General features: G+C 69.0%; 64 protein-coding genes and 1 tRNA gene (2 of these 65 only partly in view). 18 read left to right on the forward strand and 47 right to left on the reverse strand.

The annotated features are described in order from the left end of the window. The 5 genes from ACLBWJ_RS12910 to ACLBWJ_RS12930 form a co-directional block, all read left to right on the forward strand. A protein-coding gene (locus ACLBWJ_RS12910; protein WP_447660452.1) for a hypothetical protein crosses the window boundary here: on the forward strand, positions 1-184 show its 3' portion. The gene continues 785 nt to the left of window position 1, outside the view; the window shows 184 of its 969 coding nt (coding positions 786-969); the start codon falls outside the window, past its left edge; its stop codon occupies positions 182-184. Beyond that, on the forward strand, positions 181-1,794 hold the full coding sequence (locus tag ACLBWJ_RS12915) for a hypothetical protein (protein WP_447660453.1): 1,614 nt from the start codon (positions 181-183) through the stop codon (positions 1,792-1,794). Before ACLBWJ_RS12910 ends, ACLBWJ_RS12915 begins: the two co-directional genes overlap by 4 nt. Next, positions 1,791-2,543 carry an ABC transporter ATP-binding protein gene (locus ACLBWJ_RS12920; protein ID WP_447660454.1) on the forward strand — a complete coding sequence of 251 codons (753 nt, stop codon included), beginning with the start codon at positions 1,791-1,793 and terminating at the stop codon, positions 2,541-2,543. Before ACLBWJ_RS12915 ends, ACLBWJ_RS12920 begins: the two co-directional genes overlap by 4 nt. Next, positions 2,543-3,859, forward strand: coding sequence for an ABC transporter permease (locus ACLBWJ_RS12925; RefSeq protein WP_112617183.1), 1,317 nt, complete (start codon positions 2,543-2,545; stop codon positions 3,857-3,859). The genes ACLBWJ_RS12920 and ACLBWJ_RS12925 overlap by 1 nt, the downstream gene beginning before the upstream one ends. 108 nt (positions 3,860-3,967) lie before the next feature. Continuing rightward, on the forward strand, positions 3,968-5,590 hold the full coding sequence (locus ACLBWJ_RS12930) for a protein kinase domain-containing protein (RefSeq protein WP_447660455.1): 1,623 nt from the start codon (positions 3,968-3,970) through the stop codon (positions 5,588-5,590). A 4-nt stretch (positions 5,591-5,594) separates the two neighbouring features. Here ACLBWJ_RS12930 and ACLBWJ_RS12935 read toward each other — a convergent pair whose 3' ends face one another. From ACLBWJ_RS12935 to ACLBWJ_RS12950, 4 genes are all read right to left on the reverse strand, one after another. Further along, positions 5,595-6,179, reverse strand: a complete 585-nt coding sequence (locus ACLBWJ_RS12935) for an isochorismatase family protein (protein WP_447660456.1) — start codon at positions 6,177-6,179, stop codon at positions 5,595-5,597. Continuing rightward, entirely contained in the window at positions 6,176-8,380 is a 2,205-nt protein-coding gene (locus ACLBWJ_RS12940) for an MMPL family transporter (protein WP_282501267.1), read from the reverse strand. Before ACLBWJ_RS12940 ends, ACLBWJ_RS12935 begins: the two co-directional genes overlap by 4 nt. A 61-nt stretch (positions 8,381-8,441) precedes the next feature. Continuing rightward, positions 8,442-8,837: a hypothetical protein gene (locus tag ACLBWJ_RS12945; RefSeq protein WP_404568702.1), complete on the reverse strand. Its 396-nt coding sequence runs from the start codon at positions 8,835-8,837 to the stop codon at positions 8,442-8,444. 69 nt (positions 8,838-8,906) lie between these two features. Beyond that, on the reverse strand, positions 8,907-9,485 hold the full coding sequence (locus ACLBWJ_RS12950; RefSeq protein WP_269268033.1) for a TetR/AcrR family transcriptional regulator: 579 nt from the start codon (positions 9,483-9,485) through the stop codon (positions 8,907-8,909). 188 nt (positions 9,486-9,673) lie between these two features. On the opposite strand from ACLBWJ_RS12950, the gene ACLBWJ_RS12955 reads away from it, so the two are divergent. After that, positions 9,674-10,438, forward strand: a complete 765-nt coding sequence (locus tag ACLBWJ_RS12955) for a sugar phosphate isomerase/epimerase family protein (protein ID WP_404568857.1) — start codon at positions 9,674-9,676, stop codon at positions 10,436-10,438. After that, entirely contained in the window at positions 10,435-11,562 is a 1,128-nt protein-coding gene (locus ACLBWJ_RS12960) for a Gfo/Idh/MocA family protein (RefSeq protein WP_323986103.1), read from the forward strand. Before ACLBWJ_RS12955 ends, ACLBWJ_RS12960 begins: the two co-directional genes overlap by 4 nt. A 483-nt stretch (positions 11,563-12,045) precedes the next feature. Here the strand turns inward: ACLBWJ_RS12960 and ACLBWJ_RS12965 are convergent, their stop codons facing one another. The 3 genes from ACLBWJ_RS12965 to ACLBWJ_RS12975 are packed head-to-tail and all read right to left on the reverse strand — an operon-like array spanning position 12,046 to position 12,727. Further along, complete coding sequence (locus ACLBWJ_RS12965) at positions 12,046-12,246, reverse strand: DUF3263 domain-containing protein (RefSeq protein WP_447660457.1); 201 nt, start codon at positions 12,244-12,246, stop codon at positions 12,046-12,048. 33 nt (positions 12,247-12,279) lie between these two features. Further along, the gene (locus tag ACLBWJ_RS12970) at positions 12,280-12,465 is read right to left on the reverse strand and encodes a hypothetical protein (RefSeq protein ID WP_447660458.1); all 186 of its coding nucleotides are present in this window, start codon (positions 12,463-12,465) and stop codon (positions 12,280-12,282) included. Then, a complete protein-coding gene (locus ACLBWJ_RS12975) occupies positions 12,452-12,727 on the reverse strand; it encodes a hypothetical protein (protein WP_447660459.1) in 276 nt (91 codons plus the stop codon). The genes ACLBWJ_RS12970 and ACLBWJ_RS12975 overlap by 14 nt, the downstream gene beginning before the upstream one ends. A gap of 100 nt (positions 12,728-12,827) precedes the next feature. Between ACLBWJ_RS12975 and ACLBWJ_RS12980 the strand changes: the two genes are divergently transcribed. The 4 genes from ACLBWJ_RS12980 (at position 12,828) to ACLBWJ_RS12995 (ending at position 14,815) form a co-directional block, all read left to right on the forward strand. Then, entirely contained in the window at positions 12,828-13,097 is a 270-nt protein-coding gene (locus ACLBWJ_RS12980) for a hypothetical protein (RefSeq protein ID WP_447660460.1), read from the forward strand. Positions 13,098-13,136: 39 nt separating this feature from the next. Beyond that, positions 13,137-13,337, forward strand: a complete 201-nt coding sequence (locus ACLBWJ_RS12985; RefSeq protein ID WP_447660461.1) for a hypothetical protein — start codon at positions 13,137-13,139, stop codon at positions 13,335-13,337. Positions 13,338-13,677: 340 nt separating this feature from the next. Then, entirely contained in the window at positions 13,678-14,634 is a 957-nt protein-coding gene (locus tag ACLBWJ_RS12990) for a hypothetical protein (protein ID WP_447660462.1), read from the forward strand. Next, on the forward strand, positions 14,621-14,815 hold the full coding sequence (locus ACLBWJ_RS12995; RefSeq protein WP_447660463.1) for a hypothetical protein: 195 nt from the start codon (positions 14,621-14,623) through the stop codon (positions 14,813-14,815). The genes ACLBWJ_RS12990 and ACLBWJ_RS12995 overlap by 14 nt, the downstream gene beginning before the upstream one ends. A 78-nt stretch (positions 14,816-14,893) precedes the next feature. Here the strand turns inward: ACLBWJ_RS12995 and ACLBWJ_RS13000 are convergent, their stop codons facing one another. The 9 genes from ACLBWJ_RS13000 to ACLBWJ_RS13040 are packed head-to-tail and all read right to left on the reverse strand — an operon-like array spanning position 14,894 to position 26,354. Next, positions 14,894-15,220, reverse strand: a complete 327-nt coding sequence (locus tag ACLBWJ_RS13000; RefSeq protein ID WP_447660464.1) for a hypothetical protein — start codon at positions 15,218-15,220, stop codon at positions 14,894-14,896. A gap of 13 nt (positions 15,221-15,233) precedes the next feature. Further along, positions 15,234-15,590, reverse strand: coding sequence for a hypothetical protein (locus ACLBWJ_RS13005; protein WP_447660465.1), 357 nt, complete (start codon positions 15,588-15,590; stop codon positions 15,234-15,236). After that, positions 15,587-16,036 carry a hypothetical protein gene (locus ACLBWJ_RS13010; RefSeq protein ID WP_447660466.1) on the reverse strand — a complete coding sequence of 150 codons (450 nt, stop codon included), beginning with the start codon at positions 16,034-16,036 and terminating at the stop codon, positions 15,587-15,589. Before ACLBWJ_RS13010 ends, ACLBWJ_RS13005 begins: the two co-directional genes overlap by 4 nt. Continuing rightward, positions 16,036-16,845, reverse strand: coding sequence for a hypothetical protein (locus ACLBWJ_RS13015; protein ID WP_447660467.1), 810 nt, complete (start codon positions 16,843-16,845; stop codon positions 16,036-16,038). The genes ACLBWJ_RS13010 and ACLBWJ_RS13015 overlap by 1 nt, the downstream gene beginning before the upstream one ends. After that, positions 16,842-17,075 (reverse strand): hypothetical protein, encoded by a 234-nt coding sequence (locus ACLBWJ_RS13020; protein ID WP_447660468.1) that lies wholly within the window; start codon positions 17,073-17,075, stop codon positions 16,842-16,844. The genes ACLBWJ_RS13015 and ACLBWJ_RS13020 overlap by 4 nt, the downstream gene beginning before the upstream one ends. Positions 17,076-17,083: 8 nt before the next feature. Next, positions 17,084-18,985, reverse strand: a complete 1,902-nt coding sequence (locus tag ACLBWJ_RS13025; RefSeq protein ID WP_447660469.1) for a DUF859 family phage minor structural protein — start codon at positions 18,983-18,985, stop codon at positions 17,084-17,086. Next, positions 18,985-22,485 (reverse strand): hypothetical protein, encoded by a 3,501-nt coding sequence (locus ACLBWJ_RS13030; protein ID WP_447660470.1) that lies wholly within the window; start codon positions 22,483-22,485, stop codon positions 18,985-18,987. Before ACLBWJ_RS13030 ends, ACLBWJ_RS13025 begins: the two co-directional genes overlap by 1 nt. Positions 22,486-22,495: 10 nt before the next feature. Then, a complete protein-coding gene (locus ACLBWJ_RS13035) occupies positions 22,496-23,281 on the reverse strand; it encodes a hypothetical protein (RefSeq protein ID WP_447660471.1) in 786 nt (261 codons plus the stop codon). Between the two features lie 34 nt (positions 23,282-23,315). Beyond that, positions 23,316-26,354, reverse strand: a complete 3,039-nt coding sequence (locus ACLBWJ_RS13040) for a phage tail tape measure protein (RefSeq protein WP_447660472.1) — start codon at positions 26,352-26,354, stop codon at positions 23,316-23,318. A gap of 44 nt (positions 26,355-26,398) precedes the next feature. On the opposite strand from ACLBWJ_RS13040, the gene ACLBWJ_RS13045 reads away from it, so the two are divergent. After that, positions 26,399-26,608 (forward strand): hypothetical protein, encoded by a 210-nt coding sequence (locus tag ACLBWJ_RS13045; RefSeq protein WP_447660473.1) that lies wholly within the window; start codon positions 26,399-26,401, stop codon positions 26,606-26,608. Here ACLBWJ_RS13045 and ACLBWJ_RS13050 read toward each other — a convergent pair. The 17 genes from ACLBWJ_RS13050 to ACLBWJ_RS13130 all read right to left on the reverse strand — a co-directional run bounded on the left by ACLBWJ_RS13050 (position 26,589) and on the right by ACLBWJ_RS13130 (position 39,494). Then, complete coding sequence (locus ACLBWJ_RS13050) at positions 26,589-26,720, reverse strand: hypothetical protein (protein WP_447660474.1); 132 nt, start codon at positions 26,718-26,720, stop codon at positions 26,589-26,591. The genes ACLBWJ_RS13045 and ACLBWJ_RS13050 overlap by 20 nt on opposite strands. A 263-nt stretch (positions 26,721-26,983) precedes the next feature. Further along, positions 26,984-27,577, reverse strand: a complete 594-nt coding sequence (locus ACLBWJ_RS13055) for a hypothetical protein (protein ID WP_447660475.1) — start codon at positions 27,575-27,577, stop codon at positions 26,984-26,986. A gap of 74 nt (positions 27,578-27,651) precedes the next feature. Then, the gene (locus tag ACLBWJ_RS13060) at positions 27,652-28,173 is read right to left on the reverse strand and encodes a phage tail tube protein (RefSeq protein WP_447660476.1); all 522 of its coding nucleotides are present in this window, start codon (positions 28,171-28,173) and stop codon (positions 27,652-27,654) included. Positions 28,174-28,244: 71 nt separating this feature from the next. Next, positions 28,245-28,655 carry a hypothetical protein gene (locus ACLBWJ_RS13065; RefSeq protein WP_447660477.1) on the reverse strand — a complete coding sequence of 137 codons (411 nt, stop codon included), beginning with the start codon at positions 28,653-28,655 and terminating at the stop codon, positions 28,245-28,247. Beyond that, positions 28,655-29,098, reverse strand: coding sequence for a hypothetical protein (locus ACLBWJ_RS13070; RefSeq protein ID WP_447660478.1), 444 nt, complete (start codon positions 29,096-29,098; stop codon positions 28,655-28,657). Before ACLBWJ_RS13070 ends, ACLBWJ_RS13065 begins: the two co-directional genes overlap by 1 nt. Before the next feature lie 13 nt (positions 29,099-29,111). Then, complete coding sequence (locus tag ACLBWJ_RS13075) at positions 29,112-29,501, reverse strand: DUF6093 family protein (RefSeq protein ID WP_447660479.1); 390 nt, start codon at positions 29,499-29,501, stop codon at positions 29,112-29,114. Further along, the gene (locus tag ACLBWJ_RS13080) at positions 29,501-29,896 is read right to left on the reverse strand and encodes a hypothetical protein (protein WP_447660480.1); all 396 of its coding nucleotides are present in this window, start codon (positions 29,894-29,896) and stop codon (positions 29,501-29,503) included. The genes ACLBWJ_RS13075 and ACLBWJ_RS13080 overlap by 1 nt, the downstream gene beginning before the upstream one ends. A gap of 19 nt (positions 29,897-29,915) precedes the next feature. Further along, positions 29,916-30,287, reverse strand: coding sequence for a hypothetical protein (locus ACLBWJ_RS13085; RefSeq protein WP_447660481.1), 372 nt, complete (start codon positions 30,285-30,287; stop codon positions 29,916-29,918). A 17-nt stretch (positions 30,288-30,304) separates the two neighbouring features. After that, positions 30,305-31,261, reverse strand: a complete 957-nt coding sequence (locus ACLBWJ_RS13090; protein ID WP_447660482.1) for a major capsid protein — start codon at positions 31,259-31,261, stop codon at positions 30,305-30,307. Between the two features lie 41 nt (positions 31,262-31,302). Then, entirely contained in the window at positions 31,303-31,914 is a 612-nt protein-coding gene (locus ACLBWJ_RS13095) for a hypothetical protein (RefSeq protein ID WP_447660483.1), read from the reverse strand. Positions 31,915-31,982: 68 nt separating this feature from the next. Next, complete coding sequence (locus ACLBWJ_RS13100; protein WP_447660484.1) at positions 31,983-33,275, reverse strand: VG15 protein; 1,293 nt, start codon at positions 33,273-33,275, stop codon at positions 31,983-31,985. Then, the gene (locus ACLBWJ_RS13105) at positions 33,253-34,776 is read right to left on the reverse strand and encodes a phage portal protein (RefSeq protein ID WP_447660485.1); all 1,524 of its coding nucleotides are present in this window, start codon (positions 34,774-34,776) and stop codon (positions 33,253-33,255) included. Before ACLBWJ_RS13105 ends, ACLBWJ_RS13100 begins: the two co-directional genes overlap by 23 nt. Positions 34,777-34,792: 16 nt before the next feature. Continuing rightward, the gene (locus ACLBWJ_RS13110) at positions 34,793-36,439 is read right to left on the reverse strand and encodes a hypothetical protein (RefSeq protein ID WP_447660486.1); all 1,647 of its coding nucleotides are present in this window, start codon (positions 36,437-36,439) and stop codon (positions 34,793-34,795) included. After that, on the reverse strand, positions 36,439-36,885 hold the full coding sequence (locus tag ACLBWJ_RS13115; protein WP_447660488.1) for a phage terminase small subunit: 447 nt from the start codon (positions 36,883-36,885) through the stop codon (positions 36,439-36,441). The genes ACLBWJ_RS13110 and ACLBWJ_RS13115 overlap by 1 nt, the downstream gene beginning before the upstream one ends. 519 nt (positions 36,886-37,404) lie before the next feature. Continuing rightward, a complete protein-coding gene (locus ACLBWJ_RS13120) occupies positions 37,405-37,641 on the reverse strand; it encodes a hypothetical protein (RefSeq protein ID WP_447660490.1) in 237 nt (78 codons plus the stop codon). 367 nt (positions 37,642-38,008) lie between these two features. Further along, the gene (locus ACLBWJ_RS13125; protein ID WP_447660491.1) at positions 38,009-38,854 is read right to left on the reverse strand and encodes a hypothetical protein; all 846 of its coding nucleotides are present in this window, start codon (positions 38,852-38,854) and stop codon (positions 38,009-38,011) included. Further along, entirely contained in the window at positions 38,838-39,494 is a 657-nt protein-coding gene (locus ACLBWJ_RS13130; RefSeq protein WP_447660493.1) for a hypothetical protein, read from the reverse strand. Before ACLBWJ_RS13130 ends, ACLBWJ_RS13125 begins: the two co-directional genes overlap by 17 nt. Before the next feature lie 673 nt (positions 39,495-40,167). Here ACLBWJ_RS13130 and ACLBWJ_RS13135 point away from each other — a divergent pair. After that, on the forward strand, positions 40,168-40,335 hold the full coding sequence (locus ACLBWJ_RS13135; RefSeq protein WP_447660494.1) for a hypothetical protein: 168 nt from the start codon (positions 40,168-40,170) through the stop codon (positions 40,333-40,335). A gap of 7 nt (positions 40,336-40,342) precedes the next feature. Here the strand turns inward: ACLBWJ_RS13135 and ACLBWJ_RS13140 are convergent, their stop codons facing one another. Continuing rightward, entirely contained in the window at positions 40,343-40,645 is a 303-nt protein-coding gene (locus tag ACLBWJ_RS13140) for a hypothetical protein (protein ID WP_447660495.1), read from the reverse strand. Between the two features lie 45 nt (positions 40,646-40,690). Here ACLBWJ_RS13140 and ACLBWJ_RS13145 point away from each other — a divergent pair, with 45 nt between their 5' ends. Continuing rightward, complete coding sequence (locus tag ACLBWJ_RS13145; protein ID WP_447660496.1) at positions 40,691-40,975, forward strand: hypothetical protein; 285 nt, start codon at positions 40,691-40,693, stop codon at positions 40,973-40,975. 22 nt (positions 40,976-40,997) lie between these two features. Here ACLBWJ_RS13145 and ACLBWJ_RS13150 read toward each other — a convergent pair whose 3' ends face one another. From ACLBWJ_RS13150 to ACLBWJ_RS13205, 12 genes are all read right to left on the reverse strand, one after another. Further along, positions 40,998-42,719 (reverse strand): SNF2-related protein, encoded by a 1,722-nt coding sequence (locus ACLBWJ_RS13150; protein ID WP_447660497.1) that lies wholly within the window; start codon positions 42,717-42,719, stop codon positions 40,998-41,000. Continuing rightward, entirely contained in the window at positions 42,716-43,120 is a 405-nt protein-coding gene (locus tag ACLBWJ_RS13155; RefSeq protein ID WP_447660498.1) for a hypothetical protein, read from the reverse strand. The genes ACLBWJ_RS13150 and ACLBWJ_RS13155 overlap by 4 nt, the downstream gene beginning before the upstream one ends. After that, positions 43,117-44,487 carry an Lsr2 family DNA-binding protein gene (locus ACLBWJ_RS13160; protein ID WP_447660500.1) on the reverse strand — a complete coding sequence of 457 codons (1,371 nt, stop codon included), beginning with the start codon at positions 44,485-44,487 and terminating at the stop codon, positions 43,117-43,119. The genes ACLBWJ_RS13155 and ACLBWJ_RS13160 overlap by 4 nt, the downstream gene beginning before the upstream one ends. Then, the gene (locus tag ACLBWJ_RS13165; protein WP_447660502.1) at positions 44,484-45,956 is read right to left on the reverse strand and encodes a ParB/RepB/Spo0J family partition protein; all 1,473 of its coding nucleotides are present in this window, start codon (positions 45,954-45,956) and stop codon (positions 44,484-44,486) included. Before ACLBWJ_RS13165 ends, ACLBWJ_RS13160 begins: the two co-directional genes overlap by 4 nt. 15 nt (positions 45,957-45,971) lie before the next feature. Further along, a complete protein-coding gene (locus tag ACLBWJ_RS13170) occupies positions 45,972-46,427 on the reverse strand; it encodes a hypothetical protein (RefSeq protein ID WP_447660503.1) in 456 nt (151 codons plus the stop codon). A 24-nt stretch (positions 46,428-46,451) separates the two neighbouring features. After that, on the reverse strand, positions 46,452-46,766 hold the full coding sequence (locus tag ACLBWJ_RS13175; RefSeq protein WP_447660504.1) for a hypothetical protein: 315 nt from the start codon (positions 46,764-46,766) through the stop codon (positions 46,452-46,454). After that, complete coding sequence (locus tag ACLBWJ_RS13180) at positions 46,763-47,674, reverse strand: hypothetical protein (RefSeq protein ID WP_447660505.1); 912 nt, start codon at positions 47,672-47,674, stop codon at positions 46,763-46,765. Before ACLBWJ_RS13180 ends, ACLBWJ_RS13175 begins: the two co-directional genes overlap by 4 nt. A 112-nt stretch (positions 47,675-47,786) precedes the next feature. Beyond that, positions 47,787-47,912, reverse strand: coding sequence for a hypothetical protein (locus ACLBWJ_RS13185; RefSeq protein WP_447660506.1), 126 nt, complete (start codon positions 47,910-47,912; stop codon positions 47,787-47,789). Positions 47,913-47,934: 22 nt separating this feature from the next. Next, complete coding sequence (locus ACLBWJ_RS13190; RefSeq protein WP_447660507.1) at positions 47,935-48,624, reverse strand: phage antirepressor KilAC domain-containing protein; 690 nt, start codon at positions 48,622-48,624, stop codon at positions 47,935-47,937. After that, positions 48,621-49,043 carry a hypothetical protein gene (locus ACLBWJ_RS13195; RefSeq protein WP_447660509.1) on the reverse strand — a complete coding sequence of 141 codons (423 nt, stop codon included), beginning with the start codon at positions 49,041-49,043 and terminating at the stop codon, positions 48,621-48,623. The genes ACLBWJ_RS13190 and ACLBWJ_RS13195 overlap by 4 nt, the downstream gene beginning before the upstream one ends. Beyond that, positions 49,040-49,297 (reverse strand): hypothetical protein, encoded by a 258-nt coding sequence (locus tag ACLBWJ_RS13200; RefSeq protein ID WP_447660510.1) that lies wholly within the window; start codon positions 49,295-49,297, stop codon positions 49,040-49,042. The genes ACLBWJ_RS13195 and ACLBWJ_RS13200 overlap by 4 nt, the downstream gene beginning before the upstream one ends. Next, positions 49,297-49,536, reverse strand: coding sequence for a helix-turn-helix domain-containing protein (locus ACLBWJ_RS13205; RefSeq protein ID WP_447660512.1), 240 nt, complete (start codon positions 49,534-49,536; stop codon positions 49,297-49,299). The genes ACLBWJ_RS13200 and ACLBWJ_RS13205 overlap by 1 nt, the downstream gene beginning before the upstream one ends. Positions 49,537-49,613: 77 nt before the next feature. Here ACLBWJ_RS13205 and ACLBWJ_RS13210 point away from each other — a divergent pair, with 77 nt between their 5' ends. The 3 genes from ACLBWJ_RS13210 to ACLBWJ_RS13220 are packed head-to-tail and all read left to right on the forward strand — an operon-like array spanning position 49,614 to position 51,693. Then, positions 49,614-50,084 (forward strand): helix-turn-helix domain-containing protein, encoded by a 471-nt coding sequence (locus tag ACLBWJ_RS13210; protein ID WP_447660513.1) that lies wholly within the window; start codon positions 49,614-49,616, stop codon positions 50,082-50,084. A gap of 20 nt (positions 50,085-50,104) precedes the next feature. Beyond that, entirely contained in the window at positions 50,105-50,545 is a 441-nt protein-coding gene (locus ACLBWJ_RS13215; protein WP_447660514.1) for an ImmA/IrrE family metallo-endopeptidase, read from the forward strand. Further along, complete coding sequence (locus ACLBWJ_RS13220; protein WP_447660516.1) at positions 50,545-51,693, forward strand: tyrosine-type recombinase/integrase; 1,149 nt, start codon at positions 50,545-50,547, stop codon at positions 51,691-51,693. The genes ACLBWJ_RS13215 and ACLBWJ_RS13220 overlap by 1 nt, the downstream gene beginning before the upstream one ends. A gap of 59 nt (positions 51,694-51,752) precedes the next feature. On the opposite strand, the gene ACLBWJ_RS13225 is transcribed toward ACLBWJ_RS13220, so the two are convergent. Continuing rightward, positions 51,753-51,825 (reverse strand) — tRNA-Thr (locus ACLBWJ_RS13225). A gap of 230 nt (positions 51,826-52,055) precedes the next feature. Here ACLBWJ_RS13225 and ACLBWJ_RS13230 point away from each other — a divergent pair. Next, positions 52,056-52,867, forward strand: the 5' portion of a protein-coding gene (locus ACLBWJ_RS13230) for a MetQ/NlpA family ABC transporter substrate-binding protein (protein ID WP_447660517.1). The gene runs 85 nt beyond the window's last position; 812 of the gene's 897 nt are visible here — the first part of the coding sequence; the start codon lies at positions 52,056-52,058; its stop codon lies beyond the right edge, outside the window.

Genomic DNA, 52,867 nt, shown 5'->3' on the forward strand with positions numbered 1-52,867 from the left:
GACGATGGACGACATCTACGAGCGCGAGGTCGAACTCGCTCTCGCGGATCTCGACTGCCGCAAGGAGACCGACTACCGCGCGAAGTACGACAAGGCGCAGTTCGACGCCGAGGAGCAGTTCATCGCCGATCACAAGACGGAGCTCGAGGCGATGAAGGCGGCTGCTGAGCAGGCTCGCCCGTGAGCGGTGAGCGTGTGAACGACCCCGCCTCGGAGGCTGACGACTCGTTCGATGAACTCATCGGCGACCCCGCGGAAGCGCCCGACGCCACCGACAGCCCGGATGCCGCGGGATCCACGCCGGCCGCGGGAGGTGGGCGACTCGCCGTCTGGCGGTCGGTCGTCTCACGCAACCGCGTGCTCTGGATCTCCGCAGCAGTCGCTGTGGTCGCGCTGGTCGGCGGGCTGCTCGTCGGCCGGTTCGTCATGGCGCCCGCCTCGGCGGCGGCGGACGACGCCCCCGCACCGGGTCTCGTGACCGTCCCGGTGGAGTTCGGCCCGTTGAGCAATGACGTCACCATCCGCGGTGAGGTGGGCTTCGCCGACCCCGTCGAGGTGAAGATCGACACGTCCGCGATCTCGGGTCCGGCCGTCGTCACCGGGCAGGTTCCGGCTCTGGGAGCCGAGCTGACGCAACTTTCGGTCGCGCTCGAGGTGGCGGGGCGTCCCGTCATCACGCTGCCCGGCGAGCTGCCTGCGTACCGCACACTCCGGTTCGGCGTTTCCGGCCCCGATGTCGTGCAGTTCAAGGAGGCCATGCGCTCCGTCGGCATCGACGCGGGAGATCCCGCCGACAACGTCTTCGACGAGCAGGCGGCGAACGCGGTCACCGCGCTGTACGCCGCTGTCGGCTACACCGGCCCCGAGTCGGAAGAAGACGGTGACAGCGCGGTGCGCGCGGCGCAGGAGAGCGTCCGATCGGCCGAGCAAGCTCTGTCCGCCGCGCGCGCTCAGCTGGCCTCGGCCGGGCGAGACGGCGACGCCATCGCTCGCGCCGACCTCGAGGTCGCGAACGCCCGCGCGGTCCTGCAGGGTGCGCGGGATAACGGCGCCTCCTGGGACGAGATCGTCGCCGCCCAGAACCAGGTGGCTACCGCGGAACTCGCGCGAGAGCAGGCGAACGCCGCCCCCGACACGAGCAGCGAGCGCGCCGCCGTCGACGCCGCCGCGAGCCAGCTCTCGCAGGCGCAGGACGACCTCGCCCGAGCCCGCCAGCAAGCGCTGCCCGCTCTGCCGGCCGGCGAAGTGCTCTATCTGACCGAGCTGCCCCGCCGCGTCGACGCGGTCACGGCCGAGCGCGGCAGCATCCTCTCCGGCGCGGCAATGACCGTCTCCGGAGCGACCGTGGCGCTGAACGGCTCGGCGGCCGAGGCCGACGCGAAGCTGCTCACGGTCGGCTCGGCCGCCACCTTCGCGCTGCCCGATGGGGCTGAGCACGCCGCGACCGTGACCGCGGTGGAACCGGGCACCGGTGGCGAAAGCCGGTGGAAGGTCAGCCTCGAGCCGGCGGAGCTGACCCCCGAGCAGATCTCGCAGCTCCAGGGCACGAACGTGCGCGTGACGATCGCCGTCGGCGCGACCGCCGGCGACGTGCTGAGCGTTCCCGCGGCGGCGCTGACGGCGGGGCCGGGCGGCGAGACCCGCGTCGAGGTCGTCGAGGGCGACCCGCGTGACCCAGACGCCCGTACCCGGCTCGTCGTCGTGGAGACCGGACTGTCGGCCGGCGGCGCCGTCGAGGTGCGCGCCACCGAGGGCGAACTGGCGGAGGACGATCTCGTCGTGGTCGGGCGATGACAGACACGATCGTCGCCACCTCCGACCGTTCCGCCGCGCCTGACGCGGGCGAGGACGTCATCCGATCGGATGAAGTTCCGCCGGTGATCGAACTGCGCGACGTCACTCGATCGTTCCCCGGACCGCCCGAGGTGCAGGCGCTCAAAGGCATCAATCTGACCGTCTCCGACGGTGAGTACGTGTCGATCGTCGGGCCGAGCGGGTCAGGCAAGTCGACGATGCTCAACATCCTCGGCCTCCTCGACCGCCCGACGGTGGGTGAGTACCGCCTCGCGGGCGAGCTCACCGGCGGATACACCGAGGACGAGCGCGCCGCGGTGCGAGCACGTCGGCTCGGGTTCGTGTTCCAGGCCTTCCACCTGATGCCGCGGCGGACCGTGCTCGAGAACGTCATGCTGCCGATGCTCTACAGCGGCACCCCGCGGGCCGAGCGCGCCGACCGCGCACGGGCCGCGCTCGAGCGCGTCGGCCTCGGCCACCGCGTCGACTTCCGGCCCGGTCTCCTTTCGGGCGGCGAGCGCCAGCGGGTGGCGGTGGCGCGTGCCGTCGTCACGCAGCCGCGGGTCATCCTCGCCGACGAGCCGACCGGCAATCTGGACCAGTCCACGACGGCGGACATCATGGCGTTGTTCGAGGAGCTGAACGCGGGTGGGCTGACCTTCGTCGTCATCACCCACGACCAAGGCGTGGCCGACCGCGCGGCACGGCGCATCCGCATCGCCGACGGCCGGATGAGCGAGGTGAGCTGATGCCGGCGTTCTGGAAGAAGCTCCGCGGGCGCGTCTCTCGCCGCCGCACCGACGTCGAGACGACGACTGCGGTCGCTGAGGCACGCCAGGTAGCGCGCGCCGATCGCTTCGGATTCGGCGACCTCGTGCTCGAGGCGACGACCGACATCGGCTCACGCCCGGGACGCCTCGTGATGACCGTCATGGGAACCGTGCTGGGCATCGGCGCGCTCGTCGCGACCGTCGGCTTCGCGCAGACCGCAGCCGGGCAGATCGCCCGACAGTTCGACGCGGCCGCAGCCACCCATCTGAGCATCGCCCCGACCGAAGCGCAGGCGCGGGGCGGACAGCGGGTCGCGACCGCCTCGCTGCCGTGGGACGCCCCCCTGCGCCTCGAGCACCTCGCCGGCGTCGAGTCCGCCGCCGTGCTGGCGCCCGTCACGCTGCGCGAGAACACGATCACCACCGTCCCCATCAACGATCCCTCGATCGCGGCGCCCGCTCCGCCGGCGCTCTTCGCGGCCTCGGGCGAGATCCTCGACACCCTCGGCGGGCGCATCGTCACCGGCCGATCGTTCGACGAGGGGCACGACGCACGCGGCGACCGCGTCGCGATGCTGGGGTCGCGGGCCGCCGAGCGGCTCGCGATCAACCGCGTCGACACGCAGCCGTCGGTGTTCATCGGAGGGGTGGCCTACGCCATCGTCGGCATCTTCGACGAACTCGACCGCCGCGCCGAGGTCGTCGATGCCGTGGTGATCCCCACGGGCGCTGCCCGGCAGGACTTCCAGCTCGCCTCCCCCGGCGACGCGATCGCGCGCATCGTAGTCGGCACAGGACCGCAATTGCGCGAGCAGGCACCGCTGGCCCTCGCCCCCGACGCGGTCGACACGCTCGAGGTCAGCGCGCCGCAGGGGCGTTCCGACCTCGCCCGCGACGTGCAGGGAGACGTGAATGTGGTCTTCCTCATCCTCGGCGTCATCGTGCTGCTGGCGGGAGGGCTGGGGATCGCGAACGTCACGACCCTCTCGGTGCTCGAACGCACCGGCGAGATCGGGCTGCGCCGCGCGCTGGGGTCCACCGGCAGACAGATCGCCGGCCAGTTCGTCGTCGAGTCCATCGTCATCGGATTGCTCGGTGGCCTCATCGGGTCGGCGCTCGGCGTGTTCGCCGTGCTGGGGGTCTCGATCGTGCAGCAGTGGTCGCCGGTGCTCGACCCGTGGGTAGCACTCGGCGGAACGGTCCTCGGAGCGATCATCGGCCTCGCCGCCGGCGGCATCCCGGCTCGACGAGCCTCTCGCATCGAACCCGTCGTCGCCCTGCGCGGCAACGCCTGAACCGTCGCCCCATAGCGCGGACCGGGCCCGAGCGCCAGTCCTCTTCGCTCGAGATCGCGCAGGTCTACCGTTGCTCGCGGTGGGGACGGCCGAGGACGAGGACGCGGGATGATCGACGGTGTCGCGAACGATGATGTCGCGCTGCCGGGCGCCCTCCTGGCGGGCCGGTATCGCGTCGTCGAGCCGATCGGCTCGGGCGGCATGGCGCGGGTGTTCCTCGCGCGCGACGAGGCCCTCGGACGCCCGGTCGCTGTCAAAGTGCTGCGGCCCGAGCTGACCGACAGTGCCGCGTCCGATCGTGCGGCGATCGAGACGCGCCTGCTCGCCTCGCTGAACCACCCGGGACTGGTCACGCTGTTCGACGCCCATCTGACGGCCGAACCGCGCTTCCTCGTGATGGAGCACGTCGTCGGGACGACGCTGGCGCAGCGGATCGCGACAGGTGTGCTCGACGAGGGCGAGCTCACAGCGCTCGGCGGCCAGCTCGCGGACGCGCTTCACGTCGTCCACGACGCGGGAATCGTGCACCGCGACGTGAAGCCGTCCAACATCCTCCTCGCGCGCTCGGCGGTCCCGGGGGTTCCGCTGCGCGCCAAGCTCGCCGACTTCGGCATCGCCCACCTTCTGGACAGCGAACGTGTCACCTCACCGAGCCTGCTGATCGGCACCGCCGCCTATATTGCTCCCGAGCTGCTGCACGGGGCCGACCCGGCCCCGCCGTCGGACATCTACGCCCTCGGCCTCGTGATGCTCGAGGCGGCCACGGGCGAGCGCGCGTTCTCCGGGTCGGACGGCAATCGCGGCCAGCTGCTGGCACGCTTGTCACGCGATCCCGACATGCCCCAGGGGCTCGATCATCACTGGCGCGACCTGCTGTGCGCGATGACAGCACGCCGCCCCGAGGATCGCCCGACCGCGCTCGAGGTCATGTCACGGCTGAGTGGGGCGCGCGCCCAGGCCGACGTCGCGGGAGAAGCCACCGTCGCCTTCCCGGCGAGCACAGCAGCGACGCGATCCGGCTTCGTGCCCGCCGCGAGCCGCGCCGCTCAGTCTGACGTCGCGACCGCCGCGTGGCCGCTCACCTCGACGCACGGGACCGCGTCGCCGACGAACCTCGACGCCCCCGTGACGGCAGCCGCGGCTCTCGCGGCACGCGGAGCGGGCACGGAACCCACGTTCTTCTCGCCCAGCCTCAGTGCGACCGCAACGTCCGCACCGGAACGGGTCACCGCCGCCCGACAGCGTCGCCGAAAGCGGACGGCGATGGCTGTCGGCGCCCTCGCCGCAGCGTCGGCTGGCGTGGTGGTCGCCGCACATCTCATGCTGATGCCGCCGCAGGCCTCTCCGGTGACGGATGTCGCCGTGCCGACCGTCGTCGAGACTCCGTCCCCGTCCGTTTCGGGCGTCGACGGCGATGCAGGCGAGAGCGAGGAGCCAGAAACGCCCGCGGACGATCTCACGACGGGGACGCAGACTGTCGTCGCCCCCGGCACCGGTCAGGCCGGCGCTCCGACGCAAACCACCGACACTGTGCCGGCCGACATCGTGCCAGCCGACACCCCGACCACCGAAACGGTCATCACCGACGCGCCTCCCGCGGGGAGCAACGGATCAGCACCGGGCGAGAACAGCGGCAACGGTAACGGTCCCGGCGCGAACAGCGGCGCGGGGCCGACGTCCAACGGTCCGGGCTCTCAGAAGCCGGGGAAGCCGGAGAAGCCGGGCGGCTGAGCTCTCAGCGGTCCGTGCTGGCGGCGAGCGCCGCGCCCGCGTGGGCCAGCTCGGCGAGCGCGGCCGCGCTCGATTCTTCCGCGACTCCCGCCACGAGGTCGGTCAGGATGCGTACCCGACGACCGTGCGCGATCGCGTCGAGGGCCGATGCGCGCACGCAGTAGTCGGTTGCGATGCCGACGATGTCGACGTCGACGACCCCGTTCTGCGTCAGCAGGTCGGGGACGGCATGCCCCTCCTCGGTCGTCCCTTCGAAGAGCGAGTACGCGGGCACGCCCTGCCCCTTCTTCACGTGATGGGTCACGGCGGACACGTCGAGCTCGGGGTCGTACTCCGCGCCCGCGGTGTCGGCGACGCAGTGCACCGGCCAGGTGTCGACGTAGTCGGGCTCGTCGACGGCGAAGTGCCCGCCGTTGTCATGATCGCCGTGATGCCAGTCGCGCGAGGCGACGATGATCTCGTAATCGCCGGCGTGCTCCCGGAGGTGACGCGTGATCGCCGCGGCGACCGCGTCACCCCCGGTCACACCGAGTGCTCCGCCTTCGGTGAAGTCGTTCTGGACATCGACGATGAACAGGGCACGGGTCATGCGTCGAGGGTACGCCGCGTGTCCTCGCGCTGCACGTCCCGCTCGCGTCGCCACTGCTTCGAGGGCCACCAGATGGCGGGGCCGATGTCGTGAGCGAGTGCGGGGACGAGGAGCGAGCGGACGACGAAGGTGTCGAGCAGCACCCCGAAGGCCACGATGAAGGCGATCTGCGCGAGGAACAGGATCGGGATGACGCCGAGAGCCGCGAACGTCGCCGCCAGCACGAGCCCCGCCGAGGTGATGACACCTCCGGTCGCCACGAGCCCCCGGGCGATGCCTCGACGGGTTCCGTGTTCGAGAGTCTCCTCACGAACACGCGACATGAGGAAGATGTTGTAGTCGACCCCCAGCGCCACCAGGAACACGAAGCCGTACAGCGGCACCGCGGGATCGCCTCCGGGGAAGTCGAACACGTGGTTGAACACGAGGGCGCTCACTCCCAACGCCGTGCCGAACGACAGGATGGTGCTCAGGATGAGCAGCACCGGCGCGAGGATCGAGCGCAGCAGCAGCATCAGGATGAGCAGGATCACGACCAGGATGACCGGGATGATGACTGTCCGGTCGCGGATCGAGGTGTCGTTGGTGTCGACGTTCGTCGCTGTGGTCCCGCCCACGAGTACCTCGGGTGCCTCGTCGGCGAAGGTTGCTCGCAGATCGCGGACCGTCTGCTCGGCCTCGAGCGAGTCCGCCGGATCGGCGAGCGTAACCGACAGCAGGACATCGCCTTCCGACACCGTCGGCTCGGGGGCCGGTGCCCCCGGGGGCCCGGCGGCGGTGAAGACCGGCTCGCCGCCCTCGAGAGCCACCGAGACCTGTCCGGTGGGTGAATCCGCTGCGACCGCGGCGACCGATGAGATGCCGGGGTTCTCCTCGAGCACGGCGAGCGCGTCGGCGAGACGGTCTTGCGGAACGATGACGGACGCCGGGCTGCCCGACCCCGCCGGGAAGTGCTCGGCGAGAGCGGCCTGACCGTCGCGGGCTTCTGAGGCTCCGAGCACGAGGTCGCTCGAGGGCACACCGTTTGCGTTGAGCTGCAGCACGCCTGCAGCGCCGACGAGCAGCACGACGGTACTCGCGATCCAGACCGTCCGGGCACGACGTGCGACGAAACGCGCCTGACGCGGCCAGAGTCCGCGAACCGGCTCACGCGGGTCGTCAGGAAGATCGATGGCGCCGGTGCGGGGGATGAAGGGCCAGAAGGCGGCCCGCCCGAACAGCGCCAGGAGTGCCGGCAGGAAGGTCAGCGCCGAGAGCATCGAGAACGCGATGCCGATGGAGGCGATCGGACCGAGCGCCTTGTTGCTCGCCAGGTCGCTGAGCAGCAGGCAGAGAAGGCCCGCGATCACGGTGCCGCCCGAGGCGAGGATCGGCTCGACAGCGCCCTTCCAGGCGCGGAGCGTCGCGTCCCAGCGGGATGCGCCCGCCCCGATCGCCTCGCGGTAACGAGCCGTGTAGAGCAGGGCGTAGTCGGTCGCCGCGCCGATCACCAGGATGAAGAGGATGCCCTGCACCTGTCCGTTGAGGACGACGATGTCGGCCTTGGCGAGCCACCAGACCGTCAGGAGGGCGACGCACAGCGCGAAGACCGATGTGAGCAGAACGAGGATCGGCAGCAACGGCGAGCGATAGACGACGACCAGGATGATGAACACCGCGGCCAGCGCGACGATCAGAAGCAGTCCGTCGATGCCGAGGAAGCCCTCGGCGAGATCCGCCGTGAACCCGGCGGGCCCCGTGACCCACGCTTCGACGCCCGCGGGCAGGTCCTCCTGGACGAGCGCCCGGACCTCTTCGACGACGTCGCGTACCTCCCCCGAGGCGTCGATCGGCACGAAGACCTGGACAGCCAGACCGTCCTCGGACGGGATGGGCGGCGACACCTCGCCGACACCGTCGAGCTCGCCGATGGCGGTGCCGAGCTCGCCGAGTGCTGCGAGCTGCGCCTCGTCGAGCGGATCGGATGCCGCGGCGACGACGACCGCCGGGATCTCCTCACCGCCGGTGAAGTCGGTCAGGCGCTCACTGACCTTCGTCGCGTCGGCGCTCGCGGGGAGGAACGAGGACTGGTCGTTCGTGGCCACCTCGCTGACGCGCCCGAAGTAGGGTCCACCCACCGAGCCGCCCACGAGCCAGACGAGCACGAGCAGGGCGGGAATGCCGATGCGCAGCCAGCGTGGGACACTTCGTTCGCTATTCACGTAGGTAGCTTATCTAGCTACATTCGGATACGCCAGTCCGTCTGCCGACTCGAGACCCCGCTCAGCCGCGGACGAAGAGGACGACCCAGGATGCGACGAGCGCGACGACGCCCACAGCGAGAAATCCGGATGACAAGCCGACGAGCAGTCGGCGAACCGGCGGCCGACGGGTCAGCCGCATCCTTCCCCGCCACCCGTGGCGATACCAGATGTCGGCGCGATCGCGGCCCGCGAGGAGCGCCGCCGTGTGCTCATCGACCCGCGCGCTGTTCGCCTCACCCTCGTCGTCGAACCAGCGCACCCACGTGCCGTCGGGCTCGTGGTCGACGAGCGCGTCGGCCGGAAGCCACGTCCCGTCCGCCGCCCACAGCACGAGGAGCGCGACGCCGAACGTGACAGCGCCGCCGAAGCCCGCCCAGCTGAGGATCTCGAGGACCGCATCGAGAGTCGTCGTCACGCGCGCCGCCGGCTCGGGAAGCGGGTCGCTCGGGCCATGCACTCAGTATGGTTCACGCCGGGTGCGAATTCATGACGGACGCAGGAGCACTGCGAGAGAGGCGAGCGTGCGCTCGAGCTCGATCGAGGGCTCGAGGAGCCACTGGATCTGCAAGCCGTCGGATGCCGCGATGAGCAGAGCCGCCAGTTGTTCCGCCGGCACGTCGTCACGAACGGTTCCCGCACGCTGCTCGGCCCGCAGCCGCTCGGCCAGCTCGCCTCGAATGCGCTCGAACCGGGCCGTGAAGAAGCGCTTGCCGTGCTCGCTCCCCGCCTCGAGCGCACCGGCGACGAGGATCGAGTAGAGCTCGACGAGGCCCGGAACCTCGAGGTTGTCGACGGCTGCGCGCGTCATCACCCCGACCGCCGTTTCGGGCGGAGTCCGACCGCGCTGTCCGCGCTGCGTCTCAGCGTGCTCGTACACGGCCACGAGGAGCTGCTCGCGCGACTCGAAGTAGTGCAGCAGTGCGGCGTGCGAGACCCCGATGGCCTCGGCGATCCGCCGCAGCGACGTTCCCTGCAGCCCACGCTCCTGGAAGACCTCGATCGCGCGGTCGAGGATCTCCTGACGTCGCGCCACACCCTTGGCGTACGCGCCGGGGCGCCCCATCTTCGCGCGATCGTCGTTGCTCACACCGCGACTGTAACAAGAAACCTCCACCTGGATGTATTACGTGTTAGCGTGACGTCGTGCCACCACAGGCACCCCGCACGATGACGTACGAAAGAAGGTCGACTGTGACTCAGGTCCAGGCATCCGTCCAGCTCTATTCGCTTGCGAAGGAGTTCTCCGCCGACATGTCCGGCTCGCTGGCGAAGCTCGCCGAGATCGGATTCGCACACGTCGAGGCGTTCGACTTCGTCTCGCGTCCGACCGAGATCCGCGCGGCGCTGGATGCCGCCGGCCTCACCTCGCCGACCGGTCACGCTCCCCTGCTGACCGACGAGCTCTGGACGCCGGACGGCTCCATCCCCACCCCCGCACCCGAGGTCGTCTACGAGGCCGCCGCAACGATCGGCATGAAGACGGTCATCGACCCGTTCGTCGCCCCCGAGCGGTGGCTCACCGAGGACGGCGTCGCCGACATCGCGGAGCGCCTGAACGCGCAGGCCGAGATCGCCGCCGGCTTCGGCCTGAGCGTCGGTTACCACAACCACGCGCAGGAGTTCGTCGCGTCCTTCGACGGTCAGAGCGCCTACGAGCGCTTCGTCTCGCTCCTCGACGAGCGCGTCACGCTCGAGCTCGACCTCTTCTGGGCGCTCACCGGTGGCCAGGACGTCCCGGCCCTCGTGAAGAGCCTCGGCGACCGGCTCATCGCCGTCCACGTCAAGGACGGCGTCGTCCCGACATCCAACCCCTGGGCCCCAGGAGCCGCGGAGTTCGGATCCGACAGCCTCGATCAGCGTCACGCCGGCACGGGCGACGTCCCCCTCGCCGAGTCGCTGCGCGCGGCGACCGCTCTGAAGTACGCCGTCGTCGAATACGACAAGGCACCCGGCGACGTCTTCGCCGACGTCGCCGCCAGCCTGGCGTTCCTGCGTGAGAACGGAGTCAGCGCATGACCGGGCCCGTCGGAGTCGGTTTCGTCGGCGTCGGTGTCATCAGCGACACCTACCTCGAGAACCTCGGCTCGTTTCCCGATGTCCGCGTCGTCATCCTCGGCGACCTCGACGTCGACCGCGCCAAGGCTCAGGCCGAGAAGCACGGCGTCGCCGGATGGGGCACGACCGACGATGTCCTCGCGCACCCCGATGTCGACGTCGTCGTCAACCTGACGATCCCCGCCGTCCACGTCGAGATCTCCTCGCGCGCGATCGCGGCGGGCAAGCACGTCTGGACCGAGAAGCCGCTCGGCCTCGACCGCGAGAGCACGGCGGAGCTCCTGCGCCAGGCGGATGCCGCGGGCCTGCGCATCGGTTCGGCCCCCGACACGCTCCTCGGCCCCGGCTTCCAGACCGCGAAGCGCGCGATCCAGAGCGGTGTGGTCGGCGAGCCCATGTTCGCGTCGACGACGTTCCAGACCGTCGGCCCCGACCTGTGGCACCCGAGCCCCGCGTTCCTCTTCGCCCAGGGAGCCGGACCGCTGCTCGACATGGGTCCGTACTACTTCAGTGGTCTCGTCAGCCTCTTCGGGTCGGTCGACCGCGTCGCCGCCGTCGGGCGTAAGAAGCTCGAGGAGCGAACCATCCAGGCCGGGCCCAACGCGGGCACCGTCTTCCCCGTCGAGGTGCCCACCACGATGCAGGTCATCACGGCCTTCGAGGCGGGTCAGCAGGCGGCGAGCCTGCTGAGCTTCGACTCGGCCCTCGAACGCCACGGCGTGTTCGAGGTGCACGGCACCGAGGGCTCCATCGTGCTCCCCGACCCCAACCAGTTCGAAGGACGCATCGCCTACGTCAAGGCGCGGAAGTCGATCTCGGACGGCAACTGGGGCGAGCAGGAGTGGATCGAGATCGAGCAGGAGGGCAAGCTCACCGGCCGCGGCCTGGGCCTGCTCGACATGGTCCGCGCGATCGCGGAGGACAGGCCGCATGTCGCCACCGGCGAGCTCGGCTACCACGTGCTCGACGTCATGCTCTCGGCGCAGGAATCGGCCGCCTCGGGCGAGTTCGTGAAGGTCGCGAGCACCGTGGCGCCCGTGCCCACCGTGCCGGTCGACTTCGACCCGTTCGCCGCGACGCTGTAAGCCGCGCGGCGGCCCGTCCAACGGGAACGCGAAAGGCCCGGACTCTTCGGAGTCCGGGCCTTTCGTTGTGGAGCCGCCTAAGGGAATCGAACCCCATTTCCCGCCGCACAACGACGCACACGCCTACAGAGTCGGGGGGTCAGTGGGGGTTTCTGGGGTCCGAGAAGGTCGCCGGGGGTGGGGAGGTGTGGGCAAATTGTGGGCACGAGAACACGCGTGTCCCTCGTGAGTTACGCGCGTTTGCGAGGAGTTGCATCCGTACCCATATAGGCGCTACGTTCTTCATATGAACACCACTCGGGCCGGAGAGGGGATGACTGGGATGCGACCTGACGAAAGAAGATCCTGAGGGGTCGACGGAGACCCCGCCAACGGCAATACGGATCCCCAGCTCTGGGTATGAGCCGCGATGACTTTCCGTCGTAGACGTGCGACGACGAATGACCCCCTCCACCGGACTAGTGAAGGGGGTCTCTTCGTTTCTTATGCCGCGAGCCGGCGGAGCACCCGATGGGTGGTGACCGGGTCATGCTCCAGCGCTTCCCGCGTGAGCACCGCCCGATGCAGCAGCATGTAGTACCGGCCCGGCCGGAGACCGAGTTCAGAGACGCAGAGCTCGTCCTTCTTGCCGGTCCACGTCGGATGAGCGGCTTCGAAGTCGAGCAGTTGAGCGGTGGTGGGCATGAGGCGATTCTCCGCCCGGCCACCGACAGCCCATCAGCCGCCGCGGATGCCCGGCAGGTCGTCGCTAGCCACGGGGCGCTCGATCCACGGGATGTCGATCTCCCACCCGCACCCGCCGCAGCGGTAGCCGCCGTCGACAGTGCGCATGACCGTGCCGCAGACCTCACAGCGCGGCTCCGAGCCGATATCGAGATCGTCCTCGAAGTCAGCGTCCGTCATCGGTCCAGGCGGCGTTGTACGTCGCGCGCGCGATAGCCGAAGCGTGCAGCGCGGCGATGCCCGCGAGAACACCCACGGCAATGAGCGCGATCGCGAGAACGAGCATCTGCGCCGATGTCGCTACGCCGTCTGCAATCTGTGACAGCGAGGCGTCCTCGCGAGCGGGAAGGATCGTCTGGACGAGCCAGATCCCGCAGCCACCGGCGAATGTGAGGCCGGCGACGATGTAGAGCGCCATCAGCGCCGGGTTTCTCTCGCTCATGGGGTGAGCCTATCGACGACCGACGTCGGCGTACGATGGCAGTCTCTCGGCCGGAGGAATGAGGAACCCGGCCATGCGATCACCACTCGACCCAGACACGATGCTCGACGTCGAACTCTCCGCGATCTGCGCACGCAACCAGTACACCCGCGACCCCGCACCCGTCATAGCCGAACTCACCGCCGCAGCACTTGGCTGCGACGACGTCCTTGCGCAGGTCGCCGGGACATGGGTCGGCTACTTCGATTCACCCGCGACCTGCGTGCTCACGTCGGCTCTTGCGACACTCCCTGGCGCGGCGCAGTGGATCGCGGTCGGGAAGGCGCGCCGTGGCGCCGGCGCGCACAGTGCACCCGGCGCCGCGCAGTGAACGCACCAGCCGGACTCGCTATGCGGTAGCGTCTCCGCCATGCCCACAGGTCCGAAACACTACAAGCTCACGGCCGCGAACGACGCCACGGAAAGCGAGTGGGCAGAAGAGTGTCGATGCATGATCGGCGCGGACCACCACGACGGAGACGACGGGCCAGCTAGCGAGTACCTCAGCCGTGACGACGCCACCGACATCTGGCTCTCAAGCGGCCAGGACGAGGATTACGACTTCCGGTAGCCCGGATGTCTGACCATTGAGCGCTGACGAGGAAGAATGCCCCCTTGGGCGACATCAAGAACGACCGAGAGTTTTTGGCTCAACGCAGGAGTCGACTACGCCTATCGGCAGTGGTCGAACCCCCTGCTTCTCACACTTGCCGAAACGATCGAGCTCGGCCGGGCGATGGTTCAAACCGGCCCCAGTGAGGCCGACCCCACCGCGGCGCGACTCGAGCAGGTGCACCCGGATCTGACTCGCCGGTAGCTCCCCGCACTCGTCGCGCAAAGGCCGGCGCGGAGGCGCGCCGGATGACCCACTAAGTTGATGATCACTACAATTCACCATCTGGGGGGAAATCTTGATCATCACGCGGGATAGAAGCGAGATCGAAAACGGGGTCGTGCAGCTCCGCTTCGCCGATTCGGATGACAACGTCACGGACATCAGCGCGCAGGATCTCTCGCAGGTTCTCGAGGGCCTGCTGGAGTTCAGTCGTGAGCTGGCCAAATCGGGAGAATTCGGAGACGGGCCGGCGCCTGAGATCCGCATCCGCGTTCCGAAGCAAGGCTCGTTCGTACTCGAGGCTCTTGTCTGGCTCCAGCAGAACCCCATCACCGGTGCTGGCCTCGGAGGCGCGGCGATCGCTGGCACCGCGATGGCCAAGGAGCTCGGCACCGCAGCAGGCAAGGCCGTCGCGAACGCGATCGGTGTCGGCATCAGACAGCTACGAAGCGAGAAGCCGCAACGCGCTGAGATGCTCCAGAATGGCGAGATCCTGCTCACGTGGCCCGACGAGACGACTACGCAGATCACCACTGCTACGTGGAACAAGCTCAACGAGATGAAGCGACCGACTCGCACGGCGCTGCGGAAGCTCATGTCGCCTCTCGGGAAGGATGCGGATCGTCTCGAGGTTCGCGCAGCTTCTGTGGCTGAATCGACTCCCGAGATCCTCAGTGAGCCCGCCGAGGCCACGGCGCGACCTGGCGACTACCTGTCCGCCAGCACCGAGCCAGTCGAAGCGTTCGAGCGCGAGCGCGTGTTCGAGACCGAGGCGGTCCTCCGCAGCATCGACTTCGACAGCGCAGACAAGTGGCGCGTGGAAACGACCAAGGACGGCACCCGCCAAGCTAGAATCGATGACAGAGAGTTCCTCCTCAGCCTCGACCGTGGCGAAGCGATCCACAAAGGCGACATCTTTTGGCTGAGGATCCTCGAAGTGGTGTCGAAAGAGCCGGGCAAGAACACCAGCACCGACTGGACAGTTCTCGAGGTACGGCGGACTAAACGAGGCGAGAGGGATGGCAACGACTAGGCAGCGGCAGTTCCCGAAGATCGACGCCGACCTTGCGCGCCGTTTGGCCATCGTGTTCATCTGCATCGTCTCGATAGCCTTGCTGATCGTCGGGTCTGTCGTAGAGTCCACGTCGCCGTACTTGGTTCTGCTGCCGACGGTGCTTGCTGCCTTCCAGATTTCGAAGATGCGCACGCACTAGAACGAGCGCGAAACGCCCCCGGCGTCCGCTCACCCGAAGGTGAGGGCGCCGGGGGCATTGTCGTGCCGGGCATGGAGGTCAGGCGGTCGGGTTCGCCGGGCCTGCGGCGCGTTCAAGCTGCTTCGCGCCGAGATCCTTCGTGACGAGCGAGTAGGACGCCGAGACGATGACGATCGACAGCAGCGCGAACAGCCACGGGTTGCCGATCGGTTCGCCGGTGAGCTGGTGGTAGAACACGATCACCACGGCCGCGAGGGCGATCGCGACGGCGACGGAGACGGCGCGCTTCTGCCAGGGCTTGTGGACGAATGGGAGCACGCCGTTGAGGAACGACACCGCGTAGGTGCCGAAGAAGGCGAGCAGGGTGAGGACGCCGAGCGGCGCAGCGGGGATGATGACATCCATGGTGGGTGACCTCCTAGGTCTGGTTGGTTGGCCGGGCGCGGCGGAGCCACGTCGGCGGGATGGTGTCTTCGATGAGTGAGATGTCGGACGGGTCGAGGTCGGGGCCGTGCTCGTTGGGCCACTGGCGTGCGATCGAGCGGAGGATGCGAGCGAACGCGGACGTGCGCTTCACCGCGGCCTCTTCGACCTCGTCGAGCCGGGTGTAGACCCGGGACAGCTCGCTCTGCACGCGCGCGTCGATCCGGGCGTCCAGGGCGCTCTTCGCGTCGGTGCGTGTCTTGCCGCGGGTGGCGAGGAACACGAGCAGAGCGGCAACGAGCCCGAAGAAGCCTCCGCCGCCGAGGATCGCGGTCCAGGCGTCAGGGGTCATGCGGCTCCCGTCCGTCGTTCCTTGATCTCCTCACCGAGGGTGGTCAGGCGGGAGAACACGAACACCACGCCGCCGAGCACGAGCCAGGACAGGAACTCGCGTGACGAGGGCGACTCGGCTACGAACAGCAACGCCGCACCGTAGGTGCCGATCATCATCGACGTCGCGATCAGCCCGGCGATCTCCACCCGCCAGAGGGCGGGGAACGTGATCCCGATGTACGCGACGAGCGCGAACCACACGAGCGAGAAGCCAAGGGCGTTCACGATCGCGTCGGGGAAGGTGCGGTCGAGGACCGGCGAGCCGTGGTTGGCTACCCCGATCCCTGCGAGCACGACCGTGGCGAGGTACAGCGGCATCCACAGCCGCAGCTTCCACCGGTGCTTGTGGTCCTCCGGGTCGATCTGAGCGTCGTTCCACACCGAGGCTCGCCACAGGCGACGCATCACAGCCGCTTCAGCTCACCGGGACCAGGGAAGGGCAGCAGCTCCTGGAGGCCCAGCACGTCGGCCATCCACCGTGCGTGTTCGTCGGTGCACTGGAGCTCACCGTTCGCCTCGTTGTTGCGGAACGCTTCGAAGCCCTGGCCCTCGGCCGGAGGCCACGAGCCGTTGCGGGCGCGGAGCGCGAGGCGAGCGCCCATGACGTTCGCGTGAGCCTTGATGCCACGGAACGGCTCGAGCGTGAAGCTCGTGCCGCGGTGCGGGCCGTCGGTGATGCGGATGAGGGTGGTCATGGTGTCCTCCTCGGACTTGGTCGTGACGACGGGGGTCGGGGTCGGCAGGGATGTGGCGGGTGTGCCGCTGCCGGCGGACTGCGGGATGGTGATCGACAGGCGATTGCGGCGGCCGTAGTTGCGGGACCAGCCGAGGTACGGCATCCCGCGGGCTGTCTGCGCTTCCACGGTGATCAGGCCCGCCTTCTCGCCCCACCATTCGTGCGCGTAGCCGGTGGCGGAGAGCACCTGGTGCCCGCCGCCGTAGATGTCGATCGCGACGTGCCCCCAACGGGCGATGCGGCCGCGGTCGTCGGTTCCGGTGTAGTCCCAGTAGTGGATCGCTCCGGGCGGGGCGTTCCGGGGGTTGCGGGACTCGATCGCGGTTGCGAGGTAGGCGGCGAAGGCGGACCCGTAGATGTCGGGGGCGTACCCGCCGCAGTCGTTGATCGTCCGGTAGGTCAGGCCGGCGCACTGGCCGTACCAGTTCTTCGGCCGAGTCGAACCGACGAACACGCGGATCTCGTGCGGTGTCGTCATGACGCGGCCTCGCCGTCGACGGTGTCGTCCGCGGGCGGCGGGAACGCCTCGTCGTAGGCGGCGAGGGATTCCTCGATCTTCGCCGCCTGGGTGCGGGCGCCGCCGGCCTGCACGGCGTAGTCCTGCGCCGAGGCGAGCGCGGCGGCACGGTTCATGTCGAACTGTGCCGCCGACGCGCGCAGCGACGCGGCCTGTTCCTCGAGCATCGCTCGGATGATGGGGTCGCTCATGGGTGCTCCTATGCGATTCGGATGATGTAGCGCTGCGTGATGTAGGGCTGCAGGTTGGGGTGCGCCTGTCCCCCACCGGCCGACAGGGTGTTCACGCCCTGCGGGTAGACCTGCAGGCCGTCCTTGTCGAGGTCGTAGTCCTGCCGGACGCCGGTTCCGCCGCTGTTCGCGGTGACGACCTGCCCGTGTGAGTGCGCGGGCATCTGCGCCTCGGTGAGTGTCACCGTCTTCGCTCCGCCGGTCTTGCCGACCGTGTTGAACTCGGTCTGTCCGGCGTCGAACCCGACAACCACCCGGCCGTTGGAGTTCGGCAGGTTGAACGTCGTCGACCCGTTCCCGGCGCCGTAGTCGGTGCCGATGAGCGCGAAGAGCGCGGGATACTGCGTGCGCGAGATCGCGGCCCCGTCTGCCCACGCCCAGCCGGGACCCGGCAGCACCTTCCCTGGCCAGATCTGGGTCGACCCGATCGGTGCGACGACGGTCGCGCCGACGCCGGCGAACAGGTCGCCGTCGAAGTACCCGTCGCCGCCGACGTCGAGAGCACCACGGTTGCGGTACTTCTGAATGCCGACGCCGTCAGGTGTGACATCCATGAGGATGTCGGCCGTCGAGACGGTCGTCTCCCACGTCACCGTGCGCAGCTTGTCGGCAACGCTGATGCGGACGTCGTAGCTCTTCGTGATCTCGAACACACCACCACCGGAGACGAGGAAGAACGTGTTGTACGTCAGCCCGCCCGGGGTGACGACGTTGCGCTCCGTCCACGCGGCCGCACCGCGCTCCCGCGTCCATGCCCGGATGGTGAGACTGTTCTTCTCCACGTCGGCCGGCTTGAGCGACTGCGCCGCGGCCACCAGATCCACACGCAGGAACGTGCCCTCGTCCTCGTCCGGCGTGCCGGCCGACGTCGCCCGCCGGATGGCTGCCTGCACCTGCGGGGGCGCGTAGGGCAGCACCTTGATCGTCGCGGACTTCGTGCCCACGCGCCCACGGGAGTCGGTGACGGCCGCGCCCAGCGCACGGTCGCCGGCCGTCGGGAGCGGGACCGTCCCGCCGGATGCTGCCGTGTTCCCGTCGACGCTGAACTGGCTGGCCTTGATCGTCGAGCTGTAGACGCCCTGACCGGCGACGGTCGCGCGCAGCAGAGACTCGCCCTGCACGAACGCGCCGACCGCCGCGACCACCGTCGGGTTGGCGTCCTGCACCGTGATGTCGCCGACGGTCGGGACGACGGATGCCGGGACGTTCAGCCGGAAGTTCTGCTGGACCGACCCGATCAGCTTCCGGTTCGCGTCCAGCGTGAACACGGTGAGGGTGCTCACGGCGGTGGTGTCGTTCGGGATCGCGTCGAGCATCGACCACGCCGGCCGCCACTCCCACTGCGCCCCGACCGCACCTTGCAGGCCGACGCGCTGGCCCGCCCAGTCCATGTAGATGTCGTGCTGGAACGTGTCCGATGCCCGGTTCATCACCAGGGTGGTGACCTGATCCGGGCGCACGTCGTGAAGCGACGGCAGGATCGTGACACCCGACACCCGGGGGATGTCGTCGAGGCGGAGGCTGTCGCCCGCCCACGCGGTCCCGAGGTCGCTCGACGAGCCGTCCGCGCTGTACCCGATCGACATCGTGCCGTCCGGGTTGTGGTTGATCGTGAAGGATCCCTGCCACAGGCGCAGGCGCCCGTTCGGGCCGAGGTTGTAGTCGCTGCGGCCCGACTGTTCCTGACCGCCCGCGCTGACCTTCCACGACACCCCGTTGGCGCCGGTGCCGAAGTACGTGTAGCCGCTGGTGTTGACCAGCCACACCTCACCGCCGACGGTCGACTGGTTGGCAGCGACGTTCTGACCCCACTGGCCGATGTTGACCTCGAGGCGAACGTTCCCGCGGCGGGAGAATGCACCGCTCGCCATCAGATCGCCTTGAACACGGTGCGGTTGCCCTGCCGCTTGATCTTCAGATTCGCCAAGTCGACCTCCTCACCCACGAACCGCGGGGCGATGAACTGCCCCGCGTCGAGATAGGCCCCCGGCACGCCGTTCACGTTGAACGTCATGTTCGAGGGCGTGATCATCACCGATGTGGCCGCGCCAGGCGCCCCGATCTCGAGCCCCGTCGGAAGGATCCGCACGTAAGCGCCGAGCCCGTCCGCTTTCTCCTGCGCGGCCCGTGCCGCCTCTGCCGCCGCGGTGGCGGCCACTCCCGCTGCGTCCGCGGCGGAACGGACCTCACCGACCTGACCGCCGAGGTTGGCGACCTGGTCGGCGACGCCGCTCAGCGCTGTCCTCTGATCGGAGAGTTCGGCGGCCTGCGCCGAGGTCTGCCCGGCGATGAGCGTGATCGCACCGTTGGCGGAGATATCGAGGTTCTGCCCGAATCCCGCCGAGAGCATCGAGGTCTCGATGAGCCCCGCGCGCAGCACGTTCAGCCACGCCTCATTGCCCCAGATCTCCGCGACGTTGAGCTTGCGCGTCGAGAGCGAGCCGTCGATGACGAGCTCGCCGCCATTCATGCGCCGCAGCGAGAACCCGTTCACCGTGATCGTCGCGCCCGACGCCGCGAACGCGATCCGCGCACGGATGTGGGTCACGCCGGTGGGGATCGTGGCTTCGACCGTGCTCGGGGTCCACGCCGTGGCGTTACCGAACGTGGTCGATGCGAGATCGCTCCACGTGGTGCCGCCGTCCTTCGACTGCTGCAGGCGGAGCCCGCCGGCACCGCCCGAGGGCCACCCCGACGCCTTGTAGACGCAGGCGAACGTGAAGCGGTCCCCCGCCTTGACGGGGATGCCCGGCTGCGTGCGCTCACCGGAGCTCACGATCCGCAGCGAGGTCGCGTGCCCCTCGTAGGCGTCGGCGACGAACGTGCCGCCGCTGCCCTGCCAGGCGACCGTGCCGCCCAGATCGAAGTACGGGTCTTCGACGAGGTTGGTGAAGTCGCCCACGAGGAGCTGCCGGACGCTGATCGCGTTCGCGCGAACCCGGTTGGCGACGTCGAGGAAGCCGGTGTTGATCTTCGCCGCGTCGAGTGTCGCGATCATCGCGTTCTCGATGGTGCGTGCGACCCACCCGAAGGCGCCGAGCTCCCATGCACCGATGAAGCGGTTCGAGGTATCGCGTCGGAACCAGACCGCGCCCGAAGGCTTCCCCGTGGCGTCGGCGGCGACCGGAGCCGCATCCGAAACGGTGAGCCGACCGTCCGCCGTCGCGGCGGCGGCCTTCGCGTCCGTCGCATCCTTTGATGCCTTCGACAGCGCGTCCGTGACGGCCTCGTCGAGGTCGCCCGACGCGATCGCCTGAACGACGATCGACGCGGCCGCGGACGCCGTCGAGGTGCGCCCGAGGGTGTCGACCCAGACGAGCCGCGCGAACGTCTCCGCCCCGACCGTGCCGCGTACCGTTGCGACCTGGCCGGCCGCGCGAGCGGGCACACCGACACGCGTCCACGGTCCCGTCGAAGCGGGCGCTGTCTCGGCGTAGAGCAGCTGGAACGACGACGGCACCGGCGCGTCCGTGGACAGCTTCCCGTCCCACCCGATCATCACCAGGCCGAGGCCCGTCGTCAGAGCGGGCGCCGACGGCGCGGTGGTCACCTGAGCAGGTGCCGCACCGGTGACCGTCGTCATCGCCGACGGGTCACCCCACACCCCGAGAGCAGTGCGGGCACGCACACGGAAGCCGCGAGCCTTGCCCGAGGGCACGGTGATCGTGACCTCACGAGCGGCGGTCTCGAGCAGCGGCGTCCATGCCTGCCCGTCCTGGACGAGCACCTCGTACGCCGCGACCTGCACCAGGCCGCCGTCGGTGGCCTGCGTGACCGCATCCCACGTGAGGCGAACCGTCGCTGTCGCGGTCCCATCGGAAGCGAACGCACCCGAGTTGGATTCGACCGCAAGGCCGGTCGGCGCCATCGGAACGATCGACACGGGACGGGCGGGCGTGACCGCGATCTCCGGGGACAGCTGCGACCACACCCCGGCACGGGAGCGCGCCCGCACCGCGATGAGCCGGTCCTCCCCCGGCGTCCACGTCTCGACGGTCGTCGACAGCGCGGTCGTGCGGGTCAGGAGCGACATCGGCTCGTTGACCGGCCGCGACCACACCTCGTAGGTGTCGATGTCGACCGTGAGCCCGTCGACCGCCTGCGCGACGGCATCCCATGCGATCGTGACCGTAGACCGCTCGGAGCCGTCCTCACCCCATGACCCGACGTTGCTCGCCACACGGACCGCGGCAGGCGGCAGCGGGGCGGTCTTTGCCGGCGCCGCTGCGGGAGGCAGTGCGACGCCGGAGCCGCCGATGATCTGGCCTACCGACGCGGCTGCCGAGCGCTTCGCGAGCTTGGCCTGCAGGCTGAGGAGCTTCGACCCGACGACCGCGGTCGCCTTCACGAGCCCCTTGGAGTCCTTCGACACGTCCAGCCCGATGACACGCAGCACCTTCTTGCCGCGGCGCGTGCGGGCGGTGACGACGTCGCCGACCTGGAACGACTCCCACGGCACGGGCACACCGTCGCCGGAGAGCTCCCACTCGTAGGACAGCTCCTCCTGCATCGCACGGGACTCAGCCAGGGCGGGCTGGACGTTCTTCTCGGCGACGTCGCGGGTCTTCGCCCCCGGCTGCGTCATGACCTTGAACAGGTTCCCGAAGCGGCCTTCGGCGCCGGTGTTGTTGAAGTGGGTCCAGCCGAGCTCGTACTGCACGACGATCGCTGTCGCCGGGTCGAACTTCCGCGACGCCGGCGCGCGGGAGAACCCCGGGCCGCCGAGAGTGACGGTGTCGGAACGGTCGGTGCCGGTGCCGGGATTTGCAGCGCGGAGCTGGTAGCCCTCGGACCACCACTCCATGTACCCCTGCTCGGCGAGGGTCTGCATCACACGGCTGAGCGGCGTCGTGAACAGCGGCCAGGCCATCGAGACCCGCTGGTTCCACGGCTGTCCCGCAGAGTCGGTCGAGTCGGTGAAGCCGAGCGTGATGCGCCCTCCCCACCCCGACGCCGCCTGCGCGACCTGAATGAGGTCACGCAGCACGAAACCAGGCGTGCGGTCGGTGTAGCGGCGCTCGAGGTCGTCGACGGAGTCGCCGTCGCGCCACCAGAGCGGGTAGCGCGCGGCGAGCCACGGCACCATCGACGAGCCGGTGAAGGTCACTGCGGCGGCAGTGTCGACGCTGTCGGCGGAGTCCTCGTCCACGATGAACAGGTCGTTACGCGGGACGCGCTTCCACCGGCCGGTCGGCGAGGTCGTGTACTCGACGATGACGAGGAACGGCGCGTTCAGCTTCTCCGAGACCATCTCGGAGACGGCGAACTTCACCGACTGCGCCGAGAAGCCGGTCCACGCCAGGGAGAGCGTGTCGAGCACCCGCCCCGGGGTGCCGTCGTCGTTGGCGAGGCGGAGGCGGATGTCGAGCACGAGGGACTCCTTAGATCAGGTACGCCGCCCGTCCGCGCACCTGGACGGATGCGCTGCTGCGGCTTGCGGTGGCGACGGTGAGCGCGCCGGCACGCACGGCGGGGCTGGCGGTCCATGAGGGCGTGATCTCGAACGTTCCGCGTGGTCCGCCGAAGTCGATCGCGCCGGACACTTCGGTGCCGCCGGTCCATGTGTCCGTGGTGGTGAGGAACGCGCGGCCGGTCGCGCTCTCGAACCGGAGCCACTGCGACGCGGTGACGGGTCCGGTGTAGGTGAACCAGGCCCCGGAGCTGTCGGTGACCTGCAGGCCGGTGACCGCGCCCTTGACGCGCACCAGAGCGTCACCGACGGGAGCGGACAGCCCGCCGTCCTCTGTGAAGCACTGGATAGGCACCGACGCCGCCGAGAGCGATGCCGCGGCGGTGGTGCGCAGGGCGCCGCGCCAGAAGACCCCGTCGAGGCGGAGGGAGTACGCGATAATCGCGTAGCCAGCGAGCAGATGGTCCTCAAGCACGGACAGGCCCGCGAATGAGTAGCCGATCGAGAACGCGCCCTGAGTGAGCTCGCTCCCCCCGGTGATGAGCGCGTGGAGGGCAGCCTGCGACCGCCGCTCCACACGCATCACGAGAGGCCACACCGGTGCGGACCACGGGCCTGCCGACGGGATCACACCATCGCGGCCCGGGGACCGCACCGCTGCCAGCTCACGCTCGAGGTCGGTGAGGGTCTGAGTCTTCGCGTTGAGTTCCCACCCTGCGCTGGGGTTGTCCAGGCTCAGACCACGGATCGAGTACATGACCTCGGCCTCCCCGCCCAGCCGGGGGCTGCCGTCACAGCAGCTCCCCGGCCTCGTTCGTCTTCTGCCCCGACAGCCGATCAGCGACCGGGTCGGTGTGGATGGGATTCACCTCGGTAATCGAGATCCGCGGGTGCGCAGCGAAGGCGTCGGACACCGCCGCTGCAATGTCCTTCGCGGTGGCGCCCACAACCCGGGAGGCGGTGCCCCCGCCCGCGTAGATCGGCTGCTGCACGTCGTACCGGTCGTACCCGTTGACGTAGCCGCCGCCCGCATAGCCGCGGATGCGACCACCCGAGTTGATGTACTCGAGCGCCGCGCGGTTCTCCGGGATCGCAGTCTGCCGAGCGTTGACGATGAACTCACCCGTCGCCACGGCATAGATGCGATTGTCCTTAGCTGACGGCGGCCCGGGGATAATGCCGCCGTTAGCCCGGCGACCGTTGACCGCAGCCCCCAGCGACCCGAGGGACGCGCCGGTCTGAACCGTCTCCGCGATGATCTGGATCCGACGAGTCCACGGCAGCGAGTCGATCAGATCTTTGACCTTCTGAGTCGCATCGCGAGCCTGCGCGTTCTCGACGAGCAGCCGAGTGCTTTTCTCATCGGGCACCCGGAAGATCTCGTCGGCGAGCGCCGAGACCTCGTCGGCGTTGTAGCCGGCCTGAGTCGCCGTGTCGATGAACGCCTGCCGCTGCCCCGACAGGGTCTCGATGTACTTCCGGGTCGCGTCCTCAGCACTCATCGTCGTGAGGTCCTGCTGGTACTGCGCGCCGGCAGCATCTCGCGCGGCCGCCGACACGTCGTACAGCGCCGCGGCGTTGGCCGCGCCGGCGGTCGTGCTCCGGTCGAGCGACAGCGTGAAGCCGTCAAGAGAGCCGTTGGCTTCCTCGTACGCTTCCTTCTGCCGCTCCACCTCTGCAGCGATCCCGTCGAGCGCTTCGCGGTAGCGTGCGTTCGCTTGAATCGCATCGCCGGCGACATCGTTCGACTCGTCCATCGCCTCGATGAGACCGACGAGCTCGTCCGTCAGCTCCTTGGCTCGCCGCGCGGACTCCTGGTACGCCTCGCCGGCCGACTGAGCGGCGGGCGTCGCCTCCTCCGTCGCGATGTTCAGCAACGCCTGCAGACGCTCTGCGTCCGACATCGCAGCGACGTTCACACCCTGGCTCGTGGCCTGGTCGACGAGCGCCTGCTCGTAGGCGGGCATCTGCGTGAGCAGCCGCCGCAGGGAGTCCGAGCTCCCATCCGTCTGATCCGCCACGCGCTGGAACGCAGCCGCGGCGCCGGGGCCATCGGTTTGAGCCAGCTTCGCCAGCTCATCGCCGATGCGCTTGAGCGCGTCCTCGGGAGCCGCCAGCCTCGCCTTGTTCGCCGGGTTGAAGAACCCTGACTCCCACCAAGCGCCGTCGGTGAAGCCCTTCGCGGAGATCTCGAGCTGCTTGAGCGTCTCGTCGAGCCCCTTCAGCTGGGCCTTCGAGTTGGTGAGCACACCGTCGAGGACGGTGAACTGGCTGACGCGAGCGGTGTCGAGGATGGTCGCACCGTCGCCGAGCTTGAGGCTGTTCTGCATCTCCTCGGAGGTCGCAGCGAGCTTCTCGAGCTGCTGCTGCAGCGCCGCCGCTCCGACCACCGCGGCGGCCAGAGCCAGACCCCAGGGGCCCGTCATGAACCGGGCAGCGGCAGAGAGACCACTGACCGTCTTCCCCACCGCGGTAGTGACGCCGGTCGCCGCGCCTGCGACGGCGGGCATCGATGAGGTCGACAGGGTCGCGAGCGCGACGCGGAACTCCGCGATCTTCGGGACGGCGAGGAGGAACGCGCCGCCGGCGAGGCCCACGACGCCGACGAGCGCTCCCGTCACGGCGACGGTCGTCTGTATCGGCTGCGGAAGCTCGGCGAACCCGAGCGCGAGCTCGCCGACGACCTGTGCGGCCGCCTGCATCGCGGGCAGGAACACATCGCCGTACTCGATCGCGGCTTCGTTCACGCGGTTGGACATCACCTGCAGCTGAGCCTCGGTGGTGGCGTAACGCTTCGCGGCCTCGTTCGCGAGAGCGGTGTTCTCCTCCCACGCCACAGCCTGCAGGTCGAGCGACTCCGCGAGGAGGTCGCCGGCACCCTTGAGCTGCAGCAGCACCCGCTGCTCCTCCGAGGAACGGAACCCGAGGTCCGACAGGGTCGCGACGACATTGCCACCGGACGACTCGACGCCATTCAGCCCCTTGGCGAACGCGTCGAGCGCACGCACGGGGTCGTTGCGGAACTGAGTCGCGAACTCGCGAGCGCTCACGCCCGCGACCTTCGAGAAGCCCTCGAGCTTCTCGCCGCCGGTCTGCACGGCCGAGTAGAGGTCCTGCAGGATGCGGGACGCGACGCCACCACCGAGCTCGGCGGTGACGCCCATCGACGCGAGCGCATTCGCGAGGCCGAGGACCTCGCCTTCGCTGGCGCCAATGAGCTTGCCGGCGCCAGCGATGCGCTGCGCCATCTCGAGAATCTCGGCCTCCGTCGAGGCGCCGTCGTTGCCGAGCGCGACGAGCGTCGCGCCGAGCCGCTCGATGTCCGCCGGCGCGGTCTGCATCACGTTCATGAGCTGCGCGAGACTCGTCGCCGCCTGATCAGCAGTGAGGTTGGTCGTCTCACCGAGGTCGACCATCGTCTTCGTGAACGCCGCGACGTTCTGCCGCTCGACGCCGAGCTGACCAGCCGCCTCCGCGACGGCCGCGATCTCCTGGTGCGTCGCGGGCAGAGTCGTCGCGAGGCCGCGGAGCTCACCCTCGAGGGATGCCATCTCCGACGCGCTGCCGTCGACCGTCTTCGTCACACCGGCCCACGCCGACTCCCAGTCGATCGCGGCCTTCACTGCGAGAGCGGTCGACGCCGTCGCCACGGCCCCGACGGCACCGAGCGCGATGCCGGCCTCGTTCATGGCCTGCTTCTGGCGCTCGTAAGCGGCAGTCGCCTCCTCGGACCCGGCCTTCGCCTTCCGGGCAGCCTGCTCGGCCTGGTTCATCCCGTTGACGAAGCCATTCACCTGCGCAGCGAGAGAGACCCGAACGACGCGTTCCATGTATGCCTCCCGGGGGGTCGCTGTTGAGCTGTAGAGTCGGCGGCATGCAGAAGCGAGAGCCCTGGACCGTCGTCGTCGCGATCGGCGCCGCGATCATCGCGATTACCGGTCTGGCAGTGCTTCTCGGGACGTTCTTCGGCTCGAACTCGGTCGCCGAGGTGACGCTGAACGCGTCGGTGCCGGCAGCGATCCTCGGCGTCGTCGTGCTCGCAGTCGGCTTAGTGATGCGAGTGCTCAGCCCTCGCCGGTCGTAGCGAAGTCGACCCGCTCAGCCGTGAAGTAGACGCCGTGCAAGTTGGCTTTCTCACCGGCCTGCTTCTTGTACTCCTCGATGGCGTCGAGCTTTGCTCTCTGCGCCCAGTTCACGAACGGCCCCCGAGGCGCGTAGCTGTATCCCGAGCCGTACTCGTTCGGGTTTGCAGCGTCACTCGTGGCATCCGGTAGCCATTCCCCGAGGTCGCCGGTGAGCGCACGGATGCGCGCCTCAGCGAGGAGCAGGGCGACCTGCTCGTCGTCGTACTCGGGTTCGGGTCGTGACGAGACGAGGCGATCGCCGTCGTACTCGTAGAAGGTGCGTGGCTCCCACCCAGAGAGTCGCCGCGGGGCGACTCTGAGGCGCGCGGCGAGAGCTACTCGTTCTCGGAGCGCGTCGCTACTCCGAAGCTTTTTACGAGCAGGTCGATGGCCTTCGAGGGCTCGTACTCATTCAGCGACCAGACCGCGTCACGGAGCTCGGTCGCCTCGTTCCCAGAGACCACCGAGATGAGGTCGAACCACTCGCCGCGCTCGAGCGGGATCAGCTCGTCGCCCTCGAATCGGTGGACGTATGCGGTGTCGTCTTCGTCGCGGTAAACCGCGGCGGCGTTGCACACGGCGTCGTAGTTGTACCCGTAGTGCGTGTCGAGTGGGACGTCGATCCGCGCGGGGTGGCGCGAGACGATCTCGGCCCACTGGTCGCCGGGAATGCGGGTGATGCGGATCTTCTCGACGGCGGATGCCGCAGCCTGCGCGATCTCGTCGAGCTCGGCCCGGATGGGTGCGGAGTGCTCGTCGTTCTTGGCGGCGAGACGCATGTTGGAGGCGTCTCGCTCCTCGGCGTCCGCGAGCTGCTCGAGCAGAGCGTCACGTCGTTCGGCGAGGCCGGTATCGAGGAGCACGTGCACGTCGCGGTGCGGGCGCGGTGCGGCCTTCGCGGCTGCGAGGCGCTGAGAGAAGGTGGTCATGGGGTCCGCCGTGTTCTCCGCCGTGAGAGGAAACCTGCGGGGGCGCACGGCGGCACGCCCCCGCAGGGGATGGATCAGGAAGCGGTGAGCGCGTGCTCTTCCGAGACGTAGTCGATGACCGCGGCCTGAGTGAGGGTGAACTTGGAGCCGGACAGCCCGCCCGGCGCCTGTACACCGAGCGATACCTTGATCGCTCGCACCTTGTGCCCGGTGTCGGCGAGGGTGCGGTTCGGCGTCTTTCGGCGCTCGACGAAGATGAACGACCCGCCGCCCTTGAGTAGAACTGCGGCCGACTTCGCCACCTCGGTGTCGACGTACTCGAGGTCTGCCAGCTCGGGGTTGACGATGCCGAGGGACTGCCGACGCTGCCGCGCCGTGAGGCGAGGGTCGTCGGTCTTCTCCTGCGGCATGGTCAGAGCCCACCCGCCCGGGATGAAGTCGTACGTGATCCGATTGGCGGACGTCGCGTCGAGGTTCGCTTTTGTGATCTGGTCGAGGTTGATCCCGGTGGTCGCACCCGGGATGACCCAGATGGTGAGATTGCCGGTCTGGTCAACGGCCGGAGGGCCGTTCTGAGGTTCGACGGCGTCAACCATCGCATCTCCTTTCGTTTCCCCGGTGGCCGGGGTGTCGGTGGACCCTCAGCGAGTCGAGGGGGTCGGTGGGCCTACGCGCGCGAGCTGACCCCGGTGAACCAGGAATCGCGGTGGTAGAGGCGAGCAGTCGGGTCGTACTCGAGGTCTTCGAGATCTCTGTCCAGGCCGGTCACCGACCGCCCGGCCACCGCGAGGGGTTGACCTTGCAGCTGCTCGGCGACCGCATCGGTGAGCAGGTTCGCGCCGTCGCGGGAGGTCGCGACGACGCGCGTGAAGATCTCGACGCGGGTGTCGCCCTGGTGGTCCGGGGTGCCGCTCTGCCGGTGCCCGGTGTAGCCGGGCAGGGTCACGCCGAACACGACGTAGTTGTCCGCGACGAGCCCGCCCTCTTCCGTTCGGCGCACGGTGTCGTGGAGCTTGCCTGCGAGCTTCGCGTGAGCGTTGAGTCGAGCCTCGGCGGCTGCGGTGTGATCGCTGAGCATCAGAGGTTCCTCTCATTCAGCGACTGCTCGACGGCGATCTCGAGGCCGGTGGTTAGCTCCTCGCCGGCGAACTCCTCGGCTTTCCGGCGCGCACGATCGGGGGCGCGGGACACGGACGAGAGAGGGTCGTCGAAGATACCGGCGGAGGGCACGAGGCCACCGCGGCCGGTCTTGCCGCCGTAGCGTTCGAGGTTCGGGCCGACCTCACCCTCGATGGTTGCGGCGCCGCCGGCACCGGCCCCCATGACGCCGGCGGTCGATGCGATCTTGTAGTCGATCGCGGCGGTGTACTGGCGGCCGAGGGGGTTGCCAGCGGCGGCCTTGCGCCACTGATCGCGCGTGCGCATAAGGGTCTGCTGCACGGCCTGACGGGCCTTGTTCGGCACCAGGTCGGCGACGCCGGAGAGGTCCCGGATGAGGGCATCGAAGCTGTCATCGGCCACAAGGCACCTCCCGTCAGGTGAGCTCCTGCAGCGGGTAGCGTGCGGAGGTGGTCTGCCCGGACTGCGGACGACCGGCGATCTTCATGCGGCGCCCCACGAGCGATGCGTCGGCGGCCGATGCGGTGACGTCGACCTCGGCCCCGCGCGGCACGACAGTGCCAGAGGGCAGCTTCAGAATGGGAGCCTGCTCGGCGATCGGCCGCGACGCGGTGTTCCGGTCAGAGACATTGAGCGTGCGGTAGACGAGCTGCGCCGGTCCCTCGTAGTGCTTGGTCACGAGCTCGCGCGTGGCGTTGGCCGTGGCCGCATCGACGCCGTCCCGGTATGTGCCGACGATGACGGTCTCGGTGAAGCCCTGCTCGGCCCGGTATCGAGCGGTGGCGCGCTGAGACGGCGAGCGCATCAGATGGCCGTGAGGGGGATGGAGTGGATGGCGTTGCCGTAGGTGGGGGCTGGCGGCATGAGCTTGTCGCGTTCTTCGTCGGTGACGTAGATGCGGCCGGAGGCGAGTGAGGGGTCGACCTTTTCGCTGTAGAGGTCGTCGCGCCATTCGGAGGTGCCGCCGGCGTTGCGGATCTTGCGTTCGACCATCGCGACGAGCACGTCGCTGACGTCCTCGACGTCGAGGTGCGAGGGATCGTCCTCGGGGAGGGCGACTCGGGTGGGGATGCCGGGCACGACGCGCTTGAGCTCGCGCCAGGCTTTCGCGAGCCATGCGGGAATGACTCGTTCTTCGTCGGAGGTGAGGGGACGCTCGATGAAGCCCCGGACGGCTTCGAGGTCGGCTGGGTTTTCCATGAGCGTCCCCTCCCCTTCGTTACTTGATCCGGCTCTCGCCGGTCTCGATGTTGCGCACGACGGTGACCGAGGTGCCGTCGGGCTTGTACGCCTCGTACTCCTCGGTGCGCTCCTTCTTGCGGGAGGCGCGCGCGGCCGGCTTGGGTGCCGGGGTGACGGCGTTGACCGTGCCGACGGCGACCGCTTCCTTGCCCGGGTTGGGCGGGGTCGACACCGCGATCTCGGTGGGATCGGTGGTGTCTGCAGGTCCGTCGCCGGGTGCGGTGACGGACGGCTTGGTGGTGTCGGCGTCGAGCGTGGTCGTCGCCGCGCTGTCGTCCGTGGTGGGCTCGGCGGGCTTCTGCTCGCCGGTGGACTCGGCCGCTGCTGCGGCCCTCGTGGTGCGTGCCATGTTCTCTCTCCCTGGGATCAGCCGTTGAGGACACCGCGGAGGCGAGCTGCGGCCTTGCCGCCGAAGGTCGCCATGCCGCAGAAGAACTCGATGCGGGTACGGAGGGCGGGCTTGTCATCGACCTCGCCGAGGTCTCGGACGGAGATCCCACCGTTGGTGAGGCCGGTGACTCCGGCATCCCCCTCGTCCTCGCCGAACTTGACGGCGTAGATCGACGCGGCGTTGGTGGCCGTGCCCTGCGTCTCGTTCTGACCGAGGATCTGAGCGCCGGCGAGGTTGTCGCCCGGGTCGAGCACGGGGATGCCGTTCCACGTCACGATGCGCTTGCCGGTCAGGTCCTCGACGACCGTCGCCGTGCCGCCGACGCGGCGGCCCGCGGAGAGGATCTTCGAGCGCAGACCGCGGGGCGCGTAGAGCGCGCCATTCTCCGGGGTGATGCCGGGGACCGCGGCGATGAGCTCGTCGAGCTTGTCCATGAACGCGAAGATGTCCGAGTTCGACGCACCGATGATGGGCAGGCCGTTCGTGGCGGCGTCGATGACCTGATTGCCGATGAGGCGCTTCTTGAGGCCGTCGAAGCCCTTCGGGTCGACCGCGACGTCGCCGTTGAAGAACGTGTCCTGGTACTTGTAGGACGCCGCCTTCACCTTCAGGCGCGTCTGCAGCGCCCGCTGGTCGTTGACGTTGGACCGGGTCTTCTGGATGAAGGTGTCCACGTCGGCGTCGCCACCGAGGATGGCGAGGGTCTCGGTCGCCTGCACCACGGCGCCGGTCGACTCGGTGTACGCCTCGTTCACCGCACGGAACGCGACCCCGGGGAGGGTGTTCTCGCGGTTGTAGGCGTACGCGTTGCCCTCGATCTCCATCAGGGGAATGCGGTCGAGGACCGCGGACTCCTGGACGAAGAGCTCCTGGACGCCGCGCTGCAGGTCGTTCTCCGAGAGGAGAGCGGCCTGGGCAAGGGTGACTGCCATGATCTGTTCCTTTCAGCTCGACCGCAGCACGGCGAGCAGTGTCAGTTGTTGCTGGATGCCCCGTACGCGCCACGCAGGCGGTCGGTGCCGGGACGGACGGCGGCGGAGGCTGCTCCCGCGCCGCGGGCCCCGATACCGGCATCACGGTGACCGGGGGTGTTCGTGGTGGTGGACTTGAGCAGGTGCGGCGAGTCCTTCGAGAGGTCCTCGAGGAGCTTCTTGACCGCGGCCGCGTCGGCGTCGCCGTCGTCGGTCACGCTGACCTTCGCGAGCTCCTTCGCGTCGAGCAGCGCGAGCGCCTGAGCGGGCTTGATGAAACCGAGCTCGGCGGCCTGTGCACGGACCTCAGCTGCACGCGAGCGCGCGTCGACGCGTTCCCGATTGGCCTTGTCGGCGTCCTCGAGGCGCTTGTTGACGAGCTTCTCGATGTCGGCGTCGGTGGGGCCGCCGGGCTTGGCTTGCAGCGCCTTGATCTCGTCGGGGGTGAGCCCGAGATCGGTGAACGCTTTGAGCTCGCCCTTGGTGCTGTCGATGACGGCCTGGCGCGCTTTGATGCGGTCGGTCTCGAGGTCGAGGCCGTTGATGAAGGTCGCGAGCTTCTCGCGGTCTCCGCCGAACGCTTCCACATCGGCGTCGCTGATCTCAATTTCCATCGGGTATCTCCTTGCGAGATGTCGTGGCACGTTGCATGCCGGTGACCCGCACCGTTTCAGTGCGGGAGCTACACGAGCGCGCTGTATCGCGCCCACAGGCGTTCGGCGAGCGCCTTCTCCTGGGCTGTGCCGTTGCGGCGGACCCGGTCGATGCGTCGGATGAACGTCATGGCGAGGACGTCGGCTTCCTCCTCGGTGATCGAGGTGAACACGGTGCCGCGGTCGGCGGAGTTGCCTCCGATGGTGCGGGCGCGGCGTGCGAGGAGTGCCTGCTCGGCTCGGTAGAAGTCGTCGTAGATGCGCCGCTCTGCGGCTGTCATGGTCGATCTGACCATCGGGTCCCGCTCACCCGCTACGAGGGCGTCGTAGCGGGCCGCACGGGCGGTGGTGACCGCTTCCGTACCGACTCGGTAGACCCCGCGGCCTCGGCCGGCTGCCAGATAGCGCTCGGTGCTGGGCTCGTTGCCGCGCAGGTTGCCGCCGGCGCGCTGCGGCCCGATGACGTAGCCGTGTTCCGTGAGAAGGCGGATCGCGTCGTCGCGGTCGGTCGCTTCGGCGTAGATGTCGTCGACCGTTCGCCGCTTCGGGCGCTTGCCGGCGCGGGTTCGTCTGTTCTCGACGGATCGGATGTTGACGACACGGTTGATATCGGCGCCGTCGCGGATGGCTTGCGCGTCGGCCTTGCCCCAGATCCGGTCCTGCATCTTCTCGTCGAGCGATCGGAAGTACGCGTAGGGGTCAACGGTGAGGTCGCCGGCGGTCGACTCCTGTGCGGGGATGTGCCGACAGTCGCAGTTCGGGTGGACCTGGAACCCCTGGTTCCACTGGAACCACTTGCCCGCCAGCCCCACGCAGAACTTGCACGAGGGCGGGTTGAGCATCCGCACCCAACCCTGCACACCGGGGCGGACTGTCATCGCGGCGGCGACGGCCTCCCGGTTCGCTGCGCGGACGCTGTCGAGCACGACGCCCTGCAGCCAGTCCCCCGCCTCGGCGAGCGCGAGAGCGGTCGTAAGGCCGGCGCCAACGGCTTCCTTGGCTCGGATGGTGGCGCCCTGCATGAGGGTGTCCAGCGGGCGTCCGTCTTCGGTGACGCCGGCGAACGCGTGCGGGACGACATCGGCGACCGGAGGGGCGTCGACGTCGGTCTCGAGCAGCACAGCGCCGACGTACGCCGCACCGGTGGCGGCCGCGGTGAGCTGCGCCGCGGCGACGGTCTCGAATGCTGGTGCGGCGATCAGGGACCAGGAGGCGTCGAAGTCATCCGACATCGACGCCCACAGGCCCCCGACCTCCGCGGCCGCGGCGACCGCGATGCCCTGCTGCAGCTGGTAGTGGTCAACTGCCGCCCGTGGGAGCATCGACGACCTCCGTCTGGTCGGTCACCTCGCCCGCGGGCGGGGTGACGTCCTGGAAACGTCGCGCTGCCAGCGCGAGCCGGGATGCGAATGCTTCGTCCTCGGCGTCGTCGAGCCACTGGCTGACCTTCTGCGGGGTCGCGCCGGGGATCATCTGCCAGGCGCCCTTGCGGGGGAAGCCCTGCGAGATGAGCTTCACGATCGCGTCGATGATCTGCGAGAACGAACGCGCCTCGGCATCGGCCCACACCGTCTCAGCGGTCGATTTGAACTCGCCCTCGCCACCGGAGGCGTGCCACGCGAGCTCGGCGAGCGCAACGTTCCCTTCGCCCGCGGAGAGCTGCAGCTCCTTGACCAGCGACGCGAGCGTGGACTCGGCGCCAGCGAGCGCGTCGCCGGAGAGGTTCGACATCTGGGAGAGGAGGTACTGCGGCGGGATCTGGCCGGTGGAGAAGAACTGCACCAGGAACGACTCGAGCACCTCGATGTAGTTGCTCAGGTCGGACTCGGGCAGGTCGAACACCCTCGTGTCGCCGCCGGGGAACGCCAGCAGCCGGTCCACGCCAACGCGGCCGGGGGTGTTGAGTACCGGGATTGCGTTGCCGTTCGCGTCGACGGCGGGGGTGCCGTCGGGGTTCTTCTTGTAGAGGAAGTTCCCGTCCTTGTCGGTGGCGCGCGGGTCGAAGCCGGTCACGATGCGCTGCCGGAACGCGGAGAACTGCATGGCGAGCAGCGTGTTGAAGCGGATCGTGTTGATGGCGTCCTGCTGCGGGAGCAAGGAGTCCATCGCCGACCACGGCTTGCCCATGCCGTCGATCGTGTAGTCGTACAGCGCGAACGGAACGCGCTTCATCCCGTGGTTGCCGTCCGTGACGTGTCGCCACTCGGTCGTGCCGGAGTAGCCGCCACGCTCGAAGCGCATCATGCCCTCGGCGTCGTAGACGATGCCGACGGTGCGTTGCCGGGTGATTGCGCCGAGCGCATAGCCGGGAAGGATGAGCTGTGACCCGGCCTCAGAGATCTCGTCGACGGCGTAGATCTTCGCCGCCCACAGCGGAGTGAACGGATCGCCCGGGTCCATCTCCACGTGCACGAGCAGCAGGGACTCCGGGCGGATGATCGGCTTCGACTTCTCGGCGAGGTTCGGCCAGCACGATGCAATCCCGCGTCCGTGCATGAGCATCGACTCGTAGACCATCGACTGCCGCGACGCCCACTTGTTCGCCTGGAACATCGCCCACACAGCCGCGTCGGTCTCTTCGCCCATGTCAGTGCGGATCGAGTCAGCACGAAGACGCTGCACGGGCGCGGACTTCGCGATCGAGAAGTAGTTCGCGATCGACTGCTCCTGCAGGTCGCGGTACTCCTGATTCACACCCTGCGGAGCGTACGGGAGGTCCTGCTCACCACGGTCGTAACGCTCGCGCTTCTCGATCTGCGGCTTGGACTTCTTGAGCTCGTGCTCAGCGCGGACGAGGCGGTCCCGTGCAACTGCGATCTCCACCCGGGACCCCCTCTCGCTAGTTGAACCCGTAGTACGTCGACGACGTCTGGTGCTGCCGTTTGGTCAGGTCTCCCGCCGCGATCGCGTCGAGCGTCGCCGCGTGGGCGAGAGTGCTCGACATCGCGAGGTCGATCTTCTGCGTGTCAGACGGCTTGCCGAGGATGTACGTCTGCCCCGGCCGCGCCCGCACCACCGCGTTGCGCATGTGCTGCGCGGTGAACTGGCACCCGTCATGCCGAAACGACGCCGACGGGTTCGTGATGTCGGTGCGGAACCGCTCGAGCTCGGCGTGCATCTGCTTGGTCCGGTAGGTCTCCCAGCCGATGAACACCTTGTCGCCGTACTTGCCCTGCAGCTCCTGCAGCTCGGTCCCCCACAGCGGCGGATCGAAGTACGCCCGCACGACCTCGAAGCGGCGCATGATGTCATGCCAGGCGGTCATGACCTCGTCACGCGGGATGCGGTGCCCCGGCCAGCGGGCCGGGTTCCAGATCGCGCGGCGGGTGTCGCCGAAGTAGGTCGGGGTGAACTGGAACTGATCGAACGTCTCGAGCCGGATGCCCGTCCAGTCGTCGACATCGGAACCGTCGAAGCCTGCACACACGGGCACGCCCTTGGGGCGGTCCCGCACGAGCACCTTGTCGCTCCACAGGTGCTTCTCCGCCGGGTCGTACTCGTCCATGCCCGCTTCGGGCAGCCACGACCCGGAGCCGGCGGAGCTGATGTTGCCGTAGAAGCGCGCGGCCTCGGCCGGGTCCTTCCGCAGCAGCTTCACCGCGTCGACCTCAATACGGTCGAGGTTCACCCACCCGCCGATGCGCACCCCGTGCCGGTCCAGCCGGACAGCGGAGTCGCCGTAGACGTGCCGGTGGATGCGGGCGCGGTCCTTCGCGTTCGTGTACGACAGCCCGGCGAGCCGGCCATCCTTGAAGTCGACGAAATCCGTCGGGTCGCCGGCTTCCTCGATCTCCTGCGCGACGCTGTTCTCCGCGAGGTCCCACGCGTTCGTGGTCAGGAACGACCGGCCACCGGTCCCCGAGAGGCCGCGGTACTGCGTGGAGGCGAGATAGCGCATGTTCGGCGACACCCACGTGCCGACCTCATCCTGCGGCGCGAACGTGATGCGCGCACCGAGGCGCGAGAGGGCTTTCGACGTCACCGGTTCGATCCAGCCCGAGCCGGGGAGGTTGATGCGGTCGACGCCGGTGTCGGTGATGATGTCCGCGAGGGGGCCCTCGTCGATCATCGGCCGGAGGACCTTCCAGATGTTGTCGGTCTGGTCTTCGGAGTAGGCGGTCACCTGGATGATCGGGGTGGGCCACGGGCGGCCGACGGGCTCGCCGTAGGCGTCCCACCCGGCGAAGACGACGGGGGCGACGGCCTCGGCGTTGATGAGCGCGGACGTGAGCGGGGCCTTGCCCCACTTCTGCGGCTTCACGATGAGCGACCGCACGTACTCCCATGCGGTCTGCCACTGGTGCTGTGACGCGTCGGGGCGCAGCCGGTAGTGGTTGACGATGATCGCGAGCTGCTCGTCCGTGAGAGTGAACGGCTTGCCCATATCTTCCCCGTCGGGGATGACGCAGTATTCCTCGATCCAGTCCGCCACCTGCCAGCCGAGGGACGGGAACTCGCCGTCCCACTCGGGACCGCGCCACGGCATTACTTCACAGCACCCATGATCTTGCGGCGCTGCTCGGGCGTGCGGCCGCCGGCGCTCGTCTCCGACGTCGAGCGCTTCTCATCCCGCTTAGCGGCGAGCTCGTCCTCCTTGATGACCCACTCGAGGCGCTTCATCGCCATCGGGGACAGGCCGAGGCGGTCCTCGAGCTGTCGAACCTCGCCGAGGAGCGCCGCGGTCGCGGTCTCAGGGGTCTCGACGATCTGCAGCAGCATCGCGTAGCGAGCGACGACACGGTGATACCCGAGCTTCTCCCACGCCACCGCCTGAGGCGTCTTCCACAGCGATGCCCACACCGTCGGCACACGCTTGCCGGTCTTGATAGGGAAGGCGGGCGCGCGGCCCTCGCGACCATTGGCCGGCAGGGTCATCGCGGCGGGCCGCTTGTTGCGTCGGCGAGCGTTCGGATCTGGCGCGGGACCGGGCATTTCGACCTCCGATCGCAAGGCTCAGAATGTACGGGTTTGAGGGTTTCGGGACCCGACCCTCGGAACCCGTACGGCGCTTTTTTGCCATCCCCGGCGGTCCGCAGCCCGCGCCTTCGAGGGGGTCCCCCCACCCCTCCGACGGTGTCGGTCAGGGGCGGCGCCGAGGGGTTCGGCGGGTCGAGGTTCGTCGGTTGCATGCCTCGTGCTCGGGTCCGCGGTGCTTCGTGCGGTCCTGGTCATCGTGGCCGAGGTCCCAGCGAGCACCGGGCTCGATCTTCTTGCCGCACCGTCGGCAGCTCACGCGGCCGGTGGCAACCTGCGGCTCCCATTGCTTGCGCAGTCGGTCGTGACTGGCGTCGTAGCCGCGATCCTGTCGCGACCCGCGCTGGTGTTCGTGGTCGCGTCGATGCTGGATGCAACGTGTGGCTGTGGTTAGCACCGGGCATCCCGGCTCGGAGCAGACGCGGGTAGCTCGACGGTGCGGATGGAACGCGGCTGCGGCCTTCTCGCTCGCTCCCATCAGGCTTCTTGCTCGAGCTCGAGACGATGGCGGTGTACCAGGCCGAGGCTGACGTGGAACGACTGCCGGTCCGCGTACTCGAGCAGGTAGCGCGTTGTCTCGTCGTCGAAGTCTGCAGCATCGCCGTGGGCGACGATCAGGGCGTAGCCGTTGACGAGCGTGCTGTCGTTCTCAGCTTCGGATGCGATGTGCTCGGCGATCGCGGCGTCGAGAGCTGCCTTCGTCTCGGCGCTCACTCCGGCCTCCGTTCGACAGAGAGGGGCGACGTCGCCGTCACCCCTCTCGCGTTCGACAGCGTCGCGCCGTCGATGCCGCCGCTACGACGCGGCTGTCCCGCTCACGCCGAGTGTCAGTCGACCAGCGGAGTTCGACGTCTCACCAACCGTCAAGCGACCGGGGCATCGGCCTGCAGAGTGTGTGTCGCGCGGTGATGAGACGAAGCAGAAGCGGGGGCGGCGCCGCAGGAACCCGAGACCCGGCGCAACGCCCCCGACGAGACGACAAAAGCCCCACCGATTGGTGAGGCTTTGTCATAGTTCTCGTGCACGCACAGCGTAACACGAAACGTGATGGTCCCGGTACTTCCGCGGATGCTGACTTCCGTCAGGTCGCCGCGGCCTTGAATCGTCCTCTCTCGCGTTCCTGGTCCATGCGCTCTCGGGCGGAGTCGACGTCGGAGGCGCGGAACCATGACACGGTCTTGCCCGGGCTCGGTCGACCAGACGCGAAACGCAGGACGCCAGGCTCGCGGATCTTCGCGACGGGCAGGATGATCTCGCGCTTCACCCAAACGCGCAGCTGCTGCTCGGAGATCCCCGCTCGCTCGGCCGCGTCGCGCGCTGCCAGCAGTGGGTCGTACCACTCGCGGACGGGCGAGACGACGACCAGGCCGGCCGGCTCTTCCTCGTCGGGGTAGACGAATCGGTCTCGGCGCTCGGTTCCCCATCGGGCGTGTGCGTCAGCGAGTGACCACTCGTCGGCGTATTCGATGGGTGTGTGTTGCTCGAGGATGTCCGCCAGCAGGGGCGCGGCGGTGTCGGGATCACTCAGGGCGGCGTCGAGGACCTGGCGGCCGGCGCTGATCCACGGCCGCCAGCCGCGGAGCTTCCGCCCCACGACGTCGGTCGCCTCGAGGAGATCCGCATCTACCTGGTCGGGCGCCGTGGCAGAGGTCGAGCCGCCGGACGCAGCGGAGTACACGACAGCCTTGCCCTGCTGGGCGAGCGATCGCATGCGGCCGAGGATGTCGGCTGCGCTGTGCAACAGGAAACGGACGCGGCGGTAGCAGCGGTCGCAGATGAGGGTGCCGTCGACGGTCTCCACGGGGGCGCATCCGGGGCAGACGATCGGGTCGACGGGGTCGTAGCTCTTGCAGTCGGCGTAGTGGACGTCGGCCTGCAGGCATCCGTTGATGCAGCGTCCTTCGGGGATGTCAGAACGGTAGGTCATCGGGGGTCTCCTGCTGCTCCTCGAAGATGGCGAGCTGTTCCATGTAGCGGCGATTGGCGAGCCACTGCCTGCGGTATGCCGCCGCGGTGCCGCATGGCCCGCATGGAACAGTCGTGGTGCCGTTGGGGTGCTCGTGACATCCGATGGGCGGAGCGTTGAGCAGGTCCGGGCGTGCAGGTCTTGAGAGCACCGGCTGAGCGGGGCCCTGCGAGGCCCAGCGGGTCGCCCATTCCTGCGCTTCCGCGTCCGCCCGTGCACGTGCTCGCTCGCGCGCTCTCGCTCTCGCGCGTTCTCTTTCCCTCTCGCTCTCTCCAGCCGGTGAAAATGCCGGCTGCGGGGCGAAGGCCGGGCCGGGTGCTGGCGGGGCCGTGAGCGGCGCTGTGGGCGCCTCGCAGGGCAGCGGCAGCATCACGAGCCACTCCCCCGCTTCGTCGGCCCACGTGCGTGCATGCCCGGCTTCCTCGAGCATCACTACGTGCAAGATCACGAGCTCCGTCGACGCGCTCGTCGACATGGTCGGGTACAGCTGCGCCGCGATCCTCTCGGGGTGCAGCCGCATCGGCGACGTCCCCGCCAGCATCCGCAGCCCGAGCGCGGTCGGCGCGGCCTCGAGCGGCAGCCCGAGCACGTTGGGCACCATCGAGTGCCCGTCGCCATGCGGCGGTGGCTGGGGGGTTGTGTCCAAAGTCGTTCCCTTCTAGTGCGAAAGCTCGCTGGCATACGTCGAATGCGAGCTGTAGGTCTTCGCGCTCCACGAGGAAGCACTCCGACCAGCCGCGGCCGCGGTAGAGGATGCGGTCAGCGCGGTGGAGGCCCTCGCCGGTGGGACCGGTGAAGGCGGGGTCGAACAGGCGGCGCAGCACGCGGAGGCCGGCGGCCTCCCACGAGCCGTCGGTATCCTCGGCGTCGAGCAGCACGATCGCGCCGGTGCGGCGCATCTCCTCGAGACGGGACCCGCGGAACGCACGCCCGATCTTGAGAACGCCGAGCTCGGGCCACCACACGATGTAGGTGTGCCCGTACTTGAGCATCCGCGACGGATCGCGGACGCACTCCCGGCACGACAGCGCGCGGTCGCTGCGCAGCGCACGCCCCTGCTCGATCGTCCGCCGGCCACAGACGCAGATGCAGCCCCACACGGGCTGTCGAGCGCCGCTGGGGGCGATGCGGTCGGGTAGACGGGTCTTGACGGTCAGCAGCCCGAAGCGACGGCCGGTGAGGTCGATGAGCGCGCCCACTACGAACCACCCTCGGCGAGCGCGTGTGCAGCCTCGAGCCTAGCCACGACGCACCACCCCCAGTAGCTTGTCCACATGAGGCTCTCGCAGACGAAGACCGTTGACGGCCGGACGTACACCCTGACGTGCGATGCCTCCATGGCCCCCGGAATCGACGACTACCTCTGGCGCGCATTCGATGGATCGGGTGAGACGTTGGATGTGACGCAGGAGGAATTCGAGCAGTACGGCCTCGACGGGTAACCGAGGCCTAGACATCGTCGCTCCTACGGTTCGTGTGGTTGGTGACGGGCCACCCGATCCAGTCGTCAGCGTCGGTCGTGATGCGCCACACAAGCACGAGCTCCTGCGGTGGCTCGTCCGGGTCTTGGACGAACTGCGCCTGAGCCCGAGCCCACGCCTCATCAGGAGTGCCCGAGTCGCCGGGATACCAGAGCGCGTCGTGGTCCCAGACCTCGCCGTCTTCCTCTCGCACGGCCGTTCCGTACTGCAGAGCCAGCGTCAGCGGGGTCCCTGCGATCGTGACTTCGAGCTCGGTCGGTAGAGTGCTCACTTTTCGCTCCTGTCCCCTGTCATGAGAGCCATTACGTTGGCCGTCATGACGTCTGTGATTGTCGTGATGTACGCCGTGTCCGCCGCCCTACCTGTGGCGGCCGTGGTCCACGCCTTCTTTCGGGCCCGAGCGGCCGCCAGCGCCTTGAAAGAGATCACCTTGAACGGCGCGGTGGGATATGGCGGCGTGAGCCCCGATCTCGAGACTTTGACGCGGGAGTTCCTCAATCGGCCTCGAGCAGCGCTGTGGGACATCACGCTCCTCGGTGGAGGCGTCATCGTTGGCGCGGCCGCTTCGATCCTTGCTGTCCTGTTCCCCGCGCCGTCCTGATCGGTGACTTGCAGACTGCTGGTCATGCGAGCTCGTCTCTGGCAGGCCGGCGGATGCCGAGGACCTGCTCGGCGAGTGCGCGGGCGCGGGTGGTGTCGGTGGTGGCGTCGGTGCGGAGTTGGCCGTCGCGGGTGGTGATGGGTTCGGCTTGGTTGCGTTTGATGTTGAGGGTTTGGAGGATGGCGGGGTCGGAGCCTTCGTCGGTGTGGAGGAAGTACGCGACGGGTGGGGCGTCGTCCATGCCGCCGCGGCGGACTCGGCCGATGCCCTGCTCGTGGACTGCGGGTGACCAGTCGAGCTCACCGAAGACGACGATGTTGGTGGCGAGCTGCAGGCCGTCGACGCCGGCGCCGGAGCGCAGCGACATGATGAGGATGCGGGCGTCGCCGTTGACGAACGCGTCTTCGGCTTCGGCCTTCTGCTTCGGCGACTCGGTGCCGGTGTACATGACCGGCTTGTAATCGGCGAGCGCGGTGAGCCAGATGTCGTAGACGTCGCGGTGCCATCCGAAGAGGACGAGCTTGCGCTCGGATTGGAGGATCATCTTGACGAATTCGGCGACGTAGGGGGCTTTGGCGACGCCTGTGGCGTGGCGGAGTTTGAGGTCGAGGTCGCCGGATGCTTTCCACCGGTCGGTGCGGTTGGCGTTGCCGTCGAGGATGAGGCGGGCGAGGGCTTGCATGTCGCCGGCGATCTTGTCGAGCGCGGCGGGGTCGGCGTCAACGAGCTGGGGCACCTTGACGATCTTGGGGAGTTCGCGGCCGACTTCGGCGCGGGAGCGGCCGAGCATGACGCCTTCTTCGCGGAGGTAGGAGCCGAGGGCGGCGGGGTCGGTGACGACCATGTGCTGCTGCTGGTAGGAGCCGACCCATTCGCGTGCGAATTCGTGGGCGGTGCCGAGGACGCCGGGGGCGATGATGTTGTAGAGCTGCCAGATGTCGCCGGCGTAGTTGACGACGGGGGTGGCGGTGAGGCCGAGGACGAACGCGGCGTCCTTGGACACCTGTGCGGCCGCAGCGCCCTTGTTGGTGTTGATGCCGTTTCGGAGCTCCTGGACTTCGTCGAAGATGACGGTCGCGGCCCACCCTTCGAGGTGGGAGCGCCACCCGTCGAGTCGGGAGTACGGGACGATGAGCACGTCGGGGTGGTCGCCGGCGACGAATGCGTCGGTGGGGGTGGTCTTCTTCGCGAGCTGCACGTTCAGCCACGGGAAGGCTTCCTCGAGCTCGGTCATCCAACGGCGCGGGAGGTGCGTGGGCGGGACGACAAGCGCCGGAAGGGCGTCGTCGTGCACCAGGTTGAGGAGACCGGTGTAAGTCTTTCCGAGGCCGAGCTCGTCGGTGAGGATGAGGCGGCCCCGGGCGCGAAGCAGCTCGACCGCGGCGAGCTGGTAGTCGCGGGGCTCCTTGAGCGGCTGCATCGGGAGGTGCAGGCGGTGGCCGCGGCCTTCGGTGACGCGGGCGACGGCTTCCATCGTCTCCCGGTGTTCGGCGGCGCCGGCGCGCAGACGTGCCTCCGCCTCGGGGCGGAAGGGGCGCAGCGGGAAGCGCTCCATGAGCCATTCGAGGTCACGGGCGACGTCGTCGGCGTCGGTGATGACGAGCTCCCCCGACCGGTCGTGGCGCACACGGGTGAAGATCCGCTTCGCGCGGATCGCGACGTTCGGCTCGACCCTCAGGCCCCAGATGCCGCGGCTGCTGCCGACTCCCGGGCGGAAGTCGTAGATGCCGTAGGTGCGGGTCACAGGCCGGCGCCCTTCACCCACAGCGAGCGAACGAGCTTGCCGTTGAACTCCGGCGCACCGTCATTCTCGATGCGCTGCTCGGGACGGGTCGTCACCAGGATCAGCGCGGAGATCTCCGGGCACGCGGAGTAGCGCGCGAGCTGGCGGTGCACGGCGCCGGCCTGGCCCGCGATCTTCACCTCGATGCCGACGTCGCCAGACATGATGTCGATTCGCGAGAAGCCATCGGAGAGGCGCACCTCCCGGTCGGCCCGGATGCCAGCCGCGGCGAGCGCGGTCGCGATGCGGTACTGCAGCTGCTCCTCGTTCGCGTAAGGCATGTTCGCGTCCTCGAGGACGTTGACGATCTCGTCGACGCGTTGCGCGGCCGCGAGAGCCGGGGCGTCGTCGTGGACGCTCATCGGGCGTTGCCGAACATGCGGCGGATCGGGGTCGCCGCGGGCTGCGCGATCGCGACCTGCGACTCGAGCAGCGCGACGCGAGCGAGGGCGTCGTTGAGCTCGACTGTGGTCTCGGCGAGCGCGGTGTTGGTGGTGTCACGCTGTTCCTCGGCATCGAGTGCTCTGAGCTGCGCGCCGATCTTCTGGTGCTCAGCCGCGGTGGCGCGGTCGGTGGCGGCGGCCCACCGGCGGAGGGCGAACTCGAGGCTGTTGCTGACGGTGGTGAGCTGCTCGAGGAGGATCGCGTTCTCGGCTTCGAGGCGGGCGGCGAGACTGCGTGCCTGTTCGACGTCGTGGGAGACGGCGACGTCGGCCCACTCGGGGCGGCCGGGGATGCGGTTGGCCAGCTGTGCGAGGTCGGGCAGGGCGTAGAGAGGCGCGCACGGCACTTCCATGTCGATGCGTCGGCGGGTCTCGTCGAGGATCTCGAAGTACCGGGCGTAGTCACCAGCGGGCGCGAACTCTTCCGGGAGCTCGGCTGCGGCGCGCGATCGCGCCGGCTCGACCGGCTCGGAGTCGTGGTCGGTCGTGTGCACGTCGGCGGGTGGGGTTTGGGCGGCCTCGACGTCCGGTTCGGTGGCAGCGGGCTTGGTCTCCATCGGCGTGCGATGCGCGAAGAGGTACGCGTTGACGACGCCCTTCTGCACGCTGCCGCGAGGGTTGACCTCGATGCCGTTCGCGCGCGCCCACGTTCGGATGACGGACTGCGACGGGATCTGGGGCGCCGTGGCGTCCACCGCCGGCGTCTCGGTCGGTTCGGTGGGCTCTGTGGGTTCGGTCATGGTGGGTTCCTCGGTCTCGTGTGCCTGCTCGTCGGCGGGCTCGATGTGCTCGGACGGTTCGGTGGGTTCCGTCGCGTGGGCGGAGCACGCACACCCCGCGACGGCGTCGGCGACGTCGTCCCACGCGGTGCCGTCGCAGTTGGGGTGCTTGCCGGCGACACACTCAGGGCAGACCGGCGGGGTGGGTTCTGTGGTCACGGTGGGTTCCTTCGTGGTCGCGGCGACGCGCTCCTGCGCTTCCTTGCGTGCGGCGTACCGGGCGATCGCTTCCTCGACGTCGGGGGCCGCGGCGATCGGGTACTCGTCTTCGGGGGCGATCGCGTCCGCGCTCGGCTTCGTGGGTGCGATGCCGAGGCGGCGCGCGATCGCGGCGGCCGGCATGTTCCGGCCGTAGAGGTTCATGTATCGCCGTTCGCCGGACTCGAACCGGATGTGCGCTGTCTCGCACGTGAGTCCGTGCACGGGAAGCGCGGGGCACTTCGAGTGCTGGGTGCACCCGCGGGCGTAGCCCTCGGGTGTCCCGTGCTCGAGCCGGCGGGGGCTCATTCGGATGCAGCTTCCACGGCCTGCCGCGCCTCGCGCGCGGCGCGACGCTTCTCGCGGTCCTCGAGCTCGGCGGTGTGCTCGTCGATGAGGCGCTGCTCGATGTCAGCAAGCGGGTAGCCCCATGCTGCGAGCTGGGTGAGGTAGGGCCCAAGGGCGGTGTGCTGACCGAAGCGTCCGTACTTCGGGTTTCCCGCGGGGTGCTCGACTCGCGCGATCGCGAACGCGACCAGGAGGCGGAGCTCGTCGGCGGTCGATGCCTTCTGCAGCACCTTCTCGAGGGTGCCGAGACCGTCGTTCGAGTAGAAGTCGGGGTGGCCCTCAACCTTGAGGCCGAGCAGCTCCCACGTCAGGACCTTCGCGTCCTCGCCTCGGGCCTGCTCGTATCGGAGCGCGTCGGGGTGCTTGAGCATCGCCCGGACGATCCACGCGCCGACGGTTTCGAAGGTGTGCTTGCGTGGCAGGAAGGTGTCCTTGAGCCAGGCGCGGCGGACGGTGGTCGCGGCGAGCATGTCAGCGCGGTCCTCCCGCTTCTTACGCCGCGCCGCCTTCTCCTCATCGGTGAGCGGCCCCTTGCCCCCTCCACCGCTCGCGTAGGCGTGAGACACGAATCCGTGCTTGTCGGGGTGACGGAGGAAGCAAGAGGCGCCCGCCTCGCTACCGTGCTGCGGGTACACGACGGCCACGCGACCGTCGATGCCAGCGACGTCGTCCGCTTTCAGCGGCGTCTTGGTGGCGTCGTCCGCCCGGTGGAGGTCGCGGAGCGAAGTCGCGTTGGCCGGGCGGGTGTATCCGTACTGGTACTCGGACCGGATGACTTCCCACCCGTCGCGCTCGAGCTGCAGCGCGAGCTCGTCGACGCGGCGCTTCTGCTCGCGATCGCGGCGGATGCGCTCGGCCGCGTGCTCCAGCTGCTCGGGCCGCTCCTTCACGATCTCGCTGAGCTGCTCGAGCGCGCTCTCGTCCGACTCGAACTCGGTGAAGACCGCGGCCTGCTCGAGCGAGATCTTCGACGCGGCGAGGGCGGCCTTCGCGGCTGCGGACTCGGCGACGGCGAGCGCGGTCTGCACCTTTGCCTTGGGGCTGTTGGTCTTGCGTGCGATCTGCTCGGTGGTGACGCCGAACTCGAACTGCAGCTGCGCGTATGCGGCCGCGGTGTCGGCAGGGGTGAGGCTCTGCCGCTGCTCGTTCTCGGCGAGCTGGGCGACGATGCGGGCCTGCTCGGCTTCGGTCTGGGTGCGAATGATGACGGGGATGGTGTCGAGGCCGATCTCCTTCGCTGCGAGGGTGCGACGCTGGCCCATCGTGATGTGGACCTTGCCGGCGTCGTCGCGCCAGCCAACGGGCGGCTGCAGGATGCCGTGGTTGCGGATGGAGGAGACGAACGACTTGTCGACGTCGACAGTCCGGCGGACGTTGGTGTCGATGACGACGTCGACGGTGGCGACGTGGTCGATCTGTTCGGTGGTCATGGTGGGTTCCTTCGGTCAGAGCGCTGCGAGCAGCGACTCGATGGTCAGGTGGATGCCGTCGGCCATGAGGTACATGAGCTCGGGCTCGGGCAGCTCGCCCGGGATGAGGATGTGGAGCGACTTGTCGGGGTGGCCGGCGAAGTACCCGGCTTCGAGGTGAGCGCTGCGACCGCACGGGAGAAGGAGCACGCCGAGGTCGCACGACTCCATCGCGTCCCAGTCATTCGCGAAGCCGCGGGCGGCAGTGTCGGTGGCGAGCGCCTGCGTGAACGACCACGGGCTCCACGACTCCCAGGCCGGGTCGATGTCGGACCAGCGGAAGCCTCCAGAGTCGTCGCCCGCGCTTAGCGACCCCCACGGGAGGTCGGGGTTGCGGAAGTCGTAGACCTGGTGGCCGTCGGTGCGCAGGCGGAACAGGGTCTCGACCTGCAGGGTGTTGCGCCAGGAAGACGCGAGGTAGATGCGTGACATGGGGTGGGTTCCTTCGGTCAGGGCTCAGCGACGCTCGGCGAGCGCGCGGTCGAACTCGTTGCGGGATGCGCGGGTGGGTGTGTCGGCGGCGGGGCGGGTGTGGTGGCCGCGGGGGTAGTAGTGGAGGGCGCAGACGCCGCGGGCGTAGTTGACGGCGGCGGTGAGGGCGCCGAGCTCGACGGTGGGTCCCATCCAGACGCGGACGGGCTTCTCGTCGGCGCCGGTGGGCTGGACCCAGTAGTAGGGGCGGACGGTCCAGGTGAGGACGTCGCGGCGGGTCGCGCCGAACGTCTGCTTGCGTGCGGGTTGGCGGCGGACGAGCCATCTGCGGTGGTTCATGCTGCGGCCTCGTGTTCGTTCCAGTAGTTGGCGGGAAGGCCGAGGAAGCGGCGGTCGCGTTCGATGGTCTTGACGTCGACGCCGAGGCGGGCGGAGAGCTCGGGGTCAAAGAGGCCGAGGCGATGAAGCTCGCGGAGGGCGATGTGGCGTTCCTCGCGGGTGAGTCGTACAGGCTGGCCGTCGACGGCGAGAGCGATCGCGATCTCGTCGACGCCGGCGTCCTCCCCCTGCTGCGGTTCGGGGTCGGTGTCGATGTCGTCCCAACCGAGGGGCGGCGTCCAAGCGCCGGCGGCGGCGCGTTTTATTGAGGCGGTGCGGTCGCGGCGCTGGATAGTGGTGCCTGCCGGTGCGGGCTGGTTCCACATGCGCTCATAGGCGGCATCGATCGCGCGGTGCACGGCGACGGTGATCTGCCGGCCTTCCCGCTGGAAGGTGCGCACCGTCGATCTCGGGAGCCCCGCGGCGGTGGCGATCGCGGCGCCGGTCCATCCGAGGCACGCGAGCGCTTGCACGCGGCGGACGGCGCCGGTGGCGGGGATAAGGGTGCCCGGGTCGAGGTCGTCGATGGTGGGCGCGACGGAGAGAATCGCGGCGGCGATGCGGCCACGCATCCAGGTCGACCGGTCGTTCATACAGCGCCAGACGGTTCGCGCCTCGATGCCGGCTGCTCGGGCGATTTGAGCGTGGCTGTACCCGAAGCGCTGCAGGATCATGATGTGCACGCGGACGGCGCCGAGAGGCGTGCGGCCGTTGTCCCACCGCCCGTAGAGCTTGAGTCGGCTCACACGGCGTGCGTGGTCGGTGTTGTGGTCCCGGCACGGCTGGCAGCCGCATTTATGGGCGGTGTAGCAGCTCAGCGTCTCGGCGTGCTTGTGGTCAGGCGGGCACACCTGGTCGCGGCCGGTCATGCGAACACCACCGCGGCGATCAGGCTGCCAACCGCGATGGCGCCGGAGACGGTGGCGACATGCGCCCACGCGGTCGCGGCGGTGTCGGGGGCGTAGTCGAAGGGCTCGTCGATCATCGGAGCACCACTCGGACAGTGAGCTCGGCGAGCGCGGGGATGCCGAAGACGATGGCGGGGGCCGCGACCGCGGCGGTGATCCAGTCGCGGACGGTGGGGGTGTCGGGGTTGTGGGTTCTCATGGTGGGTTCCTGAGGAGGTCGGTCAGTCGAAGAGGGTCGCGGGCACCAGCGGTGGTGCTTTTGCGGGTGGCGCGAGGTCGGCGAGGATGCGCTCGAGCTCGGCCAGCCCGGTCGGGGTGACGTAGATCTGCAGGTAGCGGTGGGCCTTGTTGCGGCCCTTCGGCCCGACGCTGACGGCGTGGACGACGAGGTAGCCCTGGTTGTGGGGGTGGGCGGTGATGATCCAGTGCGAGGACGCGTCGTTGCGTTCGATCCACCCGAGGCGGTCGAGGTGGTCGAAGAGGCCGTCGCGGCCGAGGCGGATGCCGAGCCGGTCGGCGAGGTGCTTCGCGGCCGCGGCGACCGTGTAGGAACCGACGACGGTGCCGGCGGGGCGTTCGGCGGCGGCGAGGGTCTCGGCGGCGGTAAGGCGCGGGAGCTCGGCGACGAGCCACTCCATGAAGTCGTGGGCCTGCTCGATATCGTTCGCGTCGTCGCGGATGCGGTTCACCGCGGCATCGAGAGGGATGTAAGTCACACCGCCGACGTCGATCGAGTGCTCGTCGTCGACGACGAGGAGATCACCGGTCCCCCACGGCGGGATACCGGCGATCGCCTCGACGTCGTCACGCGACAGGTACACGTACGGGCGGTCGACCAGGACACGGAGGTCGCGGCCGTCGACCCGGTGGATGAGCTGGCGGGGCTGCTGCAGCTCGACCACGGCACTCACCGCTCCCCCACGCCGGCAGCGATCTCGTCGTCATCGGCGGGGCCGTGCTCGACGAGACAGCACCCCGACTCGACGACCCGACGGGCTCGACGCGGACGACCGTGCAGGAGAGCCGCCACGACGAGCAGCGCGACGGCCACGAGCAGCGCGACGACGAGGATGCCGTCACCGGTCGGGGTGATGCCGGCGCCCGAGTCTGCGGTAGCCGCGGCGGGCGCGACACCGGCAAGCGCGATCGCGATGCCGACGGCGGACGCGGCCAGCGCTTCGCGGGTGGTGATGTGGGTGGCCGCACCCAGGGGGGCGGGTGCGGCCACCGTCGACGCGTTGGGGACCGCGTCGGGTGCCGGCGCGCTGGGGGTGCGCGCCGGGGCCTCGGTCTGGGGAACCGAGGAGCTGAGGGGGTGACGGGCGGTCATGCTGCGTCACCGCGGGTCTTGACGCGGCTGCCCTTGACCCACGCGATGATGTCCTCGCGGTCGTAGAGCACCACGTTGCCGTCGTGGCCGGTGGGCTTGTGGAAGGGCGGGTCCTGCAGGCGCTTGCGACGAGCCTTGAGCATGTCGAGGGTCACGCCAGGGAGCATGTTGCAGACGTCGCGGGGCGACATCCACACGGTGTCTTCGGTGTTGGGCTGAGCTGCCGCCGTTCTCATCGTCGAGACGTTCGACATCAGCTCTGCACCTTGCGCTCGCTTGCAAGCTGCTCGACGGACACCTCAAGCCACTCCGCGGCGGTCTCGATCTCCGCCATGTTGAAGGGCTCGTGGCCGTTGAGTCTGCGAGAGACGTAGTTGCGGCTGCGCTTGAGCGCGGCTGCGAGGTCGCCGACCTCGCGTCTTTGGACGAGCAGCTCGACTCTGAGGCCGTCGGCCACACGCTGCCACCAGGCGGTCTTCGTCGTGGTTCCCATACAGGCACGGTAACCCTAGTGAGGCACAAATGCAATCTCCGACGGGTCCCGTGTCCTTAAACGGGTACGCTGACCGCATGGCTGCTGGATCGCAAGGAGAAGCGACCGGGCTGGCGCAGGACGTCGCTCGGTACGTGCAACGACAGATCGTTGAGCGAGGACTGTCGTACGACGACGTCGCTCAGGCGATCGGGATGTCGAAGACCTACACCGCGAAGAGGATCACGGGCACACTCGTCTTCACGCTCCGTGACTTCGAGCTGCTGGCCGAGATGTTCGACCTCGACCCGGAGGAGCTCCTCGCTCGCGTGCAGCTTCCCGAAGCCGCTGCGTTCGAGGGTCGTCTTGTGCCGCGCTACGAGGTGGTGTCACGCAAGGGCGAGAGGGTGCTCCGCCGCGTCACCGACGCCGACCCTGCGATGGGCGACGACAACGTGATCGAAGGCCGCTTCGGCCGCAATGTCGGTGGCACCACGAAGGATCTTGCGGAGGTCGCATCACCGATCGCGCACAACGACGACGAGACGGACGACAGCTACGACGCCTGACCTGGGGAGGACCACGGCGCATGGACGACTTACTCAAGCTCGCCGACGAGCTCGGGCTCACGGTCATCGAGGCGTACGGCCAGCACACCGGCGGATACCGCCCTGGCGATCGCGTGATCCGGCTGCAGCCCGGAATGCGGCGACGCGTTGCCCGGTCGGTGCTCGCACACGAAATCGCTCACCACGTGCTCGAACATCGACCGACGGAGTTCGGACCCGTCCGCTACCGACAGGAGCGACACGCGAACGAATGGGCCGCGCAGCACCTCATCGACCACGAGCACTACATCGAGGTCGAGCGACTGCGTGACGGCCACGAGCCCTCCATGGCTCACGACCTGGACGTCGCCCCCGAGATCCTGTCCGTCTACCGGGGCATGCTGCAGCGCCTCGGCGACCGCATCTACTTCGACCCGCACATGGGAACCGGCATGTGGACCCACCGGCACGAGGTGGCCTGATGGCCGGCTCGATCACGAAATACCCCACCGCGGCAGGCCCGCGATACCGGGTTCGCTACCGGAAGCCGGACCACAGGCAGACGGACAAGCGGGGCTTCAAGACGAAGCGTGAAGCGGAGATCTTCCTCGCCTCGGTGACGATCGCAAAAGCCGTCGGCGACTACATCGACCCCGCGCTCTCGCGCGTCACCGTCGATCACCTCGCCGACCGGTGGCTCGCCGGCAAGCGACCGCCCGCGATGAAGCCCTCGGCCTACGAGCCGCTCGCGATCGCGTGGCGCCTACACGTGCAACCGCGATGGGGACAGCGCGAGATCCGCAGCATCGTTCCCTCAGAGGTGCAGGAGTGGGTCACCACGATGGGCCAGCCCCTCGGCGAGCGCCCGGGCAAGTCGGCGACGGTCGTGCTGCGCGCCCTCGGTGTGCTCGCCGGCATCCTCGACATGGCGATCGACGACGGCCGCATGAAGAAGAACCCCGCCCGTGGGCTGAAGAACCTCCCGAAGAAGCAGAAGCGCAAGCCGGGGCGCTCGTACCTGTCGATCGACCAGGTGCACGCGCTGGCGGCCGAGGCACGCTACCCAGCGCTCGTGCTCGTGCTCGCCTACACCGGTCTGCGATGGGGTGAAGCGACCGCGCTGCGAGTGCGCCACCTGAACACGGTGCGCCGCCGGCTGCACGTCGAGGAGAACGCTGTGCAGGTCGACGGGGTCATCCACCTCGGCACGCCGAAGTCTTCCGAGCACCGGCACGTGCCCTACCCGAAGTTCCTCGAGCCGTACCTGGTGCAGCTAACCGCTGGCAAAGGGCCCGAGGCGCTGCTGTTCGGCGACGGTCTCGTGCACCTCCGCCCCTCGCGCGTCGGCACTGGGTGGTTCGAGGGAGCTGTCTCGCGCGCTCGAGCAGCCGATCCGACCTTCCCCCGCATCACGCCCCACGACCTCCGCCACACGGCTGCCTCGATCGCCGTGAGCACCGGAGCCAACGTCAAGGCCGTGCAGCACATGCTCGGCCACGAGTCGGCGTCGATGACGCTCGACACGTACGCCGACCTGCTCCCCGACGACCTCGAGGCGGTCGCCGACCGGATGGATGCCGCGACCCGCGCTGCGAGTGTGGGCAAACCGTGGGCAAGCGCCCTCGCCTGACACAAGCGAAGAGGCCCCGATCCCAGTGTTTCCACGGGATCGGGGCCTCTTCTATTCTGAGCCGCCTAAGGGAATCGAACCCTTGACCTATTCATTACGAGTGAATCGCTCTGCCGTCTGAGCTAAGGCGGCGCGCGTCGCTGTGCGATGCACGATCAGCAATGTTACATGGTCTCCGACCCCGTCGCGAACCGGGGGCGCGGCCGACGCCCTTATATCGGGAGACGCCGTGTTACGCGACGATTACTCCCCGTCCACCCGTGGCGCTTACCGTCGGAGGGCACCGCGATGAGGCGAGCGCGACCCCGGTCGCGCACGGGCGGGTCACCGCCCCGCGGTGCCCGATCCGAGGAGCACCACTCATGTCCAAGCGACTTCTGACCGCGGCCGCCCTGGCCCTCCCCCTGACCCTCCTGCTCGGCGCGTGCGCGTCGAACGCCAGCGCCGGCGACGCCGGTGACGCCGCGCAGGACGGCCCGGTGCGCATCGGCGTCGTGGGCGCGGGCGACCCCTACTGGGAGACCTACAAGGAGGCCGCGGCCGAGGAAGGCATCGAGGTCGACATCGTCGACTTCACCGAGTACACGCAGCCCAACCCCGCGCTGTCGGCCGACGAGCTGGACCTCAATCAGTTCCAGCACATCATCTACCTCGCGACCTACAACGTGAACGCGGGAGACGACCTCGTGGCCGTCGGCTCGACAGCGACCTACCCGCTGGGCCTGTACTCGACGCAGTACGACTCGGTCGACGACATCCCCGAAGGCGCCACCGTCGCCGTCCCCAACGACGAGAGCAACCAGGCCCGCGGTCTGCTCGTGCTGCAGGCGCAGGGCCTCATCGAGCTCAAGGACGGCGGCACGGTGTTCTCGACGACCGCGGACGTCGAGCCCGGCTCGAAGGTCAAGGTCGAGGCGCTCGACGCCGCCCTCACCGCGACGTCGCTGCCCGATGTCGCCGCCGCGATCATCAACAACGACTTCGTCGAGGATGCCGGCCTGAAGTTCGACGACGCGCTCGCGACCGACGACCCCAGCGACCCGAGCGCGCAGCCGTACATCAACATCTTCGCCGCGAAGGCCGAGGACGCCGACAACCCGACCTACCAGAAGCTCGTCGAGATCTTCCAGGACACCCAGGCGGTCACCGACGGACTGCAGGAGGCGTCCGGCGG

The sequence above is a fragment of the Microbacterium sp. M4A5_1d genome (genome assembly GCF_053345465.1).

What these genes read in the sequence shown, in the direction of transcription:
- ACLBWJ_RS12920 (WP_447660454.1), top strand. Translation starts at nt 1,791, where the DNA reads ATGACAGACACGATCGTCGCCACCTCCGACCGTTCCGCCGCGCCTGAC.
- ACLBWJ_RS12925 (WP_112617183.1), top strand. Translation starts at nt 2,543, where the DNA reads ATGCCGGCGTTCTGGAAGAAGCTCCGCGGGCGCGTCTCTCGCCGCCGC.
- ACLBWJ_RS12930 (WP_447660455.1), top strand. Translation starts at nt 3,968, where the DNA reads ATGATCGACGGTGTCGCGAACGATGATGTCGCGCTGCCGGGCGCCCTC.
- ACLBWJ_RS12935 (WP_447660456.1), bottom strand. Translation starts at nt 6,179, where the DNA reads ATGACCCGTGCCCTGTTCATCGTCGATGTCCAGAACGACTTCACCGAA.
- ACLBWJ_RS12950 (WP_269268033.1), bottom strand. Translation starts at nt 9,485, where the DNA reads ATGGGGCGCCCCGGCGCGTACGCCAAGGGTGTGGCGCGACGTCAGGAG.
- ACLBWJ_RS12955 (WP_404568857.1), top strand. Translation starts at nt 9,674, where the DNA reads ATGTCCGGCTCGCTGGCGAAGCTCGCCGAGATCGGATTCGCACACGTC.
- ACLBWJ_RS12960 (WP_323986103.1), top strand. Translation starts at nt 10,435, where the DNA reads ATGACCGGGCCCGTCGGAGTCGGTTTCGTCGGCGTCGGTGTCATCAGC.
- ACLBWJ_RS12965 (WP_447660457.1), bottom strand. Translation starts at nt 12,246, where the DNA reads ATGCCCACCACCGCTCAACTGCTCGACTTCGAAGCCGCTCATCCGACG.
- ACLBWJ_RS12970 (WP_447660458.1), bottom strand. Translation starts at nt 12,465, where the DNA reads ATGACGGACGCTGACTTCGAGGACGATCTCGATATCGGCTCGGAGCCG.
- ACLBWJ_RS12975 (WP_447660459.1), bottom strand. Translation starts at nt 12,727, where the DNA reads ATGAGCGAGAGAAACCCGGCGCTGATGGCGCTCTACATCGTCGCCGGC.
- ACLBWJ_RS12980 (WP_447660460.1), top strand. Translation starts at nt 12,828, where the DNA reads ATGCTCGACGTCGAACTCTCCGCGATCTGCGCACGCAACCAGTACACC.
- ACLBWJ_RS12985 (WP_447660461.1), top strand. Translation starts at nt 13,137, where the DNA reads ATGCCCACAGGTCCGAAACACTACAAGCTCACGGCCGCGAACGACGCC.
- ACLBWJ_RS12995 (WP_447660463.1), top strand. Translation starts at nt 14,621, where the DNA reads ATGGCAACGACTAGGCAGCGGCAGTTCCCGAAGATCGACGCCGACCTT.
- ACLBWJ_RS13000 (WP_447660464.1), bottom strand. Translation starts at nt 15,220, where the DNA reads ATGGATGTCATCATCCCCGCTGCGCCGCTCGGCGTCCTCACCCTGCTC.
- ACLBWJ_RS13005 (WP_447660465.1), bottom strand. Translation starts at nt 15,590, where the DNA reads ATGACCCCTGACGCCTGGACCGCGATCCTCGGCGGCGGAGGCTTCTTC.
- ACLBWJ_RS13010 (WP_447660466.1), bottom strand. Translation starts at nt 16,036, where the DNA reads ATGCGTCGCCTGTGGCGAGCCTCGGTGTGGAACGACGCTCAGATCGAC.
- ACLBWJ_RS13015 (WP_447660467.1), bottom strand. Translation starts at nt 16,845, where the DNA reads ATGACGACACCGCACGAGATCCGCGTGTTCGTCGGTTCGACTCGGCCG.
- ACLBWJ_RS13020 (WP_447660468.1), bottom strand. Translation starts at nt 17,075, where the DNA reads ATGAGCGACCCCATCATCCGAGCGATGCTCGAGGAACAGGCCGCGTCG.
- ACLBWJ_RS13025 (WP_447660469.1), bottom strand. Translation starts at nt 18,985, where the DNA reads ATGGCGAGCGGTGCATTCTCCCGCCGCGGGAACGTTCGCCTCGAGGTC.
- ACLBWJ_RS13035 (WP_447660471.1), bottom strand. Translation starts at nt 23,281, where the DNA reads ATGTACTCGATCCGTGGTCTGAGCCTGGACAACCCCAGCGCAGGGTGG.
- ACLBWJ_RS13040 (WP_447660472.1), bottom strand. Translation starts at nt 26,354, where the DNA reads ATGGAACGCGTCGTTCGGGTCTCTCTCGCTGCGCAGGTGAATGGCTTC.
- ACLBWJ_RS13045 (WP_447660473.1), top strand. Translation starts at nt 26,399, where the DNA reads ATGCAGAAGCGAGAGCCCTGGACCGTCGTCGTCGCGATCGGCGCCGCG.
- ACLBWJ_RS13055 (WP_447660475.1), bottom strand. Translation starts at nt 27,577, where the DNA reads ATGACCACCTTCTCTCAGCGCCTCGCAGCCGCGAAGGCCGCACCGCGC.
- ACLBWJ_RS13060 (WP_447660476.1), bottom strand. Translation starts at nt 28,173, where the DNA reads ATGGTTGACGCCGTCGAACCTCAGAACGGCCCTCCGGCCGTTGACCAG.
- ACLBWJ_RS13065 (WP_447660477.1), bottom strand. Translation starts at nt 28,655, where the DNA reads ATGCTCAGCGATCACACCGCAGCCGCCGAGGCTCGACTCAACGCTCAC.
- ACLBWJ_RS13075 (WP_447660479.1), bottom strand. Translation starts at nt 29,501, where the DNA reads ATGCGCTCGCCGTCTCAGCGCGCCACCGCTCGATACCGGGCCGAGCAG.
- ACLBWJ_RS13080 (WP_447660480.1), bottom strand. Translation starts at nt 29,896, where the DNA reads ATGGAAAACCCAGCCGACCTCGAAGCCGTCCGGGGCTTCATCGAGCGT.
- ACLBWJ_RS13085 (WP_447660481.1), bottom strand. Translation starts at nt 30,287, where the DNA reads ATGGCACGCACCACGAGGGCCGCAGCAGCGGCCGAGTCCACCGGCGAG.
- ACLBWJ_RS13090 (WP_447660482.1), bottom strand. Translation starts at nt 31,261, where the DNA reads ATGGCAGTCACCCTTGCCCAGGCCGCTCTCCTCTCGGAGAACGACCTG.
- ACLBWJ_RS13095 (WP_447660483.1), bottom strand. Translation starts at nt 31,914, where the DNA reads ATGGAAATTGAGATCAGCGACGCCGATGTGGAAGCGTTCGGCGGAGAC.
- ACLBWJ_RS13100 (WP_447660484.1), bottom strand. Translation starts at nt 33,275, where the DNA reads ATGCTCCCACGGGCGGCAGTTGACCACTACCAGCTGCAGCAGGGCATC.
- ACLBWJ_RS13110 (WP_447660486.1), bottom strand. Translation starts at nt 36,439, where the DNA reads ATGCCGTGGCGCGGTCCCGAGTGGGACGGCGAGTTCCCGTCCCTCGGC.
- ACLBWJ_RS13115 (WP_447660488.1), bottom strand. Translation starts at nt 36,885, where the DNA reads ATGCCCGGTCCCGCGCCAGATCCGAACGCTCGCCGACGCAACAAGCGG.
- ACLBWJ_RS13125 (WP_447660491.1), bottom strand. Translation starts at nt 38,854, where the DNA reads ATGACCTACCGTTCTGACATCCCCGAAGGACGCTGCATCAACGGATGC.
- ACLBWJ_RS13130 (WP_447660493.1), bottom strand. Translation starts at nt 39,494, where the DNA reads ATGGTGCCCAACGTGCTCGGGCTGCCGCTCGAGGCCGCGCCGACCGCG.
- ACLBWJ_RS13135 (WP_447660494.1), top strand. Translation starts at nt 40,168, where the DNA reads ATGAGGCTCTCGCAGACGAAGACCGTTGACGGCCGGACGTACACCCTG.
- ACLBWJ_RS13145 (WP_447660496.1), top strand. Translation starts at nt 40,691, where the DNA reads ATGACGTCTGTGATTGTCGTGATGTACGCCGTGTCCGCCGCCCTACCT.
- ACLBWJ_RS13155 (WP_447660498.1), bottom strand. Translation starts at nt 43,120, where the DNA reads ATGAGCGTCCACGACGACGCCCCGGCTCTCGCGGCCGCGCAACGCGTC.
- ACLBWJ_RS13160 (WP_447660500.1), bottom strand. Translation starts at nt 44,487, where the DNA reads ATGAGCCCCCGCCGGCTCGAGCACGGGACACCCGAGGGCTACGCCCGC.
- ACLBWJ_RS13165 (WP_447660502.1), bottom strand. Translation starts at nt 45,956, where the DNA reads ATGACCACCGAACAGATCGACCACGTCGCCACCGTCGACGTCGTCATC.
- ACLBWJ_RS13170 (WP_447660503.1), bottom strand. Translation starts at nt 46,427, where the DNA reads ATGTCACGCATCTACCTCGCGTCTTCCTGGCGCAACACCCTGCAGGTC.
- ACLBWJ_RS13175 (WP_447660504.1), bottom strand. Translation starts at nt 46,766, where the DNA reads ATGAACCACCGCAGATGGCTCGTCCGCCGCCAACCCGCACGCAAGCAG.
- ACLBWJ_RS13180 (WP_447660505.1), bottom strand. Translation starts at nt 47,674, where the DNA reads ATGACCGGCCGCGACCAGGTGTGCCCGCCTGACCACAAGCACGCCGAG.
- ACLBWJ_RS13185 (WP_447660506.1), bottom strand. Translation starts at nt 47,912, where the DNA reads ATGAGAACCCACAACCCCGACACCCCCACCGTCCGCGACTGGATCACC.
- ACLBWJ_RS13195 (WP_447660509.1), bottom strand. Translation starts at nt 49,043, where the DNA reads ATGACCGCCCGTCACCCCCTCAGCTCCTCGGTTCCCCAGACCGAGGCC.
- ACLBWJ_RS13200 (WP_447660510.1), bottom strand. Translation starts at nt 49,297, where the DNA reads ATGTCGAACGTCTCGACGATGAGAACGGCGGCAGCTCAGCCCAACACC.
- ACLBWJ_RS13205 (WP_447660512.1), bottom strand. Translation starts at nt 49,536, where the DNA reads ATGGGAACCACGACGAAGACCGCCTGGTGGCAGCGTGTGGCCGACGGC.
- ACLBWJ_RS13210 (WP_447660513.1), top strand. Translation starts at nt 49,614, where the DNA reads ATGGCTGCTGGATCGCAAGGAGAAGCGACCGGGCTGGCGCAGGACGTC.
- ACLBWJ_RS13215 (WP_447660514.1), top strand. Translation starts at nt 50,105, where the DNA reads ATGGACGACTTACTCAAGCTCGCCGACGAGCTCGGGCTCACGGTCATC.
- ACLBWJ_RS13220 (WP_447660516.1), top strand. Translation starts at nt 50,545, where the DNA reads ATGGCCGGCTCGATCACGAAATACCCCACCGCGGCAGGCCCGCGATAC.